Origin of the sequence: Nocardia sp. N2S4-5, assembly GCF_044628355.1 — a bacterium.
GTDB lineage: Bacteria > Actinomycetota > Actinomycetes > Mycobacteriales > Mycobacteriaceae > Nocardia > Nocardia wallacei_B.
In genome coordinates this window covers 7,734,353-7,792,023 of the sequence record NZ_JBIUPM010000001.1, presented here as the reverse complement: position 1 = coordinate 7,792,023, position 57,671 = coordinate 7,734,353, and the positions used below count along the sequence as shown (strand labels likewise).

The window sequence follows — 57,671 nt, the reverse complement described above, 5'->3', positions numbered from 1 at the left end:
ACACCGGCATGCGTCTCGGCGACCTCGCCGGGATCGCGCACGTCCGTCTGGCCCATCTCCACGAAGCGACCGCCGCGCGGCAGCAGCCGCAACGAGGCGTCGACGAATTCACCGGCCAGCGAGTCCAGCACGACGTCCATGCCCCGGCCGCCGGTGGCGGTCAGGAACTCCTGCTCGAAGTCCAGAGTGCGGGAGTTGGCGATGTGGCCGTCGTCGAAGCCCATGGTGCGCAAGGTGTCCCATTTCGGCGGGCTCGCCGTCGCGTACACCTCCAGCCCCAGGTAGCGGGCCAGCTGCACCGCGGCCATACCGACACCGCCGGTGGCCGCGTGCACCAGCAGGGTCTCGCCCTCGGTCACCGAGGCCAGATCGACCAGTGCGTAATACGCGGTCGCGAACACCGCGGGAACGGCCGCGGCCTGCGCGAACGTCCAGCCCTCCGGCATCGGCACCACCATCGAGCGGTCCGAGACCACCGTGTCGCCGATGCCCGCGAACAGGCCCATCACCCGATCGCCGGGCGCGAACTCGGTCACGTCCGGGGCCACGTCGACGACCACGCCCGCGCCCTCGCCGCCGATCGGCGCGTCCGGGTCCGGATACATGCCGAGCACGATCAGCACGTCGCGGAAGTTCATGCCGGTGGCGCGCAGCCGCACCCGCACTTCGCCGGGTTGCAGTGCGGCCGTGGCGTTCTCGTCGGCGCGCAACACGATGTTGTCCCCGTTGAGAGTGCCCTTGCCGAGCGCGCCCAGCCGCCACGAGCTCCGGCCGATCAGTTCCGCGCTGCCCACCGTGTCGGCGCCGGCCCGACCCAGCCGCGGCACGTGCGCGGTCCCGCGCCGCACCACCACCTGCGGTTCGGCCTCGAGCGCCAGCGCCGCCTCGGTGGCGGCCCGATACTCGCCGGGGTCGTCCACGTCGACCAGCACGAGCCGTTCCGGATTCTCCGCCTGCGCACTGCGCAGCAGTCCCCAGACCGGTGCGGCCGCGAGATCGGTGACATCCTCGCCGCCCTCGACCGCCACCGCGCCACTGGTCACCACCACGACCGTCGCGGCAGCGAACCGCTGATCCGCCCACAACGCCCGCACCTCGGCCAGCACCCGATTCACCGTTGCCAGAGCCTGCGACGCGAGATCCGCTCCGCTACCCGTATCCGGGCGGCCATCCGCGACGCCGACGCCAGGGTCGGTCCCGTCGGCGGTCAGCGCCCCTTGTCGCCCGCGTGCGGGAAGGCACCGCAGGACGATCGCCTCGTCGGAGTCGCGGGTGCAGCTCTCGGCCGGAATACCCTGGGCGCCAGCCACTTCGACGGTTTCCCAGGTGCCGGAGGCTCCTGCTTGCTGCATGGCTACCCAGTTGAGCGCGTACAGATCCGATGTGGTCGATGTGGCCGTGAGCTGGTCGGCGGACAAGGCCCGTACCGACAGCGCGGAGACGGCGGCGACGATGGAGCCGCGGGCGTCGGCGGCCGTGATCGACAGCCGATCGGTGCCCTCCGGCGCCAGCCGGACGCGCAGCGCCGTCGCCCCGACCGCCGCCAGCGAGACGCCCTCCCAGGCGAAGGGCAGTTTCACGGTGTCGGTTCCGTCGGTGAGCGCCGCGACCGCCATCGCGTGCAGCGCGGCGTCCAGCAGCGCCGGGTGGATGCCGAAGTCGGCCGCGTCCGCGCGGAGCGGCTCGGGCAACTCGACCTCCGCGAACAGTTCCTCGCCGCGTCGCCACATCGCGGTCAGGCCGCGGAAGGCCGGACCGTACCCGTAGCCGCCCTCGGCGAGGGTGTCGTACACGTCCGCGACCTCCACCGCGGTCGCCCCACTCGGCGGCCACACAGTGAATTCATCACTGTCCGAGGGCGTTTCGGCTCCGCTCAGCGTGCCTGTGGCATGGCACGTCCACGCGGGCTCGTCGCTGCCGTGCGGACGCGAGTACACCGCGATGCTCCGCTCGCCCGCCTCGTCCGCGCCGACGATCACCTGGATGTCGGCGCCGCCGGACTCCGCCAGCACCAGCGGCGCCTGCAAGACCAGCTCGCCGACTCGCGGCGCACCGACCAGATCACCGGCGTACAAGGCGATTTCGACGAATCCCGTCCCCGGCACCAAGACATTCCCGGCCACGACGTGATCGGCCAGCCAGGGCTGCGCCGCCACCGACAGGCGACCGGTCAGCATCACGCCGCCGCCGTCCGCGAGGGACACCGCCGCGGCGAGCAGCGGGTGATCGGCCGCATCGAGCCCGGCGGCGCCCAGATCTCCTGCGCCGGTGGGCTTGTCGAGCCAGAACCGCCGGTGCTGGAAGGCGTACGTCGGCAACTCCAGCGGCCGGGCGCGGGTACCCGTCAGCGCCGCCGTCCAGTCCACCGAGGTTCCGGAGACGAAGGCCGCGCCGAGCGCGGCATGCAGCGATTCGGTCTCGTCCCGCTTGGGATCCAGCACCGGAACGGCGGTCACCTCGTCGATCTCGTCCTCGTCCAGGCCGTCGCGCGTGAGGGCGGTCAGCGTGGTGCCCGGCCCCGCTTCCAGGAACACCGTGGCACCGTGACGCCGAGCCGCCCGCGTCCCCGCGAGGTACCGGACCGGTTCGCGCACATGCCGCACCCAATACTCCGGGCTGCACAGTTGTTCGGGATCGGCCAGTTCCCCGGTCACATTGGAGACGATCGGGACGGTCGGCGGGTGATAGGTCAAACCCGCGCACACACCGGCGAAATCGCCCAGGATCGGGTCCATGCGCGGTGAATGGAACGCGTGGCTCACCCGCAGCCGCCGGGTGTTGTACCCGTCTTTGCCCAGGGCCGCCGCGACCTCGTCGATCAGGCCCTCGTCGCCGGAGACCACCACCGTCGCGGGCCCGTTGACCGCGGCGATGGCGATCCGGTCCTCGTGGCCGGCCAGCAGCGGCGCCACCACCTCTTCGCCGGTCGGCACCGACAGCATCGCGCCGCCCTCCGGCAGCGCCTGCATCAGCAAGCCGCGGGCCGCCACCAGTTTCGCGGCGTCGGCGAGCGACCAGACGCCCGCCAGATAGGCGGCGGTCACCTCGCCGATCGAGTGGCCCATGAGCAGATCCGGCCGCACGCCATAGGATTCCAGCAGCCGGAACACCGCGACCTCGACGCAGAACAGCGCTGCCTGGGTGTAGGAGGTCTGGCTCAGCAGTTCCGCGGTGGGCGTCTCCGGTTCCGCGAACACGACCGCGCGCAACGGCGGATCGAACTGCTTGTCGAATTGCGCGCACGCCTCGTCGAATGCCGCGGCGTACACCGGGAACCGGGCGTACAGGGTCCCGCCCATACCGACCCGCTGGGCGCCCTGCCCGGGGAACAGCAAGGCCGTCTTCGCGCCCGGAACTGCTTGCCCGCGAACGGCATTCGGCGAGGGCCGGTCCGCCGCGAGCGCGTCCAGCGCGCCGAGCAGCTCGGCCCGGTCGGTGCCCAGCAGCACCGCGCGGTGCGTCAGCCGGGCCCGGCCGGTGGCCAGCGTGCGCGCCACGTCGACGGCCGCCTGTTCCGGGTGTTCGGCGACGAAGGCCGCGAGGCGGGCCGCCTGCTCGGTCAGCGCCGCTTCGGTGCCGCCGCTCACCACCCACGGAATCATCGGCGGCACAACGGTTTCGGCGGTATCCTCGGCATCGGCCGGAGCGGTCTCGTCGGCCTCCTCGAGAATGACGTGCGCGTTGGTGCCGCTGATCCCGAAGGCCGACACCGCCGCACGGCGCGGACGCCCGTTGCGCGGCCAGGGCTGCGACTCGGTCGCCAGCCGCACCGCACCGGCCGTCCAATCCACGTGCGGCGAGGGCTCGTCGACATGCAGTGTGGGCGGCACCGAACCGTGCCGCATCGCCATCACCATCTTGATCACGCCCGCGACGCCCGCGGCGGCGCTGGTGTGCCCCATGTTCGACTTGATGGAACCGAGCCAGAGCGGCGTCTGCCGCTGCTGCCCGTAGGTGGCCAGCAACGCCTGCGCTTCGATCGGATCACCCAGCGAGGTACCGGTCCCGTGCGCCTCGACCACGTCCACCTCGGCGGCGCCGAGCCGGGCGCCGGCCAGCGCCGCCTCGATCACCCGCCGCTGCGACGGACCGTTCGGCGCGGTCAGGCCGTTGGAGGCGCCGTCGGAATTCACCGCGGAGGAACGCAATACCGCCAGCACCCGGCGACCGTTGCGCTGTGCGTCCGAGAGCCGTTCCAGCACAAGTATTCCCGCGCCCTCGGACCAGGCGGTGCCGTTGGCGGAGGCGGCGAACGCCTTCGCCCGGCCGTCCGGCGAGATCACCCGCTGCCGGGAGAACGCGATGAACGCCTCGGGGGTCGGCATCACCGTCACCCCGCCGGCCAGGGCCAGCGTGCACTCACCGGACCGCAGCGAGCGGGCGGCGTCGTGCATCGCCACCAGCGACGACGAGCAGGCCGTATCGATCGACACCGCCGGGCCCTCGAGGCCCAGCACGTAGGCCACCCGCCCCGACGCGACGCTGCTGGTCCGGCCGGTCATCATCAGCCCGGCCAGGCCGCTGCGATCCTCGGCGATGGTCGGGCCGTACTGCACCTCGATGATGCCGGTGAACACTCCGGTCGGGGTACCGCGCAAGGCCGTCGGGTCGATGCCCGAGCGTTCCAGCGCCTCCCAGGACACCTCCAGCAGCTGCCGCTGCTGCGGCTCCATCGCGAGTGCCTCCTTCGGACTGATACCGAAGAACGCGGCATCGAAATCCGCTGCGCCCCGGAGGAACCCGCCCTCTCGGGCATACGAGGTGCCCTCGTGGTCGGGGTCCGGATCGTACAACCCGTCCACATCCCAGCCGCGGTCGCCGGGGAAGCCCGAAATCACGTCGTGCCCCCCGGACACCATGCCCCACAGATCCTCCGGCGACGCCACACCGCCGGGGTAGCGGCACGCCATCCCGACGATCGCGATGGGCTCGCTCGCCCGCGACTCCAATTCCTGCAGCCGCTGCCGGGTCCTGTGCAAGTCGATGGCCGCCCGCTTGAGATAGGTGCGGAGTTCTTCTTCTGTCGCCATACCCGTCTCCCGAATTTCGGCAAAGATCGCCACCGCGGCCGGTTACGAAATAGTCTGGCCGCGAACGTCTTCCATAGTTGTCGCGACCGCGATCGGCGGTAACCCCTAGCCTGCCCCTATCCCCGCGTACCGGGGCGGACACCGGCGCAAAGGTCTGCTTATACTCCGGCACAACGTCATTCGTGTTCGGCAACGCCGGAGAACACAGTTAGGTCTCTTCATGAATCGCCTCGGAAATTCGCGCCGCCGTGCCGTTTCCAGCAATGTCCGCAGCGTGGTCTCGGCGCTCACGCTGGCATTCGGTGTCACCGCCGCAACCACCCCCGCCCTCGCCGACCCGCCGGCCTCCGACTGCGCCGGGCCGCGCTGGGTGGGCAGCTGGCTGATCGCCGCCTCGGACGCCACGCCGGTATCGGATATGGCGCTGACCCCGACCGTGTCGCTGTTCGACCAGACCTATCGGATGGTCGTCACTCCGCATCTGGGCGGAGCGACGCTGCGCCTGCATCTGACCAACCGGCTCGGCCCGCTGCCGATCACCTTCGGCACCGTCACCGTCGCCAAGCAGGCCGAGGGCGCCGCGATAGACCCGGCGTCGCTGCGCCCGGTGACCTTCGGCGGGCAGTCGTCGGCGACCGTCGCGCCCGGCGCCGAGCTGATCAGCGATCCGATTCCGCTGTCGTTCAACGCCTTCGAGCCGCTGGCGATCAGTGTGTACGTGCCCGGACTCTCGGCCCCGGCCACGGAGAACATCGTCGGCCTGTCCACCAGCTACTACGGCCCGCCCGGCTCCGGCGACCACGCGGCCGACCCCACCGGCGCTCCGCTGAGTCTGCGAACCACCAGCGTCCTGTTCGCCGGAGGCATCGATGTCCTTGCCGCGCCGGAACATTCGAGCGTGGTGGCGATGGGCGATTCCATCAGCACCGGATATGCGGGAGCGACATTTTTCGAGGGGCCGCAGGATTCTTCCATCGTCGACCGCAACCTCCGGTATACGGATTTCCTGCAACACCGCCTGGATGCCGCCGGAATTCCGCTGACCGTCTTGAATTCGAGTATCTGGGGCAATCGCGTGGTGCGGAATCAGACAATCCCGCAAACCGGTCCGGGCGCCTCGGCCAGATTGCAACACGACGTCATCGAGACCGCCGGAGTCTCCGATGTGATAATCGCCTCGGGCACCAATGATCTCGCATTTCCGCCGACCCAGAATCCCGAACAGCTGGCGGCGGCCTACACCGAAATAATCGGGCGGCTGCACGCCGCCGGAATTCGGGTGCACCTGGCGACGATCCCGCCCTCGGTGCGCTCGTTCATCGCCGGCGGCCTCGCCCCCGACGCCGAACCGGTGCGGCAGCGGGTCAACGACTGGATTCGCGGCCAGCAGCTGTCCGACACCGTCATCGACTTCGACGCCGTGCTGCGCGATCCGAGCGATCCCGGCGCCCAGCGCCCCGACCTCGTCTCCCCCACGCTGGTGCACCCCAACCCGCAGGGGCATCGCGCGCTGGCGGACGCCATCGACATCGGCGCCTTCCAGGGCTCGCCCTGCCGGTGACCAGCGCAACGCCGCGGGCCCGGACCTCGCAGTCTGGACCCGCGGCGGAACGTGTGGCGCTACAGCCGATCGCGCGCGGACGCCTGCTTGCGGAATACCGGCGACATCCGCCGGGCCATCCGGTCGGCGAAGCCCGGGGACAACTGCGTCGTCGCGAACATCGACCGCACCGGCATGCCCATGTCCAGCACCTCGGACTTGTTGCGCCGCACCGCGCCGACGATCTTTCCCGCGATCCGGTCCACGGTGGTAGAGCCCAACAGCGCGCTGGCCTGCACGCCTTGGTCGACCCAGACCTGATACATGCCGTCGCCCTTCACGAAACCGGGCAGCACGACGGAGAACCCGATGGGCGTGCCGTGGTACTCGGCGCGCAGCGATTGGGCCAGCGAGACCAGCCCGGCCTTCGTCGCGGCGTAGGGCGCCTGGAACGCGGGCGCGACCTTGGCGGCGCCCGTCGACACGAACAGCACGTGCCCGGCGCCCCGCTCGACCATGCCCGGCAGTACGCGCCGGGTGAGCAGCATCGGCGCCATCAGGTTGACATCGACGATCCAATTCAGTTCCGCGGGTTCGTATTTCGCGAACGCCGCGGCCACCTCGACACCGGCGTTGTTGATCAGAACATCGATCGGCCCCAGCGCCCGCTCCGCCCGGTCCACCAGATCGTCGAGACTCGCCGCATCGGCCAGATCGCCGAGGACCGGCTCGGCCTTCGCGCCGTTCTCGCGCAGCTCCTCCGCCAGCGCACCGAGCACATCGGCCTGCCGCCCTACCAGCGCGACGCGCGCGCCCTCGGCGGCCAGCCGGCGTGCCACGCGTTTCCCGATACCGCCCGACGCCCCGGTCAGGAGCACCGTCCGTTCCTTGAGATCCTTCACTGCTCCTCCTGGAGTCCATAGGCGGCGGCCCCGATCGGCAGCAGCTACCGCACGACCGTTCGCCGACGCGATCCGAGCCTCCCGCTCATCGACCGAGCAGGTAAACCCCTATCCACGCCCCTATCGCCGGTCGAGGCGCCGCAACCACGGGTACCTTGACCCTCACGCTACTCGCCCGGTAGCGTGAAAAGCACGCACGTTCGTGCGTTTTATGACACCAGCTCTCTGCTCAGCGACCAAGGAGAAGCCCATGACGGAGGCAAGCGGTTCCACCACCGCCGCCGCGGACCGCGACCTCGGCGCACCCCCGGAGCAGGCCTACACCGAGGCCACCGACCCCGATTGCCTCCCCGACGAGGTGGCCGTCGACATGCTGCGCGCCGCGCCGTGGCGCCGCATCGCGCTCGTCGGCGACAGCACCGCGCACGGAGCAGGCGACCCCAGCCCCGGCTACCGCGAGATGTACTGGGCCCCAAGGGTGATTCAGGTGCTGCGCGCCGCGGTGGGCGAGGTCGAGTTCCTCAACACCGGCCGCATCAACGCCACCACCCGCCAGGTGCTCGACGAGCAGCTGGACACGGCGCTGGCCTTCGACCCCGACCTGCTCTACATCGCCTGCGGCGGCAACGATCTGTGGACCGACACCCCCGACTACGACGCCGCCGAGGCCAACCTCGAGCGAATCTTCGCCGCCGGCAAGGCGATCGGTGCCCGCCTCGCCACCATGACCATCGCCGACGCCGTCCCCGAGCACATTCCCCAGCTGCGCCCGTTCCACGAGCGCCTGGACCTTCTCAACCAGGTGATCCGCCGCGTGGCCACCCGCCACGACGCCATCCTGATCGACCTCTGGTGGCACCCGGTCGGCCGTCGCCCCACGGTCATGTCCGCCGACAACATCCACTTCAACATCTCGGGCCACGCCGTAGTAGCGGCCGAGGTGATCAAGGCCTTGGCCGCCGCCCACTGATTCGACTCACCCCGAACACATATCTCGCGCCCACGCCCCAGTGGCCGATACCGTCTTGCCGGCAAGGTGAGCAACACGCCCGGCATCAGCCCGGGCAACGACAACGGGTGCGTCGTGCCGATCAATGTGCCACCTCGCCAGAGCCGCTGACCGGGCCGGGCCTCCAACCCGGTCAGCGGCAAGGGGCTCTGTCAGCGGCGAGCGCAATCGCGCGGCCACGTCCCTTCCCGATCCTTTGCCTTGGTGTTCACTGAGCCTCTGGCCGGCAGGCCGCATCGCCCGGGCCACTCAGAACTCAAATGTTCAGATGCGCATATCCGGGTATAGGTATTTTTTTCTGAGCCAATCAGCGGAACCATCTCGCCCTCATCGGCAGCCCGCACATCGGGGCTGGCTGCTGCGCCGCGCGGCGACCCACGAGTCTCCACACTGCGCGCATACCAAAGCCACACCGGACTTCTTGAATTTCACGACGTCCAGCGACCCGCCCGCAGGCAGCACCCTGAGGAAGTCGTCCAGTGCGGCGATCGGGATGCCGAACTTCTTGGCGTTGTCACTCTTACCGGACCGAGTCGAGACATCCGCCGCGACCAGCAGCTGACACCCCTTCGCGGTGACGGACCGCTTGGGGACCAGCCCGTGCCGCTCGGCCCGTACATGCAGATCGTCACGGTCTATTTCGTTGCCCTGTGAGTCGACGGCCGCGCCGGTGAAGCACACCTCGAGACCTGGCTTCAGGGCGATGCGGTCGGGGGTACTGCGGTACGGGTCCGTTCGTTGCGTGACGATCTCGGAGTCGAGGTCGAGAAGCGCTGCGGCGCGGCGGAGTTGGTCGATCTCGTCGTCGGTCACGACGCCGTCCGCCACCGCGGCGTCGATCAGCGCTCGCAGGAACTCGCGGTGTGCCCGGACGATATGGAGGTCGTCGAGGCCGATGTCGTTGGCGAGGCGGTGTAGCTCGCCGCGCTCCTCGAGGGTGAGCTTCAGATCCGCCATGGCGACGTCGAGAAGACCGACGTACGGGGCGATGTCCGGTTGGACATGGAAGCCGCGGGCCAGCTGCGCCAGATAGGGCGTCGGCGCGTGGACTGCGGGGTGCCCGTCGCGGCTGCGCACCCGAACCGGTGTCACATCGAGTGGGTACGCCCGTGCCGGACTCGACACATGGCCGAACCTGTCCGCCACGGCGACCAACAGTCGCGCTGTGGCGCGGGCGTCGCTGAGGGCCCGATGAGCGTTATCCAGCCGGACACCGTAGTCCGTGCATGCTTGGCCGAGCTTGCAGCCGGTAACCGACAGGGTGTCGAAGCCGGTGCCCCAGTCGATTTCGATACCGGCGCGCTCGAGTTCGGTACCGAGCATGCCCGTGTCGAACCGCAGGTTGTGCCCTACGCAGACAGCCCCGTCGACACGAGCGGCGACATAAGCGGCGACCTCGGCGAACGAGGGCGCATCGGAGACCATCGAAGCGGTAATCCGGTGCAGCCAAGTCGGGCCCACGTCGCGGCCAGGGTTGATGAGGGTGTCGAATTCATCGATCACCTGCCCGCTCGCGTCCATGGTGACCACGGCGATCTCGACCACGCGGTCGGACCGATACAGGCCCGTGGTCTCGACATCGAGGACGGCAACCCGGTCACCGTGGGACAGCAACCGCTGCAGGCCATTCGCAGGGTGGTGTTGTGCAGACGTACTCTTCTCGGGTGCCCGCTCGACCAGGCCCCTCAATTCGATATCCATAGCCGGACATATCGCGGGCGGGGGCGACACGCTACGCGACACTCCGCAACTCGGAAACCCTGGTCCCCTACCGAGTGGTCACATCAATTACCAAGGCAGCTAAGGGGATTCGCCATCGAATGTGGGTCGGGGTCGGCGCTTCCCAACGCACCGACCCCGGCCCAGATGTGTTATGGCTCAACGCTTGCGGCGGTCGCGCTTCTCTCGGACTCGGATCGAGATGCGTACCGGGGAGCCGTCGAAGCCGAATTCTTCGCGCAGTCGGCGCTCCAGGAAGCGGCGGTAGCCTGCCTCCAGGAAGCCGGTGGTGAACAGGACGAAGGTCGGTGGGCGCGTGGTCGCCTGGGTGGCGAACAGCACGCGGGGTAGGCGGCCGCCGCGCATGGGGGGCGGGGTGGCCGCGACGACTTCCTTGAGCCAGGAGTTCAGGCGGCCGGTGGGGATGCGCTTGTCCCACGACTCCAGTGCGGTTTCCATTGCGGGAACGAGCTTTTGCACCGCGCGGCCGGTCTGCGCCGAGATATTGACGCGCTGCGCCCACGGCACCTGGACCATCTCCCGGTCCACCTCGCGCTCGAGTTGGTAGCGCCGGTCCTCGTCGACCAGATCCCACTTGTTGTAGGCGATCACCAGCGCCCGCCCCGCATCGGCGATCATGCTGATCACCCGCAGGTCCTGCTCGGTGATCGGCTGCGAGGCGTCGATCAGCATGACGGCGACCTCGGCCGCCTCGATGGCCGACTTGGTGCGCAGCGAGGCGTAGTACTCGGTGCCGCTGGCGTTGAGCACCTTGCGCCGCAAACCCGCGGTATCGACGAAACGCCATGGCTTGCCGCCCAATTCGACCAGCGAATCGACCGGGTCGACGGTGGTCCCGGCCACGTCGTGCACCACCGAACGCTCGTCGCCCGCGAGCTTGTTCAACAGGCTGGACTTGCCGACGTTCGGCTTGCCCACCAGCGCGACCCGCCGCGGCCCGGCCACGGCGATACCGTCCTCGCGCGGCGTCTCCGGCAGCACTCCGAGCAGGTCGTCGAGCAGGTCACCGGTGCCTCGGCCGTGCGCCGCGGACACCAGCCGCGGTTCGCCCAGGCCGAGCGACCAGAGCACCGCCGCCTCCGCCTCCAGCTTCGCGCCGTCCACCTTGTTGGCGACGAGGATGACCGGGGTCTTGGAGCGGCGCAACACCTTTGCCACCGCCGCGTCGGTCGCCGTGGCGCCCACAGTCGCGTCCACCACCAGCAGAATGGCGTCCGCGGTCTGCATCGCCAGCTCGGCCTGCCGCGCCACGGACTGCTGGAGCCCCTTGGCGTCGGGCTCCCAGCCGCCGGTGTCCTGGACCAGGAACTTTCGGCCGGACCACGAGGCCTCGTAGGAGATGCGGTCGCGGGTCACGCCCGGCACGTCCTCCACGACGGCCTCACGGCGGCCCAGAATCCGGTTCACCAGTGTCGATTTGCCGACATTCGGACGGCCCACGACCGCCACCGTCGGCATCGACAGCTGTTCGTGCGCCTCTACGTCACCGTCGAGATCCGCGATCTCCCAATCGGTTTCGTCGGACCAGACACCGTCGGTGGCGAAGGTCTCCTGCGTCATTGCCCACCTCCAGCTGAAACTTGTTGCGCCACAACCTGGTACAGCTCGTCGATCACCTGTTCGCGAGTAAGTTCACTGGTGTCGACCAGCACCGCGTCGGCGGCCGGCCGCAGCGGTGAGACCGCGCGGGTGGAGTCCAGGTTGTCGCGGCGCTGCACGTCGGCCAGCACCGCCTCGTAGTCGTCGCCGCGGCCCTCCGCGATGTTCTGCTGGTTGCGCCGGAACGCCCGAGCCTCGGCCGAGGCGGTCAGGTAGATCTTGGCATCGGCGTCGGGCAGCACGACCGTGCCGATGTCGCGACCCTCCACGACGATGCGCCCCGCGGCTACGGCGATCTCACGCTGCAATGCGACCAGTTGCTCGCGGACCTCCGGCACGGCCGAGACCGCGGACACCGCCTTGGTCACCTCGTTGCCGCGGATCTCGGCGGAGACGTCCTCGCCGTCCAACTCGATCACCTCGTGGGCGGGATCGGTGCCGATGGTCAGCGGCAGATCCTTCACCGCGGTCGCGATCGCCACCGCATCGGTCAGGTCGACATCGGCGCGCAGCACGCGCAGGGTCGCCACCCGGTACATCGCGCCGGTGTCGAGATAACGGGCGCCCATCCGAGTGGCCAGTTTGCGCGACACGCTCGACTTGCCGGTACCCGACGGGCCGTCCATCGCGACGACCAGCGTCGCCCGGGACAGCTCGTCCGGAATCCGCGTACCGTCCACGACGCTTCCTCCTGCTTGCACACCGTTCACAACGCCACCGCCTCGTAGAGCTTCCCGATTTCGTCTCGGCCGAGCACTCGCAGCGTGCCGGGCCGCTGGTCGCCGAGCGCGACCGGGCCGATATTGGTCCGCACCAGCGCCGTCACCGGGTGACCGACCGCCTCGAGCAACCGGCGCACGATATGTTTGCGGCCCTCGTGCAGAATCACCTTGACCAGCGACTTGCCCTCGCCGACCTCCAGCACCTGGAACTTGTCGACGCGCGCCGGTCCGTCGTCGAGTTCGACGCCGTCGCGCAGTTGCTTGCCGATGCCGCGTTGCACCTCGCCCTGCACGGTCGCCAGGTAGGTCTTGCTGACCTCGAACGACGGGTGCATCAGCCGGTGCGCCAGGTCGCCGTCGTTGGTGAGCAGCAGCAGGCCCTCGGTTTCGGCGTCCAGGCGGCCGACGTGGAACAGGCGCTGCCCGGCCATGACCCGCTCGGCGACGATGTCGCCCACGCAGGGGCGGCCGAGTTCGTCGGACATGGTCGACTGGTAGCCCTTCGGCTTGTTCAGCGCGAGGTAGACCTGTTCGTCGCGCACCACGATGCGCACACCGTCGACGCGGACCACGGCGGTGTCGGGATCGATGCGCAGGCCCTGTTCGCGGACGATGGCGCCGTCGACCTCGACGCGGCCCTGCTCGATCAGTTCCTCGGCGGCGCGGCGCGAGGCCACGCCCGCCTTGGCGAGCACCTTCTGCAGCCGCTCGCCCTCGCCCCAGGGCAGCTTCTTCGGGCCGTTCTCCTCCGGCTCGACATTCTGGTGCCGCGCGGGCTTGGCGAAGCTGAGCACCGTCGGCTGCTTGCGCTGCGGTTTCGGCTTGCGGCTCGGCGCCGGTTTGGGAGTCAGCGGACGACCACCGCCGATGCTGGGTTTGCCTGCGAGCGAACGACTCTCACCACGCCCGGACCGCGCGCCCGGATCCGCGGGACGGTAGCCGCCCCGGCTGGTCCCCGAGCCGCCCCGATCCGTTCCGAATCCGCGCCCGCTCGATGCCGGACGCCCCCGCCCGGCCCCATAACCACCGCGCTCGTCGCCACCCCGGAAGCCGGATCGCTCGCCACCACCACGCGCACCGGAGTACCCGCCCCGCTCTTGCGAGTAACCACGACCCTGCGAACTACCCCCACGATCCTGCGAAAAACCGCGACCTTGGGAACTACCGCCCCGATCCTGCGAATAACCGCGGCCTTGCGAGCGACCGCCCCGATCCTGCGAATAACCACGGCCTTGCGAGCTACCACCACGGTCCTGCGAATAACCACGACCCTGCGAGCTACCACCACGATCCTGCGAAAAACCACGACCCTGCGAGCTACCGCCCCGATCCTGCGAATAACCACGACCCTGCGAACTGCCACCGCGATCCTGCGAAAAACCACGGCCCTCCGAACTACCGCCCCGGTCCTTCGAATAACCGCCGCGCCCTTGGGAATTGCTGCCGCCCGATGCTCCCCCGCGGCCACGCGAGAAGTCGCTCCGATCGGATCGATCCGAACCGGACCTTCCCCCGAAACCGCCGCGATCGTCCTGCCCCGCGCTGTAGCCGCGGGCTTGCCGATCCGAGCTGCCGCGCCCGGAGTAGCCACCGCTCTTGTCCCCGCCACGGCCCGCGTAGCCGCCGCCGTCTCCGCCACGGCTGGAGTAGCCGCCCTCTCCCCCGCGGCCGGAGTAACCGCCGCCGGTGTTCCCGCCGCGGCCGGAGTAGCCGCTTCCGCTGTCGCCGCGGCGACCGTAATTTCCGCCGGAGCCTTCGCCCCCGCGGCTGGAGTTTCCGCTGGGGCCGTCGCCCCCGCGACCCGAGTAGCCGCCACGGCTCTCCCCGCGTGCGCCCTGGGCGCCGCGCCCACGGGCGGAACCACGCGGTGGTTCGGCGCTACGTTTTCTGCGATCCGGTGTGCCATCTCGGCGAGCGGGTGTATTCACGTTGTCCTGTCAATCTTGTGAGCCGAGGTCGATGTCGGCCTCGGCGGGTTTCCTCAGCTTGGTGTACCGAGGGTCGGTGTCCAGGCTGTCGTTGATCTCGTCGATCAGGTCGACGCCCGGCAGCAGGGGCGCCAACGACGGCAGTTCCGTCAGCGACGCGAGCCCGATGCGTTCCAGGAACAGCTCGGTCGTGACGTACAGGGTGCCGTTGGTCTCCGGATCGGTCCCGGCCTCGGCGATGAGGCCGCGTGCTACCAGGGTCCGGATCACGCCGTCGACGTTCACTCCACGCACGGCGCTGACCCGTGCTCGCGTAACCGGTTGACGATAGGCGATGACCGCCAGAGTCTCCAAAGCGGCCCTGGTGAGTTTCGACCGCGCCCCGTCCAGCAGCATCCGCTCGACGTACGGCGCGAAGTCGGTTCGAGTGTAGTAACGCCACCCATCGCCCACGAATCGCAGGTCCATACCGCTGCGCCGCGCCGTCAACTCCGCCGACATCTCCCGCAACACCGACTGCACCCGTTGCTCACTGTCGTCCAGCGCCGAAGCCAGCAAGTCCACCGGCGCCGGCGCGTCCACGATCAACAACATCGCCTCCAACGCCGCCCGAAACTCCTCGTCATCGAGAATTTCCGGCACGCCTTCCCGGTCCTCATCCGAGATCCCGATCGCGCTACCGTTCCGCCCGCGGTCCTCACCATCAAGGTCGACCGCCACCTCACCCGCATCACCGGAATCGACACGCGACTCCGCCCCGACACCCACCTCCACGTCAGCACGCGCCCGCGCCCCGACCTCAACGCTCGGGTCGCTAGCCGCCGTATCGGCACCGGCATCACTCGCAGCAGCGGTATCGGTACCCACAGTCGTATCGGTGCCCGCGGCACGCACAAGTTCCGCCGCGATCTCCCCCGCGGTCTGCCGGAGAGGTGCGGAAGTCCGATCCGCGTCGGCGGGGTTGAAGGCCTCGCTGTCTTTCGTCACCCGTAGTCCTCGTCGATTGTCAGCGGTTGGGCGGGCTGGTCCTCCGGTTCACCGACCCAGCTGACCGCCAGTGGCCCGAGGGGGTCGGGCTGGTCGAATTCGATCGTCTTGCCTCGGTACAGCTCCAGCAGCGCCAGGAAACGGGCGACGATCTGGATCGGTACGTCGCAGTCGGCGCACAGTTCGGGGAAGGTGGTCCAGCCGCCCACCCCGCGGGTCTTCAGCATCTCCAGCACCAGCGCGGCCTGTTCGGCCACCGAGATGGCGTGGGCGTGCAGATGGTCCAGCCCCACCTTCGGCGTCGGCCGTGGCCGGAACGCCGCCGCGGCGACCTCGGCGAAACCGGCGGCGTCGACCCCCAGCGTAACGTCCGGCAGCAGCTCCAGGAATCGCTCCTCCAGCGACACCGCCCGCGGATACCGCCGCAGCGCCGCCTGTTCCAGCTCCCCCAGCAGCTCGGCGACCTGCTTGAACGCCCGGTATTGCAGCAACCGCGCGAACAGCAGGTCGCGAGCCTCCAGCAGTTCCAGATCGTCCTCGTCGGCGACCTCGCCGGCGGGCAGCAACCGCGCGGCCTTCAGATCCAGCAGCGTCGCGGCCACCACCAGGAATTCGGTGGTCTGGTCGAGGATCTTGTCCGCGCGCAGCGTCGGGTCGGCGTCCAGGCTCGCCGTCAGCACCTTGGTGTAGGCGATGAATTCGTCGGTGACCTGATGCAACGCCACCTCGGTGACGTCCAGCCGACGCTGGCTGATCAATTGCAGCAGCAGGTCGAACGGGCCCTCGAAGTTGCTCAGCCGCAGATGGAATCCGGTCGATCTGTCCGGATTGTCCGGTGCGGCCGAATCATCGGCGGAACTCGGCGAATCCTGATCCGGGGCGGGCAAGTCCTGAACTGCTGGCTGGACGGTCTCCGTCACCGGCCCGACCGGTGGATGACTTCCCGTGCCATCGCCCTATACGCTTCCGCGCCAGCGGATTTCGGCGCCCAGGTGGTGATCGGCTCACCGGCCACGCTGGCATCCGGGAAGCGCACGGTCCGGTTGATCACGGTGTCGTACACCAGGTCACCGAACACCTCGACCACCCGGGACATGACCTGCCGCGAATGCAGCAATCGCGCGTCGAACATGGTGACCACGATGCCGGACAGGCTCAGTCGCGGGTTCAGCCGGTCCCGTACTTTCTCCACGGTGTCGGTGAGCAGCGCCAGCCCGCGCAGCGAGAAGTATTCGCACTCCATGGGAATGATCACGCCGTCGGCGCAGGCCAGCGCGTTGACGGTGAGCAGGCCCAGCGACGGCTGGCAGTCGATGAGGATGTAGTCGTAGCTGCCCCGCAGCGACGCCAGCGCGCGGCCCAAGGTCTGTTCCCGGCCGACCTCGTTGACCAGCTGGATCTCCGCGGCCGACAGGTCGATGTTGCTGGGTAGCAGGTCCATGTGGTCGACCTTGGTCTTCATCAGCACGTCGCCCGCGCCCGCGCGACCGCCGACCAGCAGATTGTGCACGGTGAGGTCGAGATCGTGGTGCGCGACGCCCAGGCCCGCCGATAACGCGCCCTGCGGGTCCAGATCGACCAGCAGCACGCGGCGCCCGTACTCGGCCAGCGCGGCACCGAGATTGATGGTGGAGGTGGTCTTGCCGACGCCGCCCTTCTGGTTGCACATGGCGACGATCAGCGCCTCGCCCTCCCCGGTCACGGGCGGAGGTTCCGGAATTTCGCGCAAGGGGCGACCGGTCGGGCCGAGTTCCGTGCCGTCCGCCACGATGTCCTTCGCCTCCCACAAGGTTTGGGCCGCCTGCTCGATGCGCGAGCCTGGCCGGGTCTGTGAAAGCGGTTCTGCCGCAGCTCTGATCGGCGGTTCGGCCGCGTCGGCTGTCGTCATATCCGCTGCTCCTTCAATTTTCCTGCCCAAATGCCCCGCCGAGCGCCGCGGGAAGTCTTTCCCACCCGACGTCACCCAGGGTCGCATCCAGACCCCATAGACGCTACCGCTTGTGAGCGCAAGACCTATGCTCGGACACGCTCTGTGAGCATGCCCGCAACATGGTCCGGCACCGAGTGTGAACATGAATACCGCATCGGAGTCAACACTAATCGTGGCCGCGACCGGCACCGACCGATTCCGGGAGGAGAGACCGGCCGGTCCGTGAGATCAGTCGGCAATCTCCTGCGGCGGCACGATCCAGTCGGGAATGTCCTCGCCGGTGTCCGCCGCGTCGGCGACCGCGCGCTGGGGAAATCCTTGCGGCGCGGCCGGACCGGGCTTCGTGACCGCGCCGTCGACGAGCAGGTCCCAGCGAAAGTGCAGGTCGCTCACCGCGACGGTGGCGAGGTTACGGGTGAATTCGGTGAGATCCTCAGCGTCGCGGCGGGAGGTGCCGACGAGCCGGAACCCGGTGTCGCGCACGTGCTCCGCCGCACGGGATCGGGCGGTGAACAGATTCTCCTGTACCGCCAGCGCGAGCATCGGGTTGTCGGCCAGTTCGACGAACAGGTCCGCACTGTCCGCGGCGGCCATGGTGGCCTGGTCGAACCGCACCCGGTTGCGCAGGTTCAGGAACCAGAATTCCGCCTGCGGCAGGCCCGGCGGCATCCGGCCGCCGATGGTCGAGGCGAACAGCGGCATATCGGAGTCGTTGAAGGTCCACTCGTACAGGTGCTTTCGCACGCCCTCGACGGCGAGCCGCCGATAGGGCGCGACGACGTCGGTGTGCGCCGGATAGTCGACGCGGATCTCCTTGGCGAATCGCGCATTCGCCCGGACGGATTCGATGACCTCCAGCACCGCCGCCCGGTGACCCGAGACCGCGACGATATTGGGCGAGTTCACCACCGACAGTTTCAGCCAGCCGATATTGCGGGCGATGAGCGACTCGCAGGCGGCGACGTCCACCCCGAGCACGGCCATCGTGTAGCCGCGCGGCGCGTGCTCGGCGATGAGGTCGGCGCGCACCTTCGTCGCCACCAGCGCGTCGCGCACGGTGCACATTCCGCACACCACGGCCGCCGCCAGCTCGCCCTGGCTGTGCCCGATCGTCACCGTCGGAGCGACGCCGGCCGCCAGCCACATCGCGGCCAGTCCGAGGGTGTGCATGAACAGCGCCGGTTGCAGCACGCCGATGTCGTCGGTGTACTGGTCGTCCTCGACCAGTAGATAGTGCAGCGGCTCGGGTGCTCCGAGTTCGTCGCCGAGGATGACCGCGCACTCGTCGACGCGGGCGCGGTAGGCCGCCGAGCGGTCGTAGTAGATCCGGCCCATGCCCGGCCGCTGACTGCCCTGCCCGGGGAACACGAATCCGGTCCGCTGTGTGGTGGCCGGCCCCTCGCCGCGCACGACGGCCGGGTCGGCGTCGCCGGACACCACGGCGTCCAGCGCGCGGCGCAGATCCTCGCGACCGGAGACCATGGCGAGCGCCCGGTGCGGCCGTACCGTACGGGTCCGCAGCAACGCCGCGGATATCTGATCGGCGCCGGCGTCGGGATGCTCGTCGAGATAGCCGCGCACCGCGACGGCTTCACGCATCAGCAGGTCGGAGTTCTCGGCGGAGAGTACGACGGGAATCCGCCCGTCCGGCAGCCTGTAGCTGGAAATGATTCTGCCTCCTGATCCGCCGCGAGCTAACCCGAGGAAACAATATGCCACAGGCCCGGCACCGGGATTCGCCAGTCCGGGTAACTTGAACTTCCGTTGAGATTCGGTCCGGGTCACCTGGCTCGCGGGTGCGCCGTTGCCCACACCTCGTGCAGAGTGTTCACCGTGACGAGCGTGTAGATCTGGGTGGTCGTCACCGATGCGTGCCCCAGTAGTTCCTGCACCACCCGGACGTCCGCGCCGCCGTCGAGCAGGTGCGTCGCGAACGAATGCCGCAGGGTGTGCGGCGAGACCGTGGCGCCGATGCCCGCGCGTTCCGCCGCGTCCTGCAGCACCTGCCAGGCGCTCTGCCGCGACAGCCGGCCGCCGCGGGCATTACAGAACAACGCCGGATTTCCCTTGCCGCGCAACGCCAGTGCGGGCCGGCCGCGGACCAGGTAGGCGTCCAGGGCCGCCAGCGCCGGGCGGCCGATCGGGACCATGCGCTGCTTGCCGCCCTTGCCGCGCAGCACGACCGCCCGGTCCGCGGTGTCGATGTCGTCGACGTCGAGCCCGACGACCTCGGAGATGCGGGCGCCGGTCGAGTACAGCAGCTCGAGCAGGGCGCGATCGCGCAGCCCCCGCGGTCCCCCGTCGGCCTGCCCGGTACCGCCGGCCGCCTCCAGCAACCGCGAAACCTGGTCGTATGGAAGGGCTTTCGGCAATCGGCGGGCGGGGGTCGGCGGTTTGACCGCGTGCGCGACATCGCCCGCGGTGATGCCCTCGGCCGCGGCGAACCGGTGCAGCCCGCGCACCGCGACCAGGCCCCGGGCGGCCGAGCTGGCCGCCAGCGGCGGATATCCGTCGCCCCCGGCGCGCAAGGCCACCACGAAGTCGGCGATATCGCTCTCGGTGACCCGGTCCAACCCGTCGATCTCCCGCCCCGAGAGAAACTCCCGATACCGTTCGAGGTCGCGCCGATAGGCGCTGAAGGTGTTGCGCGCCGCGCCGCGCTCGACCGTCAGATGGTCGAGGTACGCCTGGATCTGCCGCTGCAACACCGTCGCTCCCTACTGCCGCGTCCCCCGGTGCGGCTGGACATCCACGGGTCACATCATGGCAGCAGCACCCGGCTCCACGCCGGACGAGACACGCGTCCGCCCACCCCTACAGACTCAGGGCGGCCCGCAGCCGGGTGTCCAGCGCGTCCATTTCGTCGGCGGACAGCTCACCGGCCAGTTCGGCCAGCCACACCCGGTAGACCCGATGGAACTCGAGCGCGTCGGCCCAGCCGTGGCAGGTGTGGATGGTCAGCACGTGCCCCGGGTCGTCCTCGGCGAACGGGACGACATGCAGCCAGCGGTACGGCGAGGTGATCACCGCCGGGTCCGACACCACCACCACGGTGGTACGGCGCGGCGCCGGGGTGCCGTCGGGCAGCACCGGCGCGTACCGCCAGACCTCACCGCGTCTCATACGACCTCTCGCGCCCGGGCGGCCACCCGCGGATCCAGGGTGACCGTCACCGGGTTCGCCTTGCGCATACCCACATGCATACCAGAGCGGCGCGAGACCAGGAACCCGGCGGCAACCCGGATCTGCGAGATTCGGATTGCATGAGTCGCATGCGCTTTCGCCGTCCGGGCCGGACACCGACCGGTTCCGTTACTCCGCGGCGCGCGCCGCCTGCTCGGTCTTGCGTCGCAAGAATGCCGTCGGCATCCCCGGCCACGGCGCGTCGGCCGGGCGCAGCGGAATCTCCCGGGCACGCGCGGTGGACAGCGCCAGCACGCCCGCCACCGCGGTCGCGTTGACGATCTCACCGGCGAGCGCCGCGCGCACCGCGGCGTCCAGCGGCAACCGCACGATCTCGATGTCCGCCTCCTCCAATTCCGGCTCGGGACGGTCGGTTTCGTGCAGTCCGGTGGCGAGATAGATGCGCAGCGCTTCGTCGGTGAAGCCCGGCGACAGGGCCACGTCGACCAGCACCGACCACTCCCGGGCGGCGAGGCCGGTCTCCTCGGCGAGTTCGCGGCGGGCCGCCGCGAGCGGGTCCTCGCCGGGCTGGTCGAGCAGGCCGGCGGGCAGCTCGAGCAGGCGGCGGCCCACCGGGTGCCGGTACTGGTTGATCAGCACCACGTTGCCGTCGTCGTCCAGCGCGGCGACGGCGACGGCGCCGTGATGCTCGATCACCTCGCGTTCGGCGACCCGCCCGCCCGGCATCGCCACCTGGTCCAGCCGCAGCGCCAGGATCGCGCCCGAGTACACCGTGCGGCTGGCGACCGTCTCGAAGTCGTGGCTGCCGGGAGTCTCGGTCACCGGGCGACCCGCTCCCCCTCGTCGACGGTGATGTCACCCTCGATGTCGACCGGAAGCCGTTCGGCCGCCTTGTATTTCAGCGCGGCGTTGACCAGCCCGGCGAACAGCGGGTGCGGGCGGGTGGGGCGACTCTTCAATTCCGGATGCGCCTGAGTGGCAACGAAATACGGGTGTCGGTCGGCGGGCAGCTCGACGAACTCGACCAGATGCCCGTCCGGGGAGGTGCCGCTGAACCGCAGGCCGCTCTGGGCGATCTTGTCGCGGTAGGCGTTGTTCACCTCGAAGCGATGCCGATGCCGCTCGGACACCTCGGTAGCGCCGTACGCCTGCGCCACCACCGAATCTGGTTGCAGCACAGCGGGATACGCGCCCAGCCGCATGGTGCCGCCGAGATCCGCCTCCCCGGCCACGGCCTGCTGCTGGTCGGCCATGGTCGAGATCACCGGGTGCTCGGTGTCGGGCTCGAACTCGGCCGAGTTCGCGTCCTCCAGACCGACCGAGCGGGCCGCCTCGATCACCATGCACTGCAACCCCAGGCACAGTCCGAGCAGCGGAATGCCGCGGGTGCGCGCGTAGTGGATGGCACCGACCTTGCCCTCGATGCCGCGGATGCCGAACCCGCCCGGGATGAGCACGGCGTCCACATCGTGCAGGTGCTGCTGGGCGCCGGCGGGCGTCTCGCACTCGTCGGACTGGACCCAGCGGATATTCACCTTCGCCTTGGCCGCGAAGCCGCCCGAGCGCAGCGCCTCGGTCACCGACAGGTAGGCGTCGGGCAGATCGACGTACTTGCCGACCAGCGCGACGGTGACGTGCTCGCGGGGATTGTGCACCCGGTCGAGCAGATCGCCCCACACGGTCCAGTCCACGTCGCGGAACGGCAGGCCCAGCTTGCGCACCACATAGGCGTCCAGGCCCTCGCGGTGCAGCACGCGCGGAATGTCGTAGATCGACGGCGCGTCCGGGGTCGAGATGCAGGCGTCGACGTCGACATCGCACATCAGGGCGATCTTGTTCTTCAGCCCCGGCGGCACCTCGCGATCGCAGCGCAGGATCAGCGCGTCGGGCTGGATACCGATGTTGCGCAGCGCGGCGACGGAGTGCTGGGTCGGCTTGGTCTTCAGCTCGCCCGACGGCGCCAGGTACGGCACCAGGGTGACGTGCAGGAAGAAGACGTTCTCCCGCCCCACCTCGTGCCGGATCTGCCGGGCCGCCTCCAGGAAGGGCTGCGACTCGATATCGCCGACGGTGCCGCCGATCTCGACGATCACCACGTCCGGGACCTGGCCGTACAGATCCGGGCCGACGGTGGCCAGCACCCGGCTCTTGATCTCGTCGGTGATGTGCGGGATCACCTGGACGGTGTCGCCGAGATACTCGCCGCGGCGTTCCTTGGCGATCACCGACGAATAGACCTGACCGGTGGTGACATTGGCGTCCTGCGACAGATCCCGGTCGAGGAAGCGCTCGTAGTGGCCGACGTCGAGATCCGTCTCCGCGCCGTCCTCGGTCACGAACACCTCACCGTGCTGGAAGGGGTTCATGGTGCCGGGATCGACGTTGAGATAGGGATCGAGCTTCTGCATCGTCACGCGCAGACCGCGCGCGGTGAGCAGTTGGCCGAGGCTGGAGGCGGTAAGTCCCTTACCCAGAGAGGAGGCGACACCACCACTGACGAAGATGAGCTTGGTGGCAGTCTGATGGGGAGAGAGCGCCGGAATCCGTGATTGACCCACGGGACTTCACGTTAACACGAAAAACGCTTGCGAAGCGCACGCCACGCGAGGTAGCCGCGGGATGGCTGGCACTTCTTTCGTCACTTCCGCCCCACCCGGCGCTGCGGGCACATCGACCCCGCCTGCCCCGGCAACGGCCGGGTCGGCCGGGTCGTCAACGCCCCTCCACACGATTGTCCGGATGTGTGCCGCGCGAGGGCCCCGAGCGTCACTGCGGCGCGGCGGCGACGGTCAGCGAACTCGCCCGGTCCCCCGTGCCGTAGCGGCCGATCACGCCGTTCAGCTGCTCGCCGAGCGCGAGTGCCGTTGTGACGCGGCCGATCTCGTAATCGACATTGTCGACCGTGGTGACTGCCGCGCCGAGCTGGGAGTCACCGCGCACGACGGCGATCGGGCCGGACCCCGCGGCGGCGCCTGACCGTCCGGCCAGCACCACACCGGCGGCGCGCCCCTTCAGTCCCCCGGCGAAACGGCCGACGATCGACCCGCGGTTGTTCTCGTCGGCCCGCGCGCCGTCGCCGGTCACCACCACGGCGAGCTGCGCGGGGTGCACCGTGTCGGCGGTGAGGAACCCGCCGCCCCGCAGCGTGTCGAGGATCAGTCCGCGTTCCTGATCGGTGGCGCGGGGCTGCCCGGTGCCGGGATCGGTGAGCAGTGCCACGCCCAGCAGGTCACCGGCCAGGCTGCCTTGATCGACGGCTCCGGTGGGCAGTTGCGCGCCCGCCGGGATCATGTTCGTGAGCGCCGTGCGCAGCCGGTCGCCCTGCCCGGAGTCCACGAACGCGTCGGTCAGCGCGACCTTGCCGCCGACCACCGCGCCCGCGGTCGTCAGCGACTTGGTGACCGCCTCGGCGTCGGCGGCGTCGGCGTCGGGCGTGGTGAACACCAGCACCGTGCGGTCGGTCAGCGTCCCGCCCAGCAACCGTCCCGCAGACCGCGCGATGAAGGCGTCTGCCGCCCGCAATCGGTCGGTGAGTTCGCCGTTCTCGGCTGCCAGCGCCCCGGCTCGCCGGTCACTCCGGTCGGTCTGCAAGGGACCGCCGCGCAGTTGTGCGCCCAGTACCACGCCGACCGCGACCGCGAGCAGCACGGCGGCGAGCGGAACGGCGTGCCGTCGTAGCGAAATCACCTGTCCCCCTTACAGTTTTCGGTCCAGCAGTCCTCGCGCCCAGGATTCGGCGTGCTGCCAGGTGTCGCGCGCCCAGTCCAGCGCCGCGCCGCCGGTGTGCTGCGAGACCAGCAGGGCCACGATCAACGCGATCAGCGCCGCCAGCACCAGCAGTGCCGCCGCCCAGCCCGAGGTCTGGTGCCGGTACAGCGTCGCGACGGCCTTCGCGTCCATGAGCTTCGACCCGGCCTTGAGCCTGGTCAGGAATGTCGCCGGGTTGGATTCGCGGCGGCTGCGGTCGAAGAAGTCGTCCAGCGAGGCGGCCGCGCCGCAGGTGACGATGAGCGACGCGCCGTGGTGGTCGGCGAGCAGCAGCGCCAGATCCGTCGCCGAACCCGACGACGGGAACGTGGTGGCGCCGATGCCCAAATCCTGGATGCGCTCCAGGCCCTTGGCGTGCCCGTCGGTGTCGGCGGGCAGGATCACCTCGGCGCCGCACTTCAGCGTGGTCGCGGTGATCTCCTCGGGATCGCCGACGATCAGGTCCGGCCGGTAGCCGCAGCGCGTCAGCGTGTCGGCGCCGCGGCCCACCCCGACCAGGATCGGCGCGTACTCCTTGATGAAGGGCTTGAGCGATTTCAGATCGTCTCGATGGTCGGACCCGTCGGCGACCACCACGACATGCCGCTTGCGCATGGATAATTCGAGGTCCGGCATGCCGAGACCGTCGATCAGCAAGGCACTTTCGGTGCGGACGAACTCGATCGTGTTGCCCGCGAACGCTTCCAGGTGATCGGCCAGGCCGTTGCGGGCGGCGATCATGCGCTCGGCGATCGCCGATTCGGTCAACTCGAGGCCCTCGACCAGCGCCTCCGGCACCTTCTTGGTGAGCCGGTCGGCGTAGATGACGCCCTCGTCGACCCGGACCTTCACCCCGTCCTTGATCTTGGTGAAGACATCCGAGGACACCGCGTCCAGCAGCAGAATCCCGTTGGCCACCAGCACTTCCGGGCCCAGGTTCGGATAGCGTCCGGAAATCGACGGGGAGGCGTTCACGACGGCCACCACGCCCGCCTCGACCAGTTGGTCGGCGGTGAGCCGATCCAGATCCATCTCGTCGAGCACCACGACGTCGCCCGGTCCGATCCGTTTGAGCAGACGCCGGGTGTTGCGGTCGACCCGGGCTATCCCGGACACACCGGGCAGCGTTTCGGTGCTTCTCGACAGCAGTGCCAGCATCTTCATGACGTCCGATGATGAGCCCAAACCCTCAACCCGTGGTGGAGGCGCGCCGATTTCCGCTACCTGATTCGTCACAGTGATGCCAGCGACGCGCCAGCTACGGGCTCGAGGGGGTACCGATATGCTGTGCCACACGGCACACCGGCGGCCCGCACGGGTACGCACGCTCGAAGGAGAAGTCATGGCAAGCACCACCCTCGACACCGTCGTTCCCGCCCCGCGCGAGGTGGTGTACAAACTGTTCACCGAGCGCGACAGCCTCAACGGCTATCTGCCGGTCAAGTTCACCCTGAAGCAGCCCGGCTCGCCCGAGCCCGCCGGTGTCGGCGCCCGCTACCGCGTCGGTCTCGGCGGCGTCGGCATCACCGAGGAGACCACCGAACTGGTCCCCAACGAGCGCATGGCGTACAAGATCGTCGCCGGCGCGCCCGTCCGCAGCCACACCGGCACCATCACCTTCGCCGACGCTCCCGGCGGCGGCACCCTGGTGACCTACCGCATGGACTCCGACCCCAAGGTCCCCGTCCCCGCGGCCCTCACCCAGCTCCTCCTGAAGGGCCTCATCAGCCCGTTCCTCAGCGCCGCCCGCAAGGCCGCCGTCAAGTAGCGGGAGCTCCTCAGCTGGCGGCGGGTGTGCTGTCCTTCTCCGTGCGGGCGGTCTCCAGGAGTTCTTCGGCGTGGGCGCGGCCGGTTTCGGTGTCGTCCAGGCCGGCGAGCATGCGGGCCAGTTCTTTCACTCGTTCGTCGTTGGTGAGGGCGTGGACGCCGCTGTTGACGCCCTTACCGTCGTCGACCTTGTCGACCACCAGGTGGGTGTCGGCGAAGGCGGCCACCTGCGGCAGGTGAGTCACCACGATGACCTGGTGGGTGCGGGCCAGCCGGGCCAGACGGCGGCCGATCTCGACCGCGGCGCGGCCGCCCACCCCGGCGTCGACCTCGTCGAACACCATCGTGGCGCCGTGCTCGGAGCTGGACAGCACCACCTCGAGCGCCAGCATCACCCGCGACAGCTCACCCCCGGACGCGCTCTTGCTCAACGGCAGCGACTGCGCCCCCGAGTGCGCCGACAGCCGGAACTCCACCTCGTCGACACCGGCGGCCCCGGCGTGTAATTCCTTGCCGTCCACCGTGATCGGGGCCGAATCCTGGGCCGCGGCGGGCACCGGCCGCACCGCCACCTCGAGCTTGGCGCGGCCCATCGCCAGGCCGGACAATTCGGAACTCACCGCCGCGGCCAGCTTCTTGGCGGCCTTGGCCCGCGCGGCGGACAGCTTCTTCGCCGTCTCGCGCACCTGATCCGCGGCGTTCTCCACCTCGGCGGCGAGTGCGGCGAGGGCCTCGTCGGACACGTCGAGCGAGTCCAGGCGGCCCCGCGCCTCCTCGGCCCAGGCGCGCACACCGTCGATATCGGGCGCGTATTTCCTTGTCAGCGTTTTCAATTCGGCCTGCCGGTTCAGCAGCGAATCCAGCGCGCTCGGATCCGACGGCAGATCCGACAGATAGGTGCTGAGTTCGGTGGTGACGTCGACCACCACCGAGATCGCCTCGCCGAGCCGCGGCGCCAGCTCCGCCAGCGCCCGATCCTCCGCCGATTCCAGCCGGGCCCGCGCACTGCCGAGCAGATCCAGCGCCCCCGAGCCCTCACCTGGCGAATCGGCCGGACCGGCCAGCGCGTCGTGCGCCGAGGTCGCCGACTCGCGCAGCGAATCCAGATCCGACAACCGGCGCACCTCGGCGACGATGCGCTCGTCCTCGCCGGGTTCCGGTGCGATGGAGTCGATCTCGTCCAGCGAGTACTTCAGCCGGTCGGCCTCCAGCGCCAGTTCGCGGCTGCGTGCGGTGCGCTCCAGCAGTTCCGCGCGCGCTTGCAGCCAGGTCCGGCGGGCCAGCTGATACTTGCGCAGCAACCCGTCCATCGCCGCCCCGGCGAACTGGTCGAGGGCCCGCAGCTGCTGTTCGGGTCGCTGCAGGCGGAGCTGGTCGTTCTGGCCGTGCACGGTGAGCAGCGGCGCGGTGAAATCGTTCAGCACCGCCGCGGGCACGCTGCGGCCGCCCAGGTGCGCGCGCGAGCGCCCGTCGCTGCCGACGGTCCGCACGGCGATGATGCTGCCGTCGTCATCGCGTTGCGCCCCAGCCGATTCCAGTACCTTCTCGACCTCGTCGCGGGCGCCGTCGTGCACCTCGTCGACGGTGAACCGGCCCTCCACGACGGCCCGCGCGGCGCCTTGGCGCACCCGGCCCGCGTCGGCGCGCGCCCCGCCGAGCAGGTGCAGGCTCGTCACCACCATCGTCTTGCCCGCGCCCGTCTCACCGGTCAGGCAGGTCAGCCCCGCGTGGAATTGCGCTGTGGCGGTGGAAATGACGCCCAGGCCGTCAATCCTGATCTCTGTCAGCACTCGTGCTCTCCGTTCGGCCCGACCGCTCCGGCGACCGACCTCGCCAGCCGGTCACGGGCAGTTGGAATTTGCGCACCATCCGGTCGGCGAAGGGCGCGGAATCCAGCCGCACCCAATGCACCGGCTCGGTCCCCCGCACCGCCTCGAACCGCCCGCCCTTCGGCAGCGCGAGCGTGCGGCGGCCGTCCAGGAAAACGATCGCGTCATGGCCCGTCGCCACGGTTTCCACCGCGATGCGCGACTCCGGGCTGGTCACCAGCGGACGCGCGAACAGGGCGTGGGCGTTGCTCGGGATCACCAGCAGCGCCTCCAGTTCCGGCCACACCACCGGACCGCCCGCGGAGAACGCGTAGGCGGTGGAACCGGTCGGGGTCGCGATCAGCACCCCGTCGCAGCCGAATTGGGACACGGGGCGGCCGTCGACCTCCAGCACCACCTCCAGCACGCCCATCCGGGCGGCGTTCTCGATGCTGGCCTCGTTCAGGGCCCATCCGCGTTCCACGACTACATCATCGACGCGGACACTGACATCTATCGTCATCCGCCGCTCGATGCGGTAATCGCCGCGCACTACCTGGGCCAGCGCGTCGTCGAGGTGCTCGGCCTCGGCCTCGGTGAGAAAACCGATGCGGCCCAGGTTGATTCCCAGCACCGGCACCCGCGCCGCGCGAGCCATCTCCGCGGCGCGCAGGAAAGTACCGTCACCGCCGAGCGCCAGCACTATCTCACAGCCCGCGGCGGCGTCCGGGCCGTGCGAGACGACCTGCACCGGAAAACCGTCGGGGGTGCCGGTCTCGTCGCAGTCCAGCCGGGTGCTGTAGGCCTCGTCCTCCAGCAGGCGCAGCCCGATTCCGGCGTCCTCGAAGATCTTCGCCATCCGGTGCGCGGTCTCGGTGAGTTCCGGGCGGCCGGGATGCGCGACGAGCAGGATGTCCCGTTTCACTGTGGCCCCTCCTCGACCGCCCGCCGCACCAGCGCCGCGACATCCTGCTCCGCGACGTGGCCGCCGGTTTCCTTGCGCAACCACAGGAAGTATTCGACATTGCCGGACGGCCCGGGCAGCGGGCTGGCCACCACACCGTGCGTCGCCAGCCCGAGGTTCGCGGCCGCGGCCGCCACCTCGCGCACCGCCTCGGCCCGCAGTTCCGGATCACGCACCACGCCGCCGGAGCCTACTCGCTGCTTGCCCACCTCGAATTGCGGTTTCACCATGGGCAACAGGTCCGCTCCGGGCGCGCAGCACTGCGCCAAGGCCGGCAGCACCAGCCCCAGCGAGATGAACGACAGATCGGCGACCACGAGTTCGACGGTCCCGCCGATCGCGTCGGCCGTCAACGACCGCACATTGGTGCGGTCGTGAATCCGTACCCGGTCGTCGTTCTGTAACCGCCAGATCAGCTGGCCGTAGCCGACGTCCACCGCCACCACCTCGCGAGCGCCCCGCGCCAGCAGCACATCGGTGAAGCCGCCGGTCGAGGCGCCGGCGTCGAGGCAGCGCCGTCCCGAGACGGTGACGCCCTGCGGTTCGAACGCGGCGAGCGCGCCCAGTAGTTTGTGCGCGCCCCGCGATGCCCATTGCACCTCGTCGGGCTCCTCGCGCACCAGCAGCGGGATACCCGGTTCCACGGCCGTCGCGGGCTTGGACGCGACCGTGCCGTTGATCAGGACGCGGCCCGCGCCGATCAGCTCGACCGCGTGCTCCCGCGACCGTGCCAATCCGCGGCGAACCAGTTCGGCGTCCACCCGCGCGCGCCTGGCCAACTCAGATCTTGTCCACCGTCGCCAGGGCCTGGACCAGCACCTCGTGTGCCTGCTCCAGGATGCGGGCCCGCCGGGTGATGTCGGTGCCCGCGTTCGCCGAGGTCGGCAGCGCGGCCGCCAGGCCCGCCGACTCCGAACTGCGCGCTCCCGCAGACAGTTCCGCCAGCAGGGCATCGATCTCCGTGCGCACCTGCTGGGGGTCGGCGAACTCCGCGGGGTTCGCGCCCCCCACATGCTGACCGGGCAGCGGAACGCCCGGGCGGGGCCCGTGCGACCCGGATTCGTGCGGACGAGACATCGGGGTAGTCATGGTGCCGACAACGCTACCGGAATTCGGATTCGAACACGCGTTCCGACCGGGATTCCGGGCGTGCCTCCGCGAATCACGTTCGTGCCGGCGCCATAGTCAGAGCGATCCGACCCAGGTCGAGGCGACGGCGCCCAGTTCGTCGCTCGTGCGGGTGCGCTACACGCACTGGGGCGGGGTGACGATCGGCGGCGGGTTCATATCGCAGATCCCCGGAAGGTCCGTCGGTGCGCTGTCGAAGTGGGGCAGGAATGCGGCCGGCGCGGCGAACAGCAATGCCGCTGCCGTGCAGAACAGAATTCTCTTCGGATTCACCATGTGGCGGACATTATGTTCCACCCCGGCGCGTCGATATCCGGAGCAAATCTTTCTGCGCTGTACGCGCATGTCAGGACGGGAATTTTTCGCCCGGACCGGATATCCGCGAGATCGTTCGTGAAAAATGGCCGATGACGTCCGGACCGGATATCCCATCCGTGCTGTTCGGGCTGCATTCGAGCAGTTCACCACCGCCGAATCGGTTGCCCGCCAACAATGCCGCCTCTACTGTCGGGGGGCAGATGTGTGGCTTTCGGGAGGAAACATGACGGATTTCGGTCCGGACAATTCTGTGCGTGTGATAGGGGACGATTTTTCGGTGACATTCTCCTCGCTCGCATGGATTTCCGCGCTGCCTGTCGAGAACGTGCCGGTGGAATCGATATCGCTCGAGAATGTGCAGCGGGTCCGTGGCACGACGAGCGGCACCCACGTGAATCTCCTCGCGGAGCTGGCCGAGGGACTACCGCCCATTCTGGTGCATCGGGCGACGATGAGCGTCGTGGACGGGGCGCACCGGCTGCAGGCGGCGGTCGCCTGCCGCCGGAAGACCATTGCCGTCAGGTTCTTCGACGGCACCGCCGACGACGCCTTCGCGCTGGCCGTGCGGATGAATGTCGCGCACGGGCTTCCGCTCTCCCTGGCCGAGCGCAAGGACGCCGCCCGCCGTTTGATGGTCTCTCACCCGCAATGGTCTGATCGCGTCATCGCCGACACGGTCGGGTTGTCGCACAAGACCGTCGGCGCCGAGCGGAGGTGTTCGAGTGGAGAAAATTCCCACTCGAACAACCGGATCGGCAAGGACGGCCGAATTTGCCGCCGCGAAGTCGCGGAGGGCAGAGTCGCGGCCGCCCGGATCATCGCTGCGCGACCCGATGCGTCACTGCGGGAAATCGCCAAGGAAGCGGGGATTTCGGTCGGCACGGCCAAAGACGTTCGTGACCGCATATCGCGGTCGGAGCCTGTCGTTCCGCGCTACAAGAATATCGGCGCACCCGTTCCCACGGGCTCCCACGTAGCGCTGGTACCGCAGTCGACCACGCCCGAGCCGTCCGGCATTCACGCCGACCCCGCGACCACTCGCACCGTGTCGGCGTCGATCCAGAACCACATTCTGCGCAATCTGTACAACGATCCGTCGCTGCGGTTCAACGACCGGGGCCGGCTGTTGCTCCGCCGGATTGCCGCCGCGGTGGTCGACGTCGAATCGTGGGAGCGGATCACCGGCGACATACCGGCGCACTGTCGCGGTTCGCTGGCCAAGCTGGCTCGCGCCAACGCCAGAACCTGGGAAGACCTCGCCGACTGGCTGGAATCGGCGATGATCGCCGACGACGTGGACGTCGCGCTGGGAGGTGGGGCGTGATGTCCGATCCGCACCTGTACCGAGGGCGGCCCTGGGACCGGCCCCTGCTGAATCCGCCGGAACTGATGGAGCGGCTGCGCGCGGCCGCGGCCCGCCACGCCACGCGAACCGCCATCACCGAGGTGACCCCGCGGGGCGAGCCGACGCGATCCATCAGCTACGCGCAACTCTGGCGGGATATCGAGGAGCGTGCACAACGAATCCCGTCGGCCGAGACCGGGATCGGGGGAACACTGGCCACCTTGGTGGAGAACACGATCGACTCCCTGACGACGGTGTTCGCGATCATCCGGGCCGGCGCCGCGGCGGTGCTCATAGATTCCGCCGAAACCGTCGAACGCCGGACCGAGATGCTGGCCGCCCTGGCCTGTCCGCTGGTGGAGACCACGGACAACGGCATGGTGGTGCTGCCCCCGGCCCCGGCGCGGGTCGTGACTCCCGAACTCGCGAGCCCCTGGCGCACGGCGGTCGTGGTGTTCACCACCGGATCCACTGCGGCCTCGAAACCCGTTGCCCAGAGCGGCTATTCGATAGCGGTCAATGCCGAAGCGGTTGTCCGGCACCACCGGCTCGGTGTGGGTACCACGCTCGTCTGCCCGCTTCCCGTTTCTCACGTCAACGGTCTCGAATTCGGTATCGTCGCGACCCTGCTCGCCGGTGGGCATGCGGTGCTGGTGCATCGTTTCGACCCGCTGCATTTTATGCGAGTGCTGGAGCAGTTCCGTGCGACCGTCGCGACGACGGTTCCGAGCATTCTGGGCGTCATGGCCGAGACTCGTGGCGGGAGCATCCCGGCCGAACTGCGATATGTCGTCAGTGCCGCCGCTCCGCTGTATCCGGCGACCGTCGAGTCGCTGTGGGACCGATTCCGGCTACGGGTGGTCCAGGGGTACGGCCTGAGCGAGTGCATGAACTTCGCGACCACCATGCCCACAGATCTGTCCGAGGCGGACTACCTGGCGTTGATGACGAAAACCGAAGCGCCGCCGGTCGGTTCGGCGCTGCCCGGATGCGAGGTGGCGGTGCTGGACGAGCGCGATGCCGAGGTGTCCGAGGGCGAGATCGGCGAGGTCTGCGTGCGCGGCCACTCGATCATGACCGGGTATCTGGGCAACCCGGAGGCGAATGCGGCTGCCCTGCACGGTGGCTGGTTGCGCACCGGGGATCTGGGCAGGCTCGCAGCGGGTCCGGACGGCCGGGCGTATCTCTCGATCACCGGCCGCATCAAACACATCGCGAAGTGTGGCGGGCTGGGTGTTTCGCTGGAGGAGATCGAGCGCGCCGTTCGCCGCCTGCCCGGGGTGCGTGATGCCTGCTGTGTGTCCCGGTCGCATGCCTCGCTCGGCGAGGCGGTGACCCTCTACGCGGTCGTGCGCGGCCCGGGCGAGGGTGGGCCCACCTCGGCCACCTTGCGCGAGCGCGTCGCCACCGTCGTCGATCCGGGTCGGTGTGCGCTCCGCCTGGTTCTGCTCGACGAGTTGCCGAAGTTGCGTTCCGGCAAGCCCGATCGGGTGACGCTGGCCGGTAGAGCGCGGACCGGCGAGGGTGTGCGCTCATGACCCGGCGGGTGGCCGCGGTGAGCGCTACGCCGGCCGTCGACGCCGCAGTGGAAGACATCTTCGGCACAGCAGAACTCGGCACGGGTCTCACGGTCGCCGGAGTGGCACTCGCCGACCGCGCCGCCCGGTACCTTACCGACGAACCGAATACGCTGCGTTATGCCCGAGATGTGCTGCGCGGCACCGATGCTCCCGTGTCCGGCGACGAACTCGTGGATGTGGTCACCTCGCCCGAGGCACTCACCGTCTTGGTCGCGGCCGCCGCCGACCGGCCACCCGAGTACTGCCGGCCGACCAGGTCATCCCGCATGCGTGTGCTGCGCCACGGCGAAGACCGGCTGTATTTCGACACCGACGCGGTGCCCGATCACGTCGTCCGCCACGGTCCCGGGCGCCTTACGGTAGCCGCGATCCCCGGCCCGGATCGTTGTCGTTTCGGCGTCCGATATCTCCGCGAGCTGTGGTATCGGCAACTACGTGCGGAGGGCTTCTCCTGCTTTCATGCCAGCAGCGTCCGAATGCCTTCGGGCGGGGTCGTACTGCTGGTCGGCGACTCGGGAGCGGGCAAGACCACGCTCGCCTTGGCACTGTGCGTCTACGGCGGCGGTGAACTCGTCGCGAACGAACGCACCTTGGTGCGACCGAACGACGACGGCATCGAGGTGGTCGGCCTGCCGTCGGCGATCCGTCTCGACGACCGGACCGTGCGAATGTTCGGCTGGCAGAACTGGATTGGTCAACCGTGCTGGAATCCCGAGCGGAACAGGAAGGCGAAGCTGGAGCGGCTGCCCGGCGAACTGGCCAGGTGGACCGGCATCGGATCGTCGTGCGGGGGTCCGCTCGAGGCCGTGCTGCTGCCGGGTCCGGAGCTGGCCGGAACAGGGTGGATCGAAGGGACCGCGGAGCATGTGCGAGAGACGTTGCGACGCAACTGTTATTCGCCGGTCGATCCGCTCTGGCCGGAGGATTGGCTCGGAATCGGCGACACGAGCACTGCTTCCACAACTACTGTCGTCCCCCGTCTCATAGCGGGCACGCGCTTCATGACCTGCCGCACCGCGGGTCCGCCGAGCACGCTCGTGCGGCACATCGACAGTCTGCTCGGCTGAGGCCGGACACGCCACCCGGATCAGGCCCGACCGCGAGTCAGAGCACGCATGATGTCCCGCAGCCGATCGGCCTCGGTGCGGCGCGCGTCGATGCGGGCGGCCAGCCAGTCCTCGTCCACCGCCGTACCGGCGGCCAGCGCTTTGCGTACCGGAAAGAACAGGTGCGGCGCGGTCGCGGCGCTGAGCCAGGTCAATTCGGGAAGAGGGGCCGAAATCGCTTGTCCCGCCGACGTACTCCGATAGCCCGCCACGACCGCCGCTGCCAGTGCCGGTTCGGGCACGCGCTTCCCGTCGATCTTCCGCTCGCTGAACCAGCGCACCACGTTGGCCAGTTCCTCGGTCGGATCGATCAACGCTATCCGGCCGATGTCGACGGCGCCCACCACCGCGCCGCGCCGAATCAGGACGTTGGGCACGTTGAGGTCACCGTGGCCGGCCAGGCGGCAGGACAGCTCGCCGACCGAATCCACTTGCCGGCGAATGTCATCCACATGCCGACTCATGATTCGGCCGATCGTCGCCGGCACCCCGACGGTCAGTGCGGAGAGTTCGTCGGCCACCTGTCTCGCCCAGCCGAGCAGGCTCTCGGTCCCGAGTCCCTCGGTCCGGGTGAAATCCGTTGCGGCGCCGTGTAGAGATGCGAGCAGCCGTCCGGCGCCGTGGGCAATGGCCTCGGTGGGCGTCTCTATCCCCGGGTCGGCGGGCAGCCACTCGAATCCGACAGCTCGATACCGGGTATCCGCGCCGTGCGCGACGACCCACTCGCCGCCGGACGGGACGCGGCGGGCCGGAAAGGGAATCCGCCGCTGCTGCAAGTGGTCCACGAACCGCAACTGGGCGCTCAGCAGCTCGTCGCTGTACCACTGGTGACCGAGCCACGACCATTCCCGCTCGGCGATCAGCCGCAACACCATCGGATCGCCGCCGGTGTCGACCCGCCAGGCGGGATCGTGATGGTGATCGCCGTCGTCGAGATTCAGCAGGGTGGTCGCCGAATCGGCCGGGATACCGTATTCGGACAGTATGTGCTGCAATACCTCCGGTGCGATCGCACTGATTGCCATGGTTCTCCTGTCGCTGCCGCCTGACGCTGCGAGCGTATCGCGCCGTGTTTTCACAGCGGCGCCCGAGGGCCGTTCGATACCGTCGCGGTGTCGAACGCCATTTGAACGGCCTTGCCTCGGTTTCGGTTTTCGATACCGTTGGTCCAGCGGGTTCGGCCGGCTCGCCGATTATTCGATTCCGACCTGCAAGAGCTGCACGGGGGAAATGTGGAAAAAGTAATGAAGCACGATCCGGACGATGTCGACGAGGTGCACGACATCCGCGTGTTCCGGGATGCCGGCAGCTGCCGTCTCACTCCCGTGGCGCAGTTCGATCCCGATGTCGCGCTCGCGGTCGTGTCCGCATTGGCGGGTATCGTGCGCCGTGCGCATTCCGCACCGGGCGCCAAGCAGCAGGACCGGGACGGTATCGTCCGCGCGCAGATCTTCGAGGAGGGCGACGTCTACATGCTCGACGCGCCCTTCGACGGATTCTTCGCCGACCGCTATCTGATGGATTTCTACGATGTGAACGAGCGGAACATCTGCTCCCGGATGCATTTGCACACCGGCCTTCGATTCGTGCGCATGATGACCGGTCCGGCCACCCGCATTCGCGTGTCGAGTCTGTCGCCGCTGGATATCGTCGGGGTCGACGGCCTGGAATCCTTCGATATCGATCGGTTCGCCGACGCCGTGCCCGACGCGCCGGACGAGATGGAATTGCCGCGTTACAACGCCATCGTCCCGGAAAATTCGTGGGTCGATATGCAGATTCCGCGCGGCGTCTCTCACCAGTTCAACGCTGTGGGGCCGCATGCGGTCATCGACTCGGTGCATCCCGAGGAGTCGATCGAAGTCTTCCGCGAACAGATGTCCGGTTATCGGATGATGGCGCAGACCATTTTCCTCGCGGAGGACAATCCACCCGCCGAAGCGTGTGTGGGTGTTCGCGCCGAGCGAGGTGGGTCTTGGTAGACCTGCCGGAGGGCTGGACCGACTCCGCGCCGTTTCCCGCCACCGCTCTCGACGACCGCGAAATACAGTCATATCTGGACGATCGCCTGGCGGAGATCCCGTCGTGGCACGCGGGCCCGGATGTCGTCCGATTCGGTGTGCCGATGCCCGCCCCGGATCCGCTGGCCCTGGCGGCGATGCATCGGTTCACGGCCCGCAACAGCAACAATATCGGCATTCACACCCGATTCGGCGACGGTGCCGCCGGCACCCGCCGGGTGGAGAAGGAGGCGCTGAGCCTGCTCGGCGGCCTGTTCCACGGCGGCGCGCTCGATGGCTACATCACCTCCGGCGCGAGCGAAGGCGCGTTGCAGGCCGTCCGGATCGGGCGGTCCGTACTGCGTGCGGCCGGTACCGCCCCCGTATTGATCACCTCGGAACTCGCTCACCCCTCCGTGTTCAAGGCGGCGGATCTGGCCGATCTGCGGGTGGAGCGTCTCAGCGCGGCGGGACCGTCACGGACCACCGACCCGGAGGAACTGGCCGATCTGCTGGAACACCTTGCCGCCGAAGGTATCACCGGATATCTGGTCGTCTCGACGGTGGGGTATTTCGGTACCGGCGGAGTCGACGACGTGTCCGCGTTGTGCCGGGTCCTGGACCGGCATCGCGACCGGCACCCGGGCGCGGCGTACTACCACCACCTGGATGCGGCGTTCGGCGGCCTGATTCTTCCGTTCACCGATCCGGCGAACGCGTGGGATTTCCGGAATCGCGGGGTGCATTCCCTCGCCGTGGACCCGCACAAGTCCGCCTTGGTGCCGTACAGCTGCGGGGTATTCCTCTGCCGGAAAGGACTTCTCGAGCACATCGCCTATGTGGCGGAGCAGTCGGGCGTGGTGGACGAAACGGTCTCGGGGTCGCGTCCCGGTGCCGCCGCGGCAGCGCTCTGGGCGGCGCTGATGGCCCACGGCTTCGAGGGATTCCGGTCGATACACACATCGTGCGTGGAATTGCGCGACCGGTTGCGTGCCCGCATCGCCGAGATCGACCCGCAGGCCGAATTCGTCGCGCACCCTCGAATGCCGGTTCTCGCAGTGAGTTTCGGCGGCGACGGCACGCGGCTGCCCGCGACGCTCGAGGATCGGTACCGCCTGCACGCGGCCCGGTTGCCCGGCGTACCCGCCCGCGATTTCTACCACCTCTATGTGGTAGCCGATCATCGCCCGGAGCATGTGGAGCGGCTGGTCCAGGATTTGGACGCGGCGTTGCCGACGGCCGCCGGTTCGCGGCCCCGGTCGGCGGAGCGGCTGGTGACCACCGTCGCTGCGGCCGGTCGCGCTACGGCCTGCCTGCGGCACGTGCTCGTGCATCCGCCGGGACAGCGCGATCCCAGTCGATATCCGAGCGCATATTCCTTCCATACCTTCGTGCCGCGCAAGCAAACCGCCGAACCGTTCCGGTCCATCGAGCTGACGAGATCGACGCTCTGCGATTCGCCGCTCGTGCTGTACGCCCCGGATCTGGACCGTCCCTTCGAGAACGAACTGGGGGGCATCGCGCTGGACGGCCGCTTCCACTTCGAAGTGCTGGATTCCTACCAGCAGCAGCTGTCGCTGATCGGCGCGGCGCACCTCATCCTGCACTCGGACGGAGATTCCGGACGGGCGGTCGCCAACTTCCATGCGGACGGCAGCTTCCGATCCCTCGAATTGCGCACCGGCAATGCGGGATCCGCCGATGAAGTGCAGATCTTCGAGAATCGGGTGATCGTGAAAATGGGGAAGAGTTCGAAGTCCGTCTATCGAGGTTCGAACGAGTACTCCTTCTCGGTGGACACGGCAGCCGAGATACGTGTGGACCTGCGGCCCGGCGCCGCCGCGGCGAAAGTCGTGCACGCGCAGTACAACTACGATCCGCGGCTGCCCCGGCGCCGGCATATGCGGCGCGAGTTGTACCGGCGTTTCCCCAACCGGTTCTTCGGGGAGATTCTCGCCTTCGAGGTGGGCGTGGCCGGGGCACTCGACTGGGCGGCACATCCGTGGCCGCGGCAGCACGGTGTGGAAGCGGGACTGCCGCAGGAATCCGCGGTCGCCGGCTCGAGCCGCACCCGTGTCGACATCGCGGACCGAACGCTGACGCTGCGCGTGGCGGCCTGTCACGGCGACGCGAGTTACCGGCTGCGTCTTCCGCTCGATACCGGCCACCGGCTCGCGAGTTCCCTTCCGCGGCTGGATGTTTCCCATCCGTCAGCGCTGGAACCGACGATAGTCGCGGCCCACGGTGAGGCGCTGTACGCGGCGCTGGACCCGGTCGTGAACAGCCTGCGCGTCACCGCACTCACCGAGGCGAGCTCATGAGCCGAGAGGGCCTGATACCGTCCGCCTACCGTGACGGCCTCGCCCGGGCCTGCATGGTGTCACTGCGCGAGGATCACACCGTGGCCGCGGCCGACCCGTTCGACGCCGACGAACCGATGTCGGCTCGACTCGCCTCGTGGAACGAGGAATCGGCCTGTACCGCACTGATCGAGCTCGCCGGCCACATGGTCGAGCGCCTGCATAGGATGCGTGACCTGGACTGGGTCAGCGCGGCGGGGTGCATGCGTGACCTCGGATTCGTTGCGGCCTCGCTGATCCGCCACGGCGCGCCGATCGAGGCGGTGCCCGGTTTGGAGCCGGCGTTGCTCCGGCTCGGCCGGGCCACCGACGAGGTGCCACGCGACACCGTATACAGCTACGCGACCCGCAACCCGGACGGGCCGCGCCGCCGGACCTTCACGGCGCATCCGCAGGAGCGGCTGTTCATCGACGCGGTGACCGAGGGCATGCATGCGCTCGGGCACACCATCGAACAGCTGGAGTTCGCCGGTGCGATGGCGCTGGGCTCCGACGCCTCCGTCCACCACATCGAACAGGCCGCGGTGCATCTGCGCCGGATGATCCGCGCGATCCGGTCGGTGATCCAGAATTTGAGTCCGGAACTGTTCACCTACGAGCTGCGTCCCTATTTCCCGCCTATGCGCCTGGGCGGCGAAGTGTACTTCGGCCCCGGCGGCGCGCAGATGCCGCTGCTGGTCGTGGACGTCATGCTGTTCGGCTCGGACTGGTCGACCGGACCCGACCTCGAGGCGTATCTCGAAGCGAACGCGGCGTATCTTCCCGCGCCCTATCGCCGCCTGGTGGACGCGTATCTGCATGTGCCCTCGATGTTGTCGGCGTGGATCGTGGAGGCGCGGCGGCAGGCCGCCGCCGGTGTGCCACGGCATCGGCTGCTGGAGGCGCTGCGGGCGGTGGAGGCTCTGCTCAAGGCGCTGTTGCGATTCCGGCATCCGCATCTCAATCTCGCCCGATCGAATTTCAAGATCCGGCCGCCGGAGTCGCTCGGCAGCGGTGGGTACCAGGTGGATTCGCTGACCATGCTCATCGAGCAGACCACACGCGCCCAGGCGGATCTGCATACGACGATCACCGCGTTGGAGGCCGGCTGATGCGCGAGACAACGGCACTTACCCGGGCGTTCTGGGAGCGCCCCGACATCGTCGCGGAGTTCGCCGAGTTGGCGCCGCCCGACTACTGGCGCGTCGAACTGGCCGCGCTCCCGGAGGGAAGCCGAGTCCTCGACCTGGGTTGCGGAGCCGGACGGAATACCGTTGTGGCCGCAGGACTTCCGCTGGTTGTGCACGCATGCGATGTCAGCGCCGGAATGCTCACCGCCGCGCGGCGCGCGGTAGCGGAGCGGGCGCCGGGACGGGTCGTTCGGTTCGAGCAGGCATCGTTCGACGCGCTGCCCTACGACGATCTGTCGTTCGATGCGGTACTCGCGAGCGGTGTCCTGCACAACGCGCCGGATCCGGCCGTGCTGCGAGCGGCGATCGGCGAGATCGCACGAGTGCTCACGCCGGGCGGGAAGCTGCTGCTCAATGTCTTCACCGATGCGATTCACCCGCGGGGATGGCATCGCGTCCCGGGTGAACCGGTGTACCTCGACGGCGGCGGCGCCGCCATGACATTGCTTGCGCCGGAACGCTTCCTGCGTGAATTGAACGATTTCGCGTTCGTCCCGTCGGATTCGGTGACGACCAAGGTTTCGATGGTGGGCTCCGGTCGGCGTGCCGTTCTTCTGGGGGTGTTCCGCCATGACCGCGGATGAGGCTTCGCGCCCTCGAACCCCGCACCGGGCAGAGGTTTTCGGCGACGGACTGTCGTGCGGCTGCACGACCGGCGGCTACGGCGTGCTACTCGACTTCGACGGGCTCGTTCTCGACAGCGAGGGAACGGCACTGTCGGTGCTACGTGCGATGTTCGAGGAGCGCGCCACCGTGCTCCCGGAAGCTTTGCCGCACTTGATGAACGGCGTTCTCGCCTTCGCGCGCTCATCCTTGACCATGGTCGCCGCGGACGACCCCGTCGAGGCGTTGCTCGACGAGTTCGAGCAACGTTGTGTCGAGCGCTGCGGCGAACTCGCGGCCATGGACGGCATCACGAACCTGCTCGACACGGTGTCCGAGCACGGCGACACGGTGGCTGTCGTGACGAACAACGAAGCCGGCTGGGTCATGGACCAGCTGACCAGACTGGGGCTCCACGGCAAGGTGGGCGCCCTCGTCACTCGCGACGGCGACCCCGGGTGCCGGGCGAAACCGAGCCCCGACCTCTATCGGAAAGCGGCCGCGCGAGCGGGACTCCCGGACGGGCGGCTGATCGCCGTCGAGGATTCACCGACCGGCGTAGCGGCCGCCACCGCGGCCGGGCTGGCCTGTGTGGCGGTGCGCAACCCGGCCTTTCGCGGCCTGCCCTTCGACGCCGCCGACCTCGTCGTGGATTCGGCTCGGCTACTGGATTCGTGCACGCTCCGGAACGTGCTCTCGGTTCGTGCCGAGCAGGGGTGGGCATGAAAATATCAGCGAGCGTGTCGGATTCGATCGTCGCCGTCGTCACCGGCACGGCGGAATTCAACGCCGACCCCGGGGCGCAGTACCGGCGGGCCGCCGCCGCAGCGTTCGATCTGGTGTGGCTGGACGAATTCGAGGCCTGGGTCTGCGGTTCGCTGCCCGTCGCCGAGGAGGTCTTGCGGTCGCCGGAATACACCGCGGACCCGTGGTTCGACGTCGCGCCCGAGGACGCCTCCGAGGATGCGCGGCTCCGCGAACTCCGCTCGGGCTGGACAGAGTTCGCCGATCCCCCGCGACACACGGCCCTGCGCGAATCCGTGGCCGCCACCATGCGCCCGGCAGCGGTCGGCTGGAGCGGTCGGTCGCCGTTGGGGCGCGCGGTGACAGCCGTGGCCGGGGATCTGCGGGCCGCCACCGGACCGCTGGACGTCGCGGCGGTACTCGACACCGACCTGTGGGAAGCGCTGCTCACCTCCGGGCTGGGCCTCTCGCCGGCGACCGTGCGTCAGGTGCACGACGGGCTGGATTCGGTGATGACGTGCGTGACCGACGACGGCACGCCGGACCAGCGGGCGTGCGCGGCAGCGACCGTCCGCGCCGTGGCGAATGTGTCGCTGCTCAACGTCCTTTCGGACGCCACACCCCTGCCTGCGGCGGCCTGTCTGGTCCTCCACAACGCGCTGCGGGACCCGGCGGCCGTGGCGTATTTCAGCGACGCGGTCCGCCGGGACGGGGCCCGGAAGCAGTGGCAGCACGTGCGTTCGGGGATCGATGAACTACTGCGCCTGGATCCGGTACAGACCTGGACGATGCGCTTCAGCAGAGGCCCCGGGCAGTTGGCGGGGCGGGACATCGGGGCCGGCGCGCGGATCCTCGTCGTGCCCGGTATCGCCAACCGTGACGCCCGATGCCTTCGCCGCCCGGACGATTTCGATCCCGCTCGCGGCAGCGCCGGAGTCGCCTTCGGCGCGGGCCACCACTCCTGCGCCGGGCGCACGCTGGTGCTCGACGTGCTGGCGGCGCTCGTGCGCGAACTCGCCCCGGTGCTTGCGGACTTCCGGATCGCCGGTGCGTGCACGTGGATCGAGGAACCCGGATTGCGCCGCATGCGGTGCTTTCCCGTTGTCCTCGAATCCCGGACCGGAATGGAGAGCGGCCGCCGATGACGATGTATCTGAGTTCGTTCGGCGTCGCGCTGGGCGATTTCGTACCGCTGGACCGCCTGCCCGGAACGAGTGCGGCGGACGTCGCCGACCATCTCGCCGACGGGCTGTCGGGTGTTCGGGTATCGCACGCGTCGCCCTTCGAATTGGCGACGCGGGCGGTCCGCCGGTCGCTGCGCGGCGGCTCCGCCGAGCCGGTGGACCACATCGTCTTCGCCACGGCGACCGCCAACGCGCGCGACGCGACGTCCTACGAGCTGGCCGACTTCCTGCGCGCCTGTGACCTGGTGGAGACGCCGGTCGTCGGCACCGGCATGAATCGGTGCGCGAATTTCGGTGCGCTGCTGGGTGTGGGCGGCTCGTTCCTGCATGCCGGGACGGCCGGCAAGGTGCTGCTGGTGACCGCCGACGGACCTCCACTGGGTGAGCGGATTCTCGCCGGTGGTATCGGAATCTTCTCCGACGGCGCGGCCGGCGCGGTACTTTCCCGTGCCGCTCCACCGGGTCCGCATTTCGTGGTCCGGGGCCATCGCACCGTTTCCGACGCGCGGCTGGCCACGGCCCCCGACCTGCTTTCCGATCCGCGCGCCGCGATGCGATTTCTGGATCGTATAGACAATGCACTGGATTCCTTGCTGAGCAATTCCGGAACGACGCGGGAGGATATTGCGCTCCTGGTCACCAATAATTATCTGACGAGTACGGTCGAACAGATAGCCGAAATACTGGACGTTCCGAATGCTGCCGTCTTTCGCGACAGCTACGAATTTGGCCACTGCTTTGCCGCGGATCCACTCCTGGCACTGGCCGAACTGACTGCGAGCCAACGTCTTGTCGGCACAAATGTGTTGGTGGCGGCGACGGCTATCAATATCTGGTCGCTTACCCTACTGCAATACGGCCGGAGTGTTCGAGAGCATTCTTGACCGCCGGAGAATACGACTGATATTTTTCTCCGGCGATCGCAACAACCTGTAGAAAACCTATTCAGGGGAGGAGGTTGAAAATGAACACGAAGCGCGGAGTTACCGGTGCCAAGACGTTGTCCCTGGCGGGGCTGCTGAAGGCCCGCCGGACGCAGAAGTAGCGGATGCTGCATCGAGGCATCGGGCGGGCTGTTGTCAGCCCGCCCGATGCTTTTCGTTCATGTCGTGGAATACCTGAGGAATGACCGATGACGATAACGCCCGAGGCGGAGCTGGTACTGCGGCTGTGCCGCCCGCATCCGACCGCCGCGCAGCTCGAGCGGGCCGAAGTGCTGCTCGCCGCAGAATTGGACTGGGGCCGGGTGATCGACCACGCGGCCCGCCATCGCGTGCTGCCCGCCGTGTGGACACATGTCTCGAAGCTCGGCCGCGCGGGTGTGCCGCAGATGCACCGCCACCTGGCACGGGCGGCGATCGTTTACAACGCGCAGCGCGCGCACGCGCTGGAGAACGAATTCCGCGCGCTGCGAGCGGCATTCACCCAGGAGAGCCTGCCGACGATGGTGCGCAAGGGCATCTACCTGGGCTGGGCCGTCTATCCCGACCCGTCGTGGCGGTACATGACAGATATCGATCTGCTCATCGACCGCGCCGATATCGGGCGTGCCAGGGGAGCCGATGCACCGTCTCGGATATCGGCAAGGCGCCGTGTCGGAGGACCATCGGACCGTGACGCCCATCCGCCGCGAGGTCGAAGCGTTCTGGTTGCTCAATGCCTCGTCGCTGCCGGCGTTCCTGCGACCGACCAGCGACTCGGCGATGCGGGTCTTCCACGTGGATTTGCGCCATCACATCCTGGAACCGGCCATGGGTAAGCGCTTCGATATGGCCGAATGGTTCGATCGGAGTCGCACCGAATGGCTGCTCGGCGCGCCGACGCGGATACCGTCACGGGCGGATTTCGTGCTCGATCTGTGCGTGCACCTGTATCGGGAGGCGGTGACCCTGACCACCATCGAGGCGGGCAAGGACATCACTCTCGGAAAGTATGTCGACATCGCGGAGGTGCTGTCCGCTCCCGCCACACGACCCGACCCGCAGGTACTGATCGCCCGCGCCCGCCAGGATTCGATCGGCAGCGAAGTCTATTTCGCGTTGCGGCACACCGAATCTCTGCTGCCGGGATCGGTGGACGCGGCCCTGCTGTCGGCGCTGGCCTCGGCGGACGAGGCGTATCTCGACGAATACGGCCGTATCGACGGCCAACCGGGCCGGTGGCTCGACCCGATCACGGTCCGCGCCTTCGACTACGAGCGACGACGGACCGTGACAGGGCGCTCCCGGCTTATTCGATCGAGTTGACGCGGTAACCGCCGTTCCACGGCCGCGATCGGTAGACGACCATGTCCTCCGCCTCGAAGGCTTTCCGGCACATCTCCAGGTCCTGCCCGATCGCGAAGAACGTGGGCCCGACCGACGAAATACCGAGGAACAGTGTCGTTTCGGCGTACCAGAGCGGCCGCAACCGCTCCGCGAGACGGTCCAGGCCGGGCAGGACGAATGCGCAGTTCGCGATGCTTCCCATGTCGAACCGATAGTCGAAAACCAGTTCGCCGAGCGGACGGACATTGTCGCGGGCCAACTCCGGGAGACAGTGGTGCAGCAGCCGGTAGGCGATTTCCGGGCCGTGTTTCCGGCCGGTTCGCACGAAGCCGTCCATATGCGCCACCTCGTCCGCCAGCAGGTCGTCGGCGGTCCGGTCCAGGAATGCCCGCGGCGTGGCGAGCAGGATATCGACGTCGTCCAGTCGCGCCGTGGCGATGGGTACCCCCGCGCCCGCCAGGACGATCACCGAGCCGGCGACATGACCGGCGGCGGCCGACCCGCCCAGGCATTGCACGGGAACGAGCAGATCGTCTGTCCCGCTTTCTTCCCCGTGATTCTGGGCGAGGTATCGAATCATGTGCTCCGGGCCGATCGGACGGCCGTAGAGTTCGTTCATCGCCGCCGCGACCGCCGCGATGAGCGAGCTGGTGGAACCCAGCCCGGAATGGCGCAGGAAGGGCAATTTCGGGGCGTGGATCTCGAGGCCGTCGTCCACACCGAGCGCAGCGCGCATGATTCCGACGGCGTGCCGTATCACCGGCGGCCGATCGGAATCCGGCCCGATGCTCAGCTCCCCTGGACGACCGGTGCGGATCACTTCCACCGTGCGGGTTTCGGAGATACTGAGCACGACCTCGCCCGCCGAATACCGGTGGTCGTCCGTCGGCGCCACGAGTGCCGGATCGATCGCCATCGCGTTGATTCGCAGCGGGTACTCCAGGCTGATTCGTCCTGCCGGAGGTGCCGTATCGACGGCGAATCCGAGCGGATTCGATACGGTCCCGGGCGGGAACCGAGTGAGCGGCCGTGCGCCGGTGTCAGCGCGCATCGCCGACTCCGTGCCGAGCAGCGGTGCGAGCGCGTCTCGCACATTTCCCAGTGTGCGAAAGAGTTCCCGGTCCAGCAGCTCGTCCGGTATCCGGACGTGGAAACGGTCCTCCAGTTGCAGCAGTACACGCAGCGTTTCCAGCGAAGTCATGCCGAGCATGAACAGGTCGTCGCCGGAACCTATGTCGCGCGGGTTTTCCAAGTCGGTGACGTCGGCCAGTATTGCCCGCAAGGTCGGGGTGATATCCGGGGTGGTCATGATTGCGTGGTCTCTCTCGTCGATAGATGGGTCCGAGCACTCCCCGGGACGATCGGAGTGACGGGCGGGGGTGCGAGCGCGGTCTCGACATACCAGGCGCCGAGCAGCGCGGGATTGGGGACATCGGCGCGGACCACCTCCGGGCGGCCGGTCGCACCGAGATCCAGGTGGGCATCGCCGAGCCGGTCCTGCAGGCCGGCGGTCACAGCCGGCAGACGGCCGCGCGCACCGCCGAGGACGACCACGTTCACGCCGAAGACGCGACATGCGGTGGCCGTCGCCGCCGCGAGCCGGTCGAGCACGACCTCGCAGGCATCGCGCGCGCACCGCGAATGTTCGCCGGCGCCACCGAGTCCCGCGGCCGCCGGGCACTGTCGCCGGACGCCCCGCGCGCTCGCCGCGCGCATCAGATCGGTCGAACCGATCCGCAGATCGGCCAGTTCGAAACTGTGGTGGCCCCGAATCAGGACCTGCTCGTCGATGACCGCAGCGCCGACTCCGGTACCCAGATTCAGGTACAGGAGGGTCTCCCCCGCCGCGGTCTCCCGACGCCCGGCCGCGGCGATCGCGGCGAGATCGACATCGTTCAGCAGCCAGGTCGGCGCACCGGTCACGGCGGCCACATGTGCTCCGGACAGGATTTCCCGGCAGCGCGCCGGAACGGCGTGCGACCGATGCAGCATCGATGTGCGGTAGTCGACCACCCCGGGCACCGCGATGACGACCCGGTCCAGCGGCTCGGCCGCCCACAGTCGCAGCCGGGCGATGACCGGTTCCAGTTCCTCGCCCAATTCGCCCCACGGGAAGGCGATCAGTTCGTCGATGACGTCCGGTCGGCGGACCCGGGCCATTCGAATGCCGCTGCCACCGATATCGAGCACCACCGCTCTGCTTCCAGCGGACAATATCCCCTCCCTGCTTCGGTTGTTCAAAACAACGGATAACAGCGTCGACTACCACGTGTAAAGTGATCGCTCGGACATTGACGATCGATCGACCGGGGGGCTGGATGGCCGACGGTAGCGTGCGCACCGACGGGGACGGACATAATTCTGCGGCGGCGAATTCGGCAGGTTCCCGCGTATTCGTTTTCGGCGCCTCCGGCTGCGGGAAGACGAGATTCGCGAAGCAATTGGCAGAGCGCCTTTCCGTCCCGCACGTGGAATTGGATTCGCTGCTGTGGGGTCCGGCGTGGACGATGCGCGACGATGCCGCGTACCTGACGGCGACGGCGGCAGTGGTGCCCGAGCCCGGGTGGGTGATAGAAGGCACGTTCCGGCCCGATGTCGCGCATACGGTGTGGCCGCACGCCGATACCGTCGTGTGGCTCGATTTCCGGTTCACACTGGTGGCGGCCAGGCTGCTGCGGCGCACCATCCGGCGCGCGGTGACGCGCGAGCGGCTGTGGCACGGAAATGTCGAACCGCTCCGCGATCTGGTCGGCCGCGGGTCGTTGCTGGCATGGTTGTGGCAGAGCTACCCGAAGATTCCCGGTGAAGTTTCCGAATTCGAAGCAGAAATGGAGTCACCGGCCGCTGTATTTCACCGATTCGCGACACCGAAAGAAGCAAAGCAATGGCTCCGGAATGTGCGAGGCGAGACAGCGTGACGGGCTACGAAGTCGTCACCTTCGATCTCGGGGACACCATGGAGTCTCGTGGCTCGAATCTCGGTGACGCGCAATTCCGAATTCGGCAGTTCGTGCGCTGGGCTGCCGATCGGGACCGGGTCGGTGGCGCACGGACCGACGACTTGGCGCTGGCCTTCCACGCCGTGCTGCGTGAACAGCGCATCGGCAGCGATCTGCGGCATCGGGAGGTGCGCGACATCGCCGAGCGCATGGCTCGCGCGGCCGGTTTCGAGCCGACCCCGCTCGATGTGGCCGAGCTGGCGGAATTGCTACAGGATCCAGGGCCCGACGAACGGCTCAGTTGGGCGCCCGGCCTGCCCGAGGTGTTGAGTGCGCTGCGCGCGGCCGGCGTGCGCCTCGGGGTGATCAGCAATCTGCGGTTGACCTCGGGTGCCAACGTACGCCGCGTGCTGCGGCGGGCCGGGCTACTGGAGTTCTTCGATCCGGACGGCCTCACGTTCTCCGACGAACTGGGCGTCCACAAGCCGCATCCCGAGATCTTCGAAACGACGTTGCGACGACTGGGTGCGCCGGCGGCCGCGGCCGTACATGTCGGCGACAACTGGGCGGCCGACGTCGTCGGCGCCCGCGCTGTCGGCATGACGACCGTACGATTCACCGGCCTGCACGACGACGAGCGGATCGAGGGACCGGACGCGGACCATCTCCTCGCGGCGCTGTCCGGCCTACCGGCCCTGCTGGGTATCGAGAAGACACGCGCCGAGGTGACGGGATGATCCGGGGCGCGGCGGCACGAGCGCTGCGGTGGCACGAGCGCCCGGTGCCGCATCTGCTGCGCGCGATGTGGCGGGAGAGCGCGCTGTCGGCCGCGGGTGTCTGGGCGCTCGTCCTGGTCGCGACCGGTCTGGCGTTGTGTTCCGTCGTGGCCGGCGGGCAGCTGATCGGCAAGATCACGCTGGCGGTCCGGGGCGACCAGCCCGATGCACAACACGCGGCGTGGCTCGCGCTGGTCGCCCTGGCCGCCGTGCTGGTGGCCCAGCAGGTGGTCACGTCGCTGCTGTGGCCACTGCTCGCGGCGGTCGGTCGCCGCGTCGAGGGGCGGGTTCGGTCCGACGTCATGCGCAGCGTGCTGAACCGACCCGATATCGCGCACCTGTCCGATGCCGAGATCCGCGACGCCATCGGTGCGGCGACCACCGTCGGCACGGCGCGCTACGGCCCGAGCTTCGCCGTGGAGGGTCTGGCCACGGTCGCCGGCGGCTTGCTGTCCGGAACGGCCATGGCGGTCTTGCTGTCGCTGTATCGCTGGTGGCTGGGCCCGCTGCTGGTCGCGGTGTGGCTGCTCGCCCGCGTGTTCGTGCACCGCGAGCGGATGGAACTGCTGGCCGTCTACGCCCAGCAGGCCGAGGCCACCCGACGTTTCGGCTACTACCGAGACCTGGCATTGCAACCGTTGGCCGCCAAGGAGATTCGCGTCTTCGGCCTGCACGCCTGGTTGGTCGAAGGGTTCCTGTCGTACTGGGGCACGGCCATGCACCGGGTGTGGGATCAGCAGCGCCGGAAACTCACGCCCCTCGCTCGCCTGACCTGTGTCGTAGTGGCGGTTCACCTCGTGGCCGTGCTGGTCGTCGTGCGCGGATTCGACAGTCGCGAAATAGATGTCGGTGAGCTGGTGATACTGCTGCAAGCCCTGATCGGTACCTCGGCGATCAACCTCGCCGACGCCGGAAACGGCGACGCCCATGTCGAATGGGGCGGTTCCACGGTGATCGCCGCCGACCGCCTGCGCGAGCGACTGCCTGTCTCCGCCGGCGCCGCGGGTACCGCCCTTGCGCCGCGCGCGGAGATTCGTTTCGAAGGGGTCGGCTTCCGCTATCCGAACGGGACACGAGACGTGCTGTCGGACATGGATCTTCGCATCGAGGTGGGGAAGTCCCTGGCGATAGTCGGGGAAAACGGCGCGGGAAAGACGACGGTGGTGAAATTGCTGGCGGGGTTGCTGCCGCCCGATACGGGCCGGGTCACGGTCGATGGTCGCGACCTCGCCGGCTTCGATCTCGAGGACTGGCACTGCCGCTTCGCCGCCGTGCTACAGGACTACATCCGACTGCCGGCGACGCTGCGCGACAACGTGACGCTCGGCCGGTACGAACCGGACGACGCGGCGGCGCTGGCCGATATCGCGCGCCGGACCCGCCTCGATCGGGTTGTCGACCAACTTCCGCTCGGCTGGGACACGCCGGCCGGCCGCGACCTCGTCGACGGCACGGAACTGTCGGGTGGACAGTGGCAGCGGGTGGCGCTCGCTCGGGCCCTGTGGTCGGTGCACTGTGGCGCCACCGTGCTCGTCCTCGACGAGCCGACCTCGGCGCTGGACGTGCGGGCCGAGGCTGCCTTCTATGACGACTTCCTCGATCTGACAAGAGATTTGACCACGATCGTGATCTCACACCGGTACTCGACCGTGCGCCGGGCCGATCGGATCGCGGTTCTCGGTGCGGGTGGCGTGACGGAAGTGGGTAGCCACGACGAACTGATTCGGCGCGACGGCACGTACGCACAGTACTTCCGTTTGCAGGCAGGCGTTTTCGAGACGACGGAGGCCGTCGATGCGGACCGTTGAGGCAGTACGCGCCGTCAAGATCTCGTTCGCCACGGCCTACGCGGCCGACCGCCGGCATACGCTCGCGTTGACGATATGCGCGCTGATACAGATCAATTCGGCCGTGATCACCGGAATCCTGCTGAAGACGGTCGTCGGCGCGGCCGTGGACCATCGCGGCGGTCTCGTACTGACCGGCGCCCTACTGATCGGCGCCAACGCCAGTCTTTTGTTCGTGCTCTTGGTAATTCGCAATCGCTTCACCCGAGTGCTGACCGACAGGACCGCTGCGCGATACGACGCCGAGACGATGACCCTGGCCGCGGAGGTGCCGGAGATCTCGCATTACGAGACTCCGGAATACCTCGACCGGCTGGCCGTGATCCGGCACCAACCGACAGCTCTGGCACAGAGCTTCGCGGTGCTGGTGAACGGTGGCGCGATCATCGTTCAGGCCGTCGTGGTCGTCTCGATCCTGCTGTCGCTGCATCCGGTGATGGTGGTGCTGCCGCTGCTGGCGCTGCCCGGGTTCTGGACCATGCGGATGGGACATCGAATCGCCGCGCGGTCGTTCGACGACACCGCGGAGTCGCGCAGAGTCGCCGGACGACTGTTCGAGTCCGCGACCAGCCTCGGAGCCGCGGCCGAGATCAGGCTGTCCCGCCTGGGTCCGGAATTGATTCGCAGGCACGATGTTTCGTGGTCCACCATGCACGAGGGGATTCAGCGGGCCGAATACAAGGCCGCCGCGATCCAGGCCGCCGGACGACTGCTGCTGTTGGGCGGCTACGTCGGTGCTATCGGCCTGATCGTCGCGAACGGCCTGAACGGCTCGGCGTCGGCGGGCGACGTGCTGCTCACCGTGGTGCTTGCGGGCGTGCTCAACCAGCAGATATGGCAGGTCCTCGAAGTCATCCGGCGGTCGATGTACGTCATGATGGTGATGGAGCGGTTCGCCTGGCTGGTCGATTTCGCGCGCAGTCGTCGGGATCGCCCCGCCGTCGCGGCGCCCGCACCGGACCGGTTGCACAGCGGAATTCGACTGCGCGGCATCACCTTCCGGTACCCAGGTACGGAAGCCGAAGTACTGCGCGACGTGGACATCGACTTGCCCGCCGGGTCGGTGGTCGCGCTGGTCGGCGAGAACGGTGCGGGCAAATCGACGATCGTCAAGCTGCTGACGCGGATGTACGAACCGGAGCGCGGCACGATCGAAATCGACGGCATACCCCTGCGCGACTTGGATATCGACGAATGGCGCGCTCGTACCACCGCGGTGTTCCAGGACTTCGGCAAACTCGAATTCGAGCTGGGCGTCTCCGTCGGCGTCGGGAATCTGCCGCTGCTCGGCGATCAGGCAGAGATCGCGAGCGCACTCGATCGAGCCGGTGCCGACAATCTCGCCGCAACGCTCGACCGGGGTTTGGCGACGCCGCTGGGCGACAGTTTCGCCGACGGCGTGCAGCTTTCCGGCGGTCAGTGGCAGAAGGTGGCGCTGGCGCGCGGGATGATGCGTCGCGCCCCGCTACTGCTGCTGCTGGATGAGCCGACCGCGAGCCTCGATCCGGAGTCCGAGTACGAGCTGTTCGCCCGGCACGCCGACCTGGCCCGGGAGACCGCGCGTGCGACCGGCGGCATCACACTGCTGGTGTCGCACCGCTTCTCGTCGGTGCGCTCCGCCGACCTGGTCGTCGTCCTGTCCGGCGGTGCGGTCGCGGAAACAGGGACGCACGAGGAATTGGTCACTCGCGGCGGGCTTTACACCGACTGGTACTCGACCCAGGTGCGTGCCTATGGCTGATATCGCGGCGGTCACGGTGCTGTGCCTCATCGCCGGATGGGGCTGGTGGCTGGTCTTTCGAATGCTGCGAGCCGCTCGCTGGGCTGCTGGGCGGGCAGGTGGCGGTCCGCCGGCACAGCCGGAATGGGCACCGCGGTTCGTGTTCGTCGTACCGGCGCTGCGCGAGGTGGAAACACTGCCGGTGTTGTTGGATCACTTGTGCCGCAATGATTTCGGTGCCGATTCGCTCATCGTCGTCGTGACCTCCGAGCGTGAGGAGTACGAACGGCGGCTAGCGCGCGAAGAACTGCCGTCGGTCGCCGCGGCGTTGTCGGCCGGGGCGGGAGAGCACGACTTCGTTCGGCGGACGGCGGGCATCCTACCGAGCGGCGTCGCCCGCAGGCTCGCCGCCGAACTCGCTACCGTGAACGAGGCGGCCCGGCCGACTGTGCTGGCGGAACGGTACGACGAAATGCCCGGCACCGCTTCGGTTGCCGCCGAATGGGAGCGCCGCTCCAGCTCTCTCGGCAAGACGCTGATACATCTGCATTATCCCGGTACGGACGGCGGAAAATCCGACCAGCTCAATTACGCGCTCGACGTGCTGGTGCGGAAATTCGCGACGGCGGGGACCTGCCCCGACGATGTCTATTTCGTAGTGTTCGACGCGGATTCGACGCCGGATGCCGCGGCCGTGCGCTACGTCGCCCGGGAATGCGCGGACCTCCGCTCCCGCAAGGAGCCGTTGCCCGCATTGTTCCAACAGGTTCCACTGCCACTTCGCCGGCCGAACTGCGCCCGATCTTCGCTCACCGATGGAATGCTGCGGGCCTACGCGTTGGCGCACACGCGCAGGGCCCTCGGCATCGAGATCGATCGCCTGCTGCGGCATGGACGTCTCCGCGCCAGATGTCGCGGCCCGGTACAGCGCACGCTGCGACAACCTATGGTCTATGCGGTCGGTGCGGGAATGTTTCTCCACCTCCCGCCACTGCTCGCCGCCGGCGGTTTCCCCACCACCGTCGACGACATCGCGCTCGGCCACCGATACACGATCGGTGACCTGGACATGCGCCCCATCCCGCACTTCACCGTCGTCGACAGGTACGGATCCGTCACCGCGCTGGCCCGCGCGCACGCACTCGTCTTCTGCGGCAGCGTCGACCTGCCACCCCTGGTCCCGACCTCACCGCTCCCCACCGCGACCCAACGCGCCGTACTCTTCCGCGAAATCTGCGACTCGCTGTGGTGGCTGACCGGGCCACCGATAGCGGCCGCCGCCGTGTGGGCACTCGCCGCATCGGGATCCCCATGGGCCTTGCCGCTGGCAGCGTCGGCGTTCGTGAGCCAGTATCCGGCCTCGCTTATCGCGTCCGCCGTGGCATTGCACTGGATCCGAGTGCGATCCGGCCCGGAACAGGACGACGTCTCCCTCCGCTCCACCGCCGCCCTATGTCTACTCTCTCCAGTAGTACCGTTCCTGCATTGGATAGGCCCCGTACGCGGCGCCATCATCTGGATACACGCACGACTACGCGGCCGAACTCCGAAATTCGGCAAGACGGAGCGGTAACAAACCATCACACTCCACGCCAACTCACCGATTCGAAATCCGGGGAGAAGATTTTCGATGTCCGAGCAAATACGAGTCCGACCGATCGCCTACGTCGACGGCGGAGCTCACGAAATACGCGGCAACAACTGGGGCGACTCCCGCTGCATCATCCGCGTAGACCCTTCGGTACTCCCCGACCAAGCCACCAAGGGCCTCGAAGCGTTCTCCCACCTGGAACTGATCTTCCACTTTCACCGTACCGAACCACTCGGCTCCACCTACCCGCCACGTCGCCCGCGCGGTCACCGGGACTATCCCGAAGTGGGAGTCCTCGCAGTCCGAAACATGCACCGTCCCAACCGCCTTGCTATCTCCCGCTGCCGTCTGCTCCACGTCGACCACAACGACCTGTACGTCACCGACCTGGATGCAATCCACGGCACCCCGATCCTCGACATCAAGCCGTGGCTCACCGAAATGGCCCCGCGCGGTGAGGTTCGCCAGCCCACCTGGAGCATCCGGATCATGAGGAACTACTACGCCCCCGCACCGGATCCCGAGTAAGTGCTGCGGCGGTAGCCGTCCCCCCACGGCGGCGAACCGTGGTATCGGCGGCCCGGTATTTCCGCTGCCTGTGCGGTTGGCACAATGTGGCGGGTGCGAGGTAATCGGCTCGGAGCGAACCGGTGGGCGGCGGTGGGGATGGGTCTTGCCGCGGCGATCGGCGGCGCGATCGGTGCCGCCGAGTTCTTCAGCGGGCGCGCCTCCCGGCAGTACTTGCCGCGCGGCCGGAAGCCTTTCGGCGGGACCGAAGCCGTCGTCGTGCTGGGTTACCCGGCCAAGCACGACGGCAGCACTCATCCGCTACAGCGGTGGCGCTGCCGGATCGCCGCCCGGTCCCTGGATGCCCGCGCCGAGGGCATGCTGGTTTTCACCGGCGGGGCGGTCCGGCGCGACTGGCCCGAGGCCGAGGTCATGGCGCGCTATACCCGCGATACCTTCGGCATCCCCGCCGCTCGGATCGTGACGGAGACCAAGGCCGAAAGCACTTGGCAGAACATCGAATTCACCATTCCGATCATCGAGCACGCCGACCGCATCAAGATCGCCTCGGACCCCATGCACGCCGCCCGAGCCCGCCGCTACCTACTCCTCCAGCGCCCCGACCTCGCCGCACGACTGGTCCCCGCCGCCGACTACCGCTTCGGCGAGAAATGGTGGCTGAAACTTCCCACGACCGCCCACGAGCTGGCCGCCATAGCGCGTCGCCGGGCCGGGGCGCTCGCCAACCGGTCCGCCGCCGCACCCCGCCGCAAGTAGGCGACCGTCTAACCGCCGCCCCCGCTGCCCTCACCCCACGTATCCGCCCGCCTACCGCCTCACATTTTCGCCCGCCTGCTGCCCCGTCTTTACGCCCGAATGCCGCCCCGTGTATCGCTCGAATGCTGTCGCCGTCGGTTTGGGCGGGCTATTGCTCGTGTTGTGCCGGGCGTATTTGGCGGCGGATGTCGAGGAGATGGTGGCGGACCTCGTGGACGGTGTGCACGGCCACCCAGCGCAGCGAGCGCTCGGTTCCCGGCGTGGGGTAGTGGTAGACGACGACGCGATCCCAGGCCGGCGGGTCGAGCCGTTCGAGCACATTCGTGAACATGAGAGCCGCGTCGGTGGTTTGGCGGGCCACGTCCGCCGGGTCCTGGTCGGCGTAGCCGTCGTGGTCGACGCGCTCGTCGCGACCCATCGGCGTGCAGTCGGGCCGGTCGGTGCGGCGGGCGGCCAGCACGCGCTCGCGCTGCACCAGCAGCATGTCGCGGAGGTGGCAGGCGTATTCGAGCGGTGACCACAGCGTGTCCCGCCGTCGCGGCCGTGGGTCCTCGTCCGGCCGCAGCAGCAGTTCCGCGACCTCGGCGATACCGTCTCGAATCGCCTGCGCGGCACCGCTTGCGGCCGTCGGGTCGTAGGTGAATCCGCACTCCGGGCAGTCGGTCATGGGGCGACTGTACGACGCCGCGACGACATACTCACGTGGTCGCCGTGAGCGGCCGCGTACCCGAGACCCACGAAACTTCGGGTTGGTCAACGGGTACACGCCGAGCAAGCCCCTCCGCCTGCGCGCTATCCGGGGTGGCGCACCCCCGACAGCTGGTCAGAGGCGTACCTCAGCCTGCGATCGAGATCGCCCGGCCGGGATACTGCCGCAGGAACTCGGCCAGTCGATCGGCGATGTCACCCTCGTCCGCACGAACCGAAACCTCTTCGAGCACTGGGTGATTCAGCGCGTCGAGCGAGTCGGAGACGTAGGTGGGCAGACGATCGGCCGCCTGCTTGCGCAGATCGGCAAGGGTGCTGACCCCGGTGAGTACCAGCAGCGACGGCAACCCCACACAGTGGGCGCCGTCGATATCGGTGTCGAGGCGATCACCGACGACCAGCGCGGCACGGGTGCCCGCCCGCTCGAGCGCGTCCTCCAGCAACGGCGCGTACGGCTTACCCGCGACGATCGGCTCCCGATCGGTTGCCGTCCGTAGCGCGGCGACCATCGACCCGTTGCCGGGCGCGAGACCCCGTTCGTTCGGCAGCGTGGCATCGGTGTTGGCGGCCACCCACAAAGCGCCGGACCGCAGCGCGTAGGCCGCTTCGGCGAGGTCCGGCCAGGCGGTCACGGGCGAATGCCCCTGCACCACGGCGTCCGGCGGCACGTCCTCGAACCGCCGGATCGGGCGCAACCCCACCCGGTCGATCTCAGCGGCCAGGTCATCGGTGCCGACGATCAGCACGGTCGCCCCCGGCCGCAGCCGCCCGGCCAGTATCCGCGCGGCAGCCTGCGCGCTGGTCACCACGTCGTCCGCGGTCGCCGCGAAACCCAGCTCCGCCAAGTGACCGGCCACGGCGGCGGCCGATCGGCTGGCATTGTTGGTGACATACACCAGCGCCTGCGACGACGCTGACGAAAGCGCTTCCGGCGCACCGGGAATGACCTCGGTCCCCCGATACAGCGTGCCGTCCAGGTCCAGCAGCACCGCACCGAATCGGTCCCTCAACCGCGTCACTTACTCCACCTTCTCTAGGCGTCGACCATCCACTGGCTGTCGCGATCCATCCGGCGAGACCGATCAGGCCATGCGACCAGCCGCGGCGGACGGCAGGACAGCTCGGCTCACTCCGGGCGCTGCCCGTCGTCCTCTGCTTCGAAATCACTTCCGCCGGAGGCAAGTTCGTCGGCGCGCTCCTCGGCGTCGGTCTCGGCATCGAGGTCGGCGGAGGCGGCGTTGAGGAACCAGGTCAGGGCCTCGTCGGCGCGGCCCGCGGCCAGCAGGGCCTCCGCGTACGCGTAGAACAGGCGCGCGGCGGCCGAGCCGGTGCGGCCCGGGTCCAGCTCGGAGGTCTGCAGGGACACGACGGCCTGGTCGTACTGGCCGAGATCCATGCGGGCCCCGGCGACCACGATCCGCAGTTCGGTGGCCTCGTCACCCTTCAACCGGCGCGCCTCGTCGCTGCGGCCCAGTTCGATCGCCCGCTCAGGACGGCCCAGACCGCGTTCGCAGTCCGCCATGACCGCGAGCAGACCGGATCCACCGGACATCCGTCGAGCGGTGCGCAGCTCCGACAGCGCCTCCGCCCATTCACCGGCGTGATAGGCGATGACACCGGCGGTCTCGCGCACCACCGCGATCCGGCCGGCCCGCTGCCGCGCCGCGCGCGCGTGCGACAGCGCCTGCTCGGGGTCTTCCTCGAGGAGACGGGTCGCCATCACCAGATGACGGGCCACCGTCTCGGCATTGTTCTTGTCCAAGCTCAGCAGATCGCGCCGGACCGCCGAATCCAGTTCACCGGCCTCGACGTCGTCGGGCAGCGGCGGCTCTTCCGGCCGCGCCTCGCGCCGATCGGACCCGCGACCGCTCGCGGCCTGCGCACCTTCACCACCGCGCCGGCGCTCCGGGCCGTGCCCGCCGTCGGTCCGGTCGAACTTCCCACCGTCGAACTCGCGCTCGGTTGCTGCACCGCGTTCGTCTCCACCGCGCTCATCTGCGCTACGACCGGCGTCCGCACGGCGGTCACCTCCGCGCCGGAAACCACCGCGATCAGCGTCACCACGGCTCTCCCCCGCAGGACGAGCGAACCCGCCCCGGCCACCGCTCTCGCGACGGTCCCCGGCCGGCCGATCAAAACCACCGCGACTCTCGCCGCGGTTGAATCCACCGCGTCCGCCACCTTC

Annotated in this window: 45 protein-coding genes and 4 pseudogenes (2 of these 49 running past the window's edge); 22 read left to right on the top strand and 27 right to left on the bottom strand. The window is 68.7% G+C overall.

Going from position 1 to position 57,671, the window contains the following annotated elements; translation table 11 throughout:
* Positions 1 to 5,030, bottom strand: the 5' portion of a protein-coding gene (locus ACFMRZ_RS36010; RefSeq protein ID WP_400182611.1) for an SDR family NAD(P)-dependent oxidoreductase. It extends 1,528 nt beyond the left edge of the window; only the first 5,030 of its 6,558 coding nucleotides appear in the window; its start codon is at positions 5,028 to 5,030; the stop codon falls past the left edge of the window.
* Positions 5,031 to 5,250: 220 nt separating this feature from the next.
* Here ACFMRZ_RS36010 and ACFMRZ_RS36005 point away from each other — a divergent pair, with 220 nt between their 5' ends.
* Positions 5,251 to 6,591, top strand: coding sequence for a GDSL-type esterase/lipase family protein (locus ACFMRZ_RS36005; protein WP_400182610.1), 1,341 nt, complete (start codon positions 5,251 to 5,253; stop codon positions 6,589 to 6,591).
* A gap of 59 nt (positions 6,592 to 6,650) precedes the next feature.
* On the opposite strand, the gene ACFMRZ_RS36000 is transcribed toward ACFMRZ_RS36005, so the two are convergent.
* Positions 6,651 to 7,472, bottom strand: a complete 822-nt coding sequence (locus ACFMRZ_RS36000; RefSeq protein WP_400182609.1) for an SDR family NAD(P)-dependent oxidoreductase — start codon at positions 7,470 to 7,472, stop codon at positions 6,651 to 6,653.
* Between the two features lie 250 nt (positions 7,473 to 7,722).
* On the opposite strand from ACFMRZ_RS36000, the gene ACFMRZ_RS35995 reads away from it, so the two are divergent.
* Complete coding sequence (locus tag ACFMRZ_RS35995) at positions 7,723 to 8,442, top strand: SGNH/GDSL hydrolase family protein (RefSeq protein WP_400182608.1); 720 nt, start codon at positions 7,723 to 7,725, stop codon at positions 8,440 to 8,442.
* Between the two features lie 366 nt (positions 8,443 to 8,808).
* Here the strand turns inward: ACFMRZ_RS35995 and ACFMRZ_RS35990 are convergent, their stop codons facing one another.
* The 14 genes and pseudogenes from ACFMRZ_RS35990 to steA all read right to left on the bottom strand — a co-directional run bounded on the left by ACFMRZ_RS35990 (position 8,809) and on the right by steA (position 25,442).
* On the bottom strand, positions 8,809 to 10,095 hold the full coding sequence (locus tag ACFMRZ_RS35990) for an exonuclease domain-containing protein (protein ID WP_400182607.1): 1,287 nt from the start codon (positions 10,093 to 10,095) through the stop codon (positions 8,809 to 8,811).
* 264 nt (positions 10,096 to 10,359) lie between these two features.
* Positions 10,360 to 11,781: a ribosome biogenesis GTPase Der gene (gene der, locus ACFMRZ_RS35985; protein WP_400182606.1), complete on the bottom strand. Its 1,422-nt coding sequence runs from the start codon at positions 11,779 to 11,781 to the stop codon at positions 10,360 to 10,362.
* Entirely contained in the window at positions 11,778 to 12,446 is a 669-nt protein-coding gene (gene cmk / locus ACFMRZ_RS35980) for a (d)CMP kinase (RefSeq protein WP_400183057.1), read from the bottom strand. Before cmk ends, der begins: the two co-directional genes overlap by 4 nt.
* An 80-nt stretch (positions 12,447 to 12,526) precedes the next feature.
* Positions 12,527 to 13,546, bottom strand: a pseudogene (locus tag ACFMRZ_RS35975) (pseudouridine synthase); the annotation flags it as partial.
* Positions 13,547 to 14,479: 933 nt separating this feature from the next.
* Positions 14,480 to 15,136, bottom strand: coding sequence for an SMC-Scp complex subunit ScpB (scpB, locus tag ACFMRZ_RS35970; protein ID WP_400183056.1), 657 nt, complete (start codon positions 15,134 to 15,136; stop codon positions 14,480 to 14,482).
* 317 nt (positions 15,137 to 15,453) lie between these two features.
* On the bottom strand, positions 15,454 to 16,377 hold the full coding sequence (locus tag ACFMRZ_RS35965; RefSeq protein ID WP_400182605.1) for a segregation and condensation protein A: 924 nt from the start codon (positions 16,375 to 16,377) through the stop codon (positions 15,454 to 15,456).
* On the bottom strand, positions 16,374 to 17,345 hold the full coding sequence (locus ACFMRZ_RS35960) for a ParA family protein (RefSeq protein ID WP_280275910.1): 972 nt from the start codon (positions 17,343 to 17,345) through the stop codon (positions 16,374 to 16,376). Before ACFMRZ_RS35960 ends, ACFMRZ_RS35965 begins: the two co-directional genes overlap by 4 nt.
* Before the next feature lie 270 nt (positions 17,346 to 17,615).
* Positions 17,616 to 18,986: an acyltransferase domain-containing protein gene (locus ACFMRZ_RS35955; protein WP_400182604.1), complete on the bottom strand. Its 1,371-nt coding sequence runs from the start codon at positions 18,984 to 18,986 to the stop codon at positions 17,616 to 17,618.
* A gap of 182 nt (positions 18,987 to 19,168) precedes the next feature.
* Entirely contained in the window at positions 19,169 to 20,095 is a 927-nt protein-coding gene (gene xerD, locus ACFMRZ_RS35950; RefSeq protein WP_400182603.1) for a site-specific tyrosine recombinase XerD, read from the bottom strand.
* A 106-nt stretch (positions 20,096 to 20,201) separates the two neighbouring features.
* Positions 20,202 to 20,510 carry a hypothetical protein gene (locus ACFMRZ_RS35945; RefSeq protein ID WP_280275913.1) on the bottom strand — a complete coding sequence of 103 codons (309 nt, stop codon included), beginning with the start codon at positions 20,508 to 20,510 and terminating at the stop codon, positions 20,202 to 20,204.
* A 189-nt stretch (positions 20,511 to 20,699) separates the two neighbouring features.
* Positions 20,700 to 21,353 carry an NUDIX domain-containing protein gene (locus ACFMRZ_RS35940; RefSeq protein ID WP_400182602.1) on the bottom strand — a complete coding sequence of 218 codons (654 nt, stop codon included), beginning with the start codon at positions 21,351 to 21,353 and terminating at the stop codon, positions 20,700 to 20,702.
* Positions 21,350 to 23,089 (bottom strand): CTP synthase, encoded by a 1,740-nt coding sequence (locus ACFMRZ_RS35935; protein WP_280275915.1) that lies wholly within the window; start codon positions 23,087 to 23,089, stop codon positions 21,350 to 21,352. The genes ACFMRZ_RS35940 and ACFMRZ_RS35935 overlap by 4 nt, the downstream gene beginning before the upstream one ends.
* 208 nt (positions 23,090 to 23,297) lie before the next feature.
* Positions 23,298 to 24,218, bottom strand: a complete 921-nt coding sequence (locus ACFMRZ_RS35930) for a copper transporter (protein ID WP_400182601.1) — start codon at positions 24,216 to 24,218, stop codon at positions 23,298 to 23,300.
* Positions 24,219 to 24,227: 9 nt separating this feature from the next.
* Positions 24,228 to 25,442: a putative cytokinetic ring protein SteA gene (gene steA / locus ACFMRZ_RS35925; RefSeq protein WP_400182600.1), complete on the bottom strand. Its 1,215-nt coding sequence runs from the start codon at positions 25,440 to 25,442 to the stop codon at positions 24,228 to 24,230.
* Positions 25,443 to 25,620: 178 nt separating this feature from the next.
* Between steA and ACFMRZ_RS35920 the strand changes: the two genes are divergently transcribed.
* Positions 25,621 to 26,046 (top strand): SRPBCC family protein, encoded by a 426-nt coding sequence (locus tag ACFMRZ_RS35920; protein ID WP_280275918.1) that lies wholly within the window; start codon positions 25,621 to 25,623, stop codon positions 26,044 to 26,046.
* 10 nt (positions 26,047 to 26,056) lie between these two features.
* Here the strand turns inward: ACFMRZ_RS35920 and recN are convergent, their stop codons facing one another.
* The 5 genes from recN to ACFMRZ_RS35895 form a co-directional block, all read right to left on the bottom strand.
* A complete protein-coding gene (gene recN / locus ACFMRZ_RS35915) occupies positions 26,057 to 27,835 on the bottom strand; it encodes a DNA repair protein RecN (RefSeq protein WP_400182599.1) in 1,779 nt (592 codons plus the stop codon).
* Positions 27,813 to 28,778: an NAD kinase gene (locus tag ACFMRZ_RS35910; RefSeq protein WP_400182598.1), complete on the bottom strand. Its 966-nt coding sequence runs from the start codon at positions 28,776 to 28,778 to the stop codon at positions 27,813 to 27,815. The genes recN and ACFMRZ_RS35910 overlap by 23 nt, the downstream gene beginning before the upstream one ends.
* Entirely contained in the window at positions 28,775 to 29,596 is an 822-nt protein-coding gene (locus ACFMRZ_RS35905; protein WP_400182597.1) for a TlyA family RNA methyltransferase, read from the bottom strand. The genes ACFMRZ_RS35910 and ACFMRZ_RS35905 overlap by 4 nt, the downstream gene beginning before the upstream one ends.
* 1 nt (position 29,597) lies before the next feature.
* Complete coding sequence (locus ACFMRZ_RS35900) at positions 29,598 to 29,906, bottom strand: hypothetical protein (RefSeq protein ID WP_280275922.1); 309 nt, start codon at positions 29,904 to 29,906, stop codon at positions 29,598 to 29,600.
* A gap of 156 nt (positions 29,907 to 30,062) precedes the next feature.
* Complete coding sequence (locus ACFMRZ_RS35895; protein ID WP_400182596.1) at positions 30,063 to 30,221, bottom strand: hypothetical protein; 159 nt, start codon at positions 30,219 to 30,221, stop codon at positions 30,063 to 30,065.
* Between the two features lie 124 nt (positions 30,222 to 30,345).
* On the opposite strand from ACFMRZ_RS35895, the gene ACFMRZ_RS35890 reads away from it, so the two are divergent.
* From ACFMRZ_RS35890 to ACFMRZ_RS35880, 3 genes are read left to right on the top strand one after another with little or no spacing between them, the layout of a single operon-like run.
* Positions 30,346 to 31,587 (top strand): transcriptional regulator, encoded by a 1,242-nt coding sequence (locus tag ACFMRZ_RS35890; protein WP_400182595.1) that lies wholly within the window; start codon positions 30,346 to 30,348, stop codon positions 31,585 to 31,587.
* Complete coding sequence (locus ACFMRZ_RS35885) at positions 31,587 to 33,146, top strand: class I adenylate-forming enzyme family protein (RefSeq protein WP_400182594.1); 1,560 nt, start codon at positions 31,587 to 31,589, stop codon at positions 33,144 to 33,146. Before ACFMRZ_RS35890 ends, ACFMRZ_RS35885 begins: the two co-directional genes overlap by 1 nt.
* Complete coding sequence (locus tag ACFMRZ_RS35880; protein ID WP_400182593.1) at positions 33,143 to 34,255, top strand: hypothetical protein; 1,113 nt, start codon at positions 33,143 to 33,145, stop codon at positions 34,253 to 34,255. The genes ACFMRZ_RS35885 and ACFMRZ_RS35880 overlap by 4 nt, the downstream gene beginning before the upstream one ends.
* Before the next feature lie 20 nt (positions 34,256 to 34,275).
* Here the strand turns inward: ACFMRZ_RS35880 and ACFMRZ_RS35875 are convergent, their stop codons facing one another.
* Positions 34,276 to 35,319 carry a phosphotransferase enzyme family protein gene (locus ACFMRZ_RS35875; protein ID WP_400182592.1) on the bottom strand — a complete coding sequence of 348 codons (1,044 nt, stop codon included), beginning with the start codon at positions 35,317 to 35,319 and terminating at the stop codon, positions 34,276 to 34,278.
* 219 nt (positions 35,320 to 35,538) lie between these two features.
* Between ACFMRZ_RS35875 and ACFMRZ_RS35870 the strand changes: the two genes are divergently transcribed.
* The 9 genes and pseudogenes from ACFMRZ_RS35870 to ACFMRZ_RS35830 all read left to right on the top strand — a co-directional run bounded on the left by ACFMRZ_RS35870 (position 35,539) and on the right by ACFMRZ_RS35830 (position 44,600).
* Entirely contained in the window at positions 35,539 to 36,276 is a 738-nt protein-coding gene (locus ACFMRZ_RS35870; protein WP_400182591.1) for a hypothetical protein, read from the top strand.
* Between the two features lie 143 nt (positions 36,277 to 36,419).
* Positions 36,420 to 37,337: pseudogene (locus tag ACFMRZ_RS35865) on the top strand (pyridoxal-dependent decarboxylase); the annotation flags it as partial.
* Between the two features lie 1,274 nt (positions 37,338 to 38,611).
* Positions 38,612 to 39,745 (top strand): monodechloroaminopyrrolnitrin synthase PrnB family protein, encoded by a 1,134-nt coding sequence (locus ACFMRZ_RS35860; RefSeq protein WP_400182590.1) that lies wholly within the window; start codon positions 38,612 to 38,614, stop codon positions 39,743 to 39,745.
* Positions 39,745 to 40,407 carry a class I SAM-dependent methyltransferase gene (locus ACFMRZ_RS35855; RefSeq protein ID WP_400182589.1) on the top strand — a complete coding sequence of 221 codons (663 nt, stop codon included), beginning with the start codon at positions 39,745 to 39,747 and terminating at the stop codon, positions 40,405 to 40,407. The genes ACFMRZ_RS35860 and ACFMRZ_RS35855 overlap by 1 nt, the downstream gene beginning before the upstream one ends.
* Complete coding sequence (locus ACFMRZ_RS35850) at positions 40,394 to 41,152, top strand: HAD family hydrolase (protein WP_400182588.1); 759 nt, start codon at positions 40,394 to 40,396, stop codon at positions 41,150 to 41,152. The genes ACFMRZ_RS35855 and ACFMRZ_RS35850 overlap by 14 nt, the downstream gene beginning before the upstream one ends.
* Positions 41,149 to 42,315, top strand: a complete 1,167-nt coding sequence (locus ACFMRZ_RS35845) for a cytochrome P450 (protein ID WP_400182587.1) — start codon at positions 41,149 to 41,151, stop codon at positions 42,313 to 42,315. The genes ACFMRZ_RS35850 and ACFMRZ_RS35845 overlap by 4 nt, the downstream gene beginning before the upstream one ends.
* Positions 42,312 to 43,238: a 3-oxoacyl-[acyl-carrier-protein] synthase III C-terminal domain-containing protein gene (locus ACFMRZ_RS35840; RefSeq protein WP_400182586.1), complete on the top strand. Its 927-nt coding sequence runs from the start codon at positions 42,312 to 42,314 to the stop codon at positions 43,236 to 43,238. The genes ACFMRZ_RS35845 and ACFMRZ_RS35840 overlap by 4 nt, the downstream gene beginning before the upstream one ends.
* A gap of 248 nt (positions 43,239 to 43,486) precedes the next feature.
* Positions 43,487 to 43,897, top strand: a pseudogene (locus ACFMRZ_RS35835) (nucleotidyltransferase family protein); the annotation flags it as partial.
* Between the two features lie 70 nt (positions 43,898 to 43,967).
* Positions 43,968 to 44,600: a nucleotidyltransferase family protein gene (locus tag ACFMRZ_RS35830; RefSeq protein ID WP_400182585.1), complete on the top strand. Its 633-nt coding sequence runs from the start codon at positions 43,968 to 43,970 to the stop codon at positions 44,598 to 44,600.
* On the opposite strand, the gene ACFMRZ_RS35825 is transcribed toward ACFMRZ_RS35830, so the two are convergent.
* Complete coding sequence (locus ACFMRZ_RS35825; protein ID WP_400182584.1) at positions 44,584 to 45,930, bottom strand: phosphopantetheine-binding protein; 1,347 nt, start codon at positions 45,928 to 45,930, stop codon at positions 44,584 to 44,586. The two genes, ACFMRZ_RS35830 and ACFMRZ_RS35825, sit on opposite strands and share 17 nt — an antisense overlap.
* On the bottom strand, positions 45,927 to 46,811 hold the full coding sequence (locus ACFMRZ_RS35820; RefSeq protein ID WP_400182583.1) for an ROK family protein: 885 nt from the start codon (positions 46,809 to 46,811) through the stop codon (positions 45,927 to 45,929). Before ACFMRZ_RS35820 ends, ACFMRZ_RS35825 begins: the two co-directional genes overlap by 4 nt.
* Positions 46,812 to 47,089: 278 nt before the next feature.
* On the opposite strand from ACFMRZ_RS35820, the gene ACFMRZ_RS35815 reads away from it, so the two are divergent.
* The 7 genes from ACFMRZ_RS35815 (at position 47,090) to ACFMRZ_RS35785 (ending at position 54,778) form a co-directional block, all read left to right on the top strand.
* Positions 47,090 to 47,539, top strand: a complete 450-nt coding sequence (locus ACFMRZ_RS35815; protein ID WP_400182582.1) for a hypothetical protein — start codon at positions 47,090 to 47,092, stop codon at positions 47,537 to 47,539.
* Positions 47,536 to 48,297: an HAD family hydrolase gene (locus ACFMRZ_RS35810; protein WP_400182581.1), complete on the top strand. Its 762-nt coding sequence runs from the start codon at positions 47,536 to 47,538 to the stop codon at positions 48,295 to 48,297. Before ACFMRZ_RS35815 ends, ACFMRZ_RS35810 begins: the two co-directional genes overlap by 4 nt.
* Complete coding sequence (locus tag ACFMRZ_RS35805) at positions 48,294 to 50,144, top strand: ATP-binding cassette domain-containing protein (RefSeq protein ID WP_400182580.1); 1,851 nt, start codon at positions 48,294 to 48,296, stop codon at positions 50,142 to 50,144. The genes ACFMRZ_RS35810 and ACFMRZ_RS35805 overlap by 4 nt, the downstream gene beginning before the upstream one ends.
* Entirely contained in the window at positions 50,131 to 51,924 is a 1,794-nt protein-coding gene (locus tag ACFMRZ_RS35800; protein ID WP_400182579.1) for an ABC transporter ATP-binding protein, read from the top strand. Before ACFMRZ_RS35805 ends, ACFMRZ_RS35800 begins: the two co-directional genes overlap by 14 nt.
* The gene (locus ACFMRZ_RS35795; protein ID WP_400182578.1) at positions 51,917 to 53,476 is read left to right on the top strand and encodes a hypothetical protein; all 1,560 of its coding nucleotides are present in this window, start codon (positions 51,917 to 51,919) and stop codon (positions 53,474 to 53,476) included. Before ACFMRZ_RS35800 ends, ACFMRZ_RS35795 begins: the two co-directional genes overlap by 8 nt.
* Before the next feature lie 57 nt (positions 53,477 to 53,533).
* Entirely contained in the window at positions 53,534 to 54,022 is a 489-nt protein-coding gene (locus tag ACFMRZ_RS35790) for an SAM-dependent methyltransferase (RefSeq protein ID WP_400182577.1), read from the top strand.
* A 93-nt stretch (positions 54,023 to 54,115) separates the two neighbouring features.
* On the top strand, positions 54,116 to 54,778 hold the full coding sequence (locus ACFMRZ_RS35785) for a YdcF family protein (RefSeq protein ID WP_400182576.1): 663 nt from the start codon (positions 54,116 to 54,118) through the stop codon (positions 54,776 to 54,778).
* 148 nt (positions 54,779 to 54,926) lie between these two features.
* Here ACFMRZ_RS35785 and ACFMRZ_RS35780 read toward each other — a convergent pair whose 3' ends face one another.
* The 3 genes and pseudogenes from ACFMRZ_RS35780 to ACFMRZ_RS35770 form a co-directional block, all read right to left on the bottom strand.
* Positions 54,927 to 55,445: a DinB family protein gene (locus ACFMRZ_RS35780; protein WP_400182575.1), complete on the bottom strand. Its 519-nt coding sequence runs from the start codon at positions 55,443 to 55,445 to the stop codon at positions 54,927 to 54,929.
* Between the two features lie 169 nt (positions 55,446 to 55,614).
* Positions 55,615 to 56,505, bottom strand: a complete 891-nt coding sequence (locus tag ACFMRZ_RS35775) for an HAD-IIA family hydrolase (RefSeq protein WP_400182574.1) — start codon at positions 56,503 to 56,505, stop codon at positions 55,615 to 55,617.
* A gap of 107 nt (positions 56,506 to 56,612) precedes the next feature.
* Positions 56,613 to 57,671: pseudogene (locus tag ACFMRZ_RS35770) on the bottom strand (hypothetical protein); its annotated part runs 48 nt beyond the window's last position; the annotation flags it as partial.

Coding starts and splice junctions, on each gene's coding strand:
- ACFMRZ_RS36005 (WP_400182610.1), top strand. CDS start 5,251: ATGAATCGCCTCGGAAATTCGCGCCGCCGTGCCGTTTCCAGCAATGTC.
- ACFMRZ_RS35995 (WP_400182608.1), top strand. CDS start 7,723: ATGACGGAGGCAAGCGGTTCCACCACCGCCGCCGCGGACCGCGACCTC.
- der (WP_400182606.1), bottom strand. CDS start 11,781: ATGACGCAGGAGACCTTCGCCACCGACGGTGTCTGGTCCGACGAAACC.
- cmk (WP_400183057.1), bottom strand. CDS start 12,446: ATGGACGGCCCGTCGGGTACCGGCAAGTCGAGCGTGTCGCGCAAACTG.
- ACFMRZ_RS35960 (WP_280275910.1), bottom strand. CDS start 17,345: ATGACGACAGCCGACGCGGCCGAACCGCCGATCAGAGCTGCGGCAGAA.
- ACFMRZ_RS35955 (WP_400182604.1), bottom strand. CDS start 18,986: ATGCGTGAAGCCGTCGCGGTGCGCGGCTATCTCGACGAGCATCCCGAC.
- ACFMRZ_RS35945 (WP_280275913.1), bottom strand. CDS start 20,510: ATGAGACGCGGTGAGGTCTGGCGGTACGCGCCGGTGCTGCCCGACGGC.
- steA (WP_400182600.1), bottom strand. CDS start 25,442: ATGAAGATGCTGGCACTGCTGTCGAGAAGCACCGAAACGCTGCCCGGT.
- ACFMRZ_RS35920 (WP_280275918.1), top strand. CDS start 25,621: ATGGCAAGCACCACCCTCGACACCGTCGTTCCCGCCCCGCGCGAGGTG.
- ACFMRZ_RS35900 (WP_280275922.1), bottom strand. CDS start 29,906: ATGACTACCCCGATGTCTCGTCCGCACGAATCCGGGTCGCACGGGCCC.
- ACFMRZ_RS35895 (WP_400182596.1), bottom strand. CDS start 30,221: ATGGTGAATCCGAAGAGAATTCTGTTCTGCACGGCAGCGGCATTGCTG.
- ACFMRZ_RS35890 (WP_400182595.1), top strand. CDS start 30,346: ATGGCCGATGACGTCCGGACCGGATATCCCATCCGTGCTGTTCGGGCT.
- ACFMRZ_RS35885 (WP_400182594.1), top strand. CDS start 31,587: ATGTCCGATCCGCACCTGTACCGAGGGCGGCCCTGGGACCGGCCCCTG.
- ACFMRZ_RS35880 (WP_400182593.1), top strand. CDS start 33,143: ATGACCCGGCGGGTGGCCGCGGTGAGCGCTACGCCGGCCGTCGACGCC.
- ACFMRZ_RS35875 (WP_400182592.1), bottom strand. CDS start 35,319: ATGGCAATCAGTGCGATCGCACCGGAGGTATTGCAGCACATACTGTCC.
- ACFMRZ_RS35870 (WP_400182591.1), top strand. CDS start 35,539: ATGAAGCACGATCCGGACGATGTCGACGAGGTGCACGACATCCGCGTG.
- ACFMRZ_RS35860 (WP_400182590.1), top strand. CDS start 38,612: ATGAGCCGAGAGGGCCTGATACCGTCCGCCTACCGTGACGGCCTCGCC.
- ACFMRZ_RS35855 (WP_400182589.1), top strand. CDS start 39,745: ATGCGCGAGACAACGGCACTTACCCGGGCGTTCTGGGAGCGCCCCGAC.
- ACFMRZ_RS35850 (WP_400182588.1), top strand. CDS start 40,394: ATGACCGCGGATGAGGCTTCGCGCCCTCGAACCCCGCACCGGGCAGAG.
- ACFMRZ_RS35845 (WP_400182587.1), top strand. CDS start 41,149: ATGAAAATATCAGCGAGCGTGTCGGATTCGATCGTCGCCGTCGTCACC.
- ACFMRZ_RS35840 (WP_400182586.1), top strand. CDS start 42,312: ATGACGATGTATCTGAGTTCGTTCGGCGTCGCGCTGGGCGATTTCGTA.
- ACFMRZ_RS35825 (WP_400182584.1), bottom strand. CDS start 45,930: ATGACCACCCCGGATATCACCCCGACCTTGCGGGCAATACTGGCCGAC.
- ACFMRZ_RS35805 (WP_400182580.1), top strand. CDS start 48,294: ATGATCCGGGGCGCGGCGGCACGAGCGCTGCGGTGGCACGAGCGCCCG.
- ACFMRZ_RS35800 (WP_400182579.1), top strand. CDS start 50,131: ATGCGGACCGTTGAGGCAGTACGCGCCGTCAAGATCTCGTTCGCCACG.
- ACFMRZ_RS35795 (WP_400182578.1), top strand. CDS start 51,917: ATGGCTGATATCGCGGCGGTCACGGTGCTGTGCCTCATCGCCGGATGG.
- ACFMRZ_RS35790 (WP_400182577.1), top strand. CDS start 53,534: ATGTCCGAGCAAATACGAGTCCGACCGATCGCCTACGTCGACGGCGGA.
- ACFMRZ_RS35780 (WP_400182575.1), bottom strand. CDS start 55,445: ATGACCGACTGCCCGGAGTGCGGATTCACCTACGACCCGACGGCCGCA.